The sequence below is a fragment of the Halorientalis brevis genome (genome assembly GCF_023077655.1).
Genome location: NZ_JALLGV010000003.1, coordinates 224,323 through 279,723, shown reverse-complemented (window position 1 = coordinate 279,723; position 55,401 = coordinate 224,323). Strand labels below are relative to the sequence as shown.

The window sequence follows — 55,401 nt, the reverse complement described above, 5'->3', positions numbered from 1 at the left end:
AGGTGCAGGCCCACGGGGGCCCGCGGGCGAAGAGTCCGGGCCAGCGACTCGACACGATCCGGACCGCCGGCGAACTGGGCGTCCCCTTCACGACCGGGATTCTGGTCGGCATCGGCGAGGACTGGACCGACCGCGCCGAGAGTCTGCTCGCCATCCGGGAGTTACACGAGCGCTACGGCCACGTCCAGGAGGTCATCGTCCAGCCGGTCGTCGAGAACGAGCGCTGGCAGGACGGAACGCCCAGCGTCGAGACGCTGCGCCGCGTCGTCGCGATGGCCCGCGCCGGCCTGCCCGACGACGTGAGCGTGCAGGTGCCGCCGAACCTCGCGCCGGCAAGAGATCTCGTCGACTGCGGCATCGACGACCTCGGCGGCGTCTCGCCGGTGACGGTCGACCACATCAATCCCGAGTACGAGTGGCCGGGCCTGCGCGAACTGGAAGCCGTCGCCGACCACGCGGGCGTGCCGCTCACCGAGCGCTTGCCCGTCTACGAGCGGTACGTCGACGAGGAGTGGCTCTCGCCGACGATCCGCGACGCGCTCCGGGCCGACGACGACGCCGGCGAACGGTTCCGAGCGTGTCTGTCCGACCCGCCCGAACAGCAGCCCTGAGCGTCGACTCGCGGGAGACGCAGCCACGGGTGCAGAACGCACCGCGGAGTCCACGGCACCGATTTACTGGAATCGTTCGGCGAGCACCAGCAGCAGCATCGAGGACGACCAGCCGAGCGGTGAGCCCAGAATGTGCTCGCCGCTGTCGGTCGTCTCCTCGGCAAGGTAGCCGCTCGGGGCCGTCTGTGCGAGCACGTCGTCGAGGATCGCGTCGGCAGTGTGGGTATCGCCCGCCCGCGCGAGCGCGCCGGCAGCCAGCAGCTCCCCGGGAATCCAGGCGATGCCCTGCTCCTTGTAGTTCTCTCGCAGCGCGCTCGTGATGGTTCCGACTTCACCGAACGCGGCGGCCCAGCGGGACGGCCAGACAGCCGCGCCGTTGAACCCCTTGAGGTCGCGCTGAGTTCCCCAGAACCCGACGTCTGTGACGAACTGGTCTCGGTCGAAAAACCGGTCACGCAGAGACTGGCCGATCGTCTCGGCGGCCTCGCTGTACGGCGCCGGGTCCTCGTCCGCGACCCGTGCGAGCGTCGCGCCGGACAGCAACCCCTCGTAGGCCATCGCGTTCGTCCAGAGGGACTGGTGCGAGGACGTCGGACCCTCCTGGATGTCGGGCGTCGCGACCAGCAGGCCGTTGCTCGCGACGGCGTCGACGGTGTAGTCGAGCGCGTCTCTGACGGCGGGCCAGGCGGCCCGGCGGAACGACTCGTCACCGGTCTCGTCGTACAGCTCCCGAACCGCCCACGCGTAGATCGGTTGCTGGTCGTTCTCGACGGTGAGGACGCCCGCGTCGACGCCGCGACTGTCGTAGCACTGCCGGAACGAGCCGTCGTCCTCCTGGACGTGCGGGAGGTACCGGGCGAGGTATCGCTTCCCCGGCTCCGGCAGACCGGCGCGGGCGAGCGCGACGGCGGCGAACGATCCGTCACGCGGCCAGGTCGGGTAGTACGAGGGCTGGAGGTTGCCCGACGCCGAGATGCTTCCAGAGGACGGGTCCGCCAGCTTGGAGACCGTGATCGCCGCGCGGACGGCCGCCTCGCGGTACCTGGCCGGGAGCGCGTCGACCTGGAGATTCCCGACCCGATCCGCCCAGTATCGACGAGCGCGAGCCAATCGCCGGTCGCGGCTCGCGGCCAGTTGTTCGGGCAGTCGCGCGACGTCGGGGCCGCCGGTGACGAAGATCGTCAGGTCCTGGTACTCGCCGGGCGGCACCGAAAGGTCGAACCCGAGGACGCCCGAGAGGTAACGCCCCTCGACGCTGGCGCGGTCGCTCTCGACGACGGACGGGAGGAGGCCAGCGGGAGCGTTGGCGGTCGCCTCGTCGGAGTCGCCGGGACCGGTCCGGGCAACGCTGCTATGTGTGACCGGCGAGTCGCCGTAGATCGACAGCTCGTAGGGACCGTCGAGGTCGGTCCAGCGCAGCCCGTCGTCGGCGACGAGGCGGTTCTCGTCGGACTGCCAGACGACGAAGTTCTGCTGGTTGGCCGTGACGTTCGCCTGGGTGTGATAGTAGAACTCGCCGTCGAGGCGCGCACTGGACTCGTTGTGGACCCGGAACTCGCGAGCGATGGTTTCGGTCCCGGGAACGACGCCGAACGTCTCGTCGACGAGGACGCGACCGGCAGCGTCGTCCCGCGAGCGAACCGTGGCGTCGTCTGCTGCCCCGGTGAGTGCGGCGCGCGGGAAGTCGTACTGCAGTTCGAGGAGCCCAGTGTCGGGCTCGTAGTCGATCCCGTGATCGGCGGCGTCGTCCCACAGCCAGGTCGTCGTCCCGTCGAGGCGGAGGCCACCGAACCCGCCCGCGTGTGGTTTCGCTCCCAGGTGCGGCGCAGCGGCGTCGTGAGAGTAGTAGGGGAGGTGGTGGGTGAAGCCGGTCGCGGGAAAGAGGAGCGTGCTCATGCGGCCGGTTTCGGTGACGCCGGCCGCGATGCCGTCGTCCGGCGTCGAGACGAACCCGGCCTCCGCGGAGAGCTCCTGCATCCCGCCGAGCTTGTTCCCGAACAGCATGGTGAGCTGTGGAACGGTCGAGATGGCGGCGTCCCAGCAGTACTGCCAATCGACCGGGGACGAGCGCGCGAGCCGTGCGATCGCCGCCGGTGGGAGATCGAGGTTCCGAAGATCCATGGGCAACGTCGAGAGCCGGTAGCCCGCCGTCGCAGCCCCCGTCGTCCCGGTAACGACCCCGACTTTGGTCAGCGTGGAGAGAAAATCACGGCGCGTGGGACCGTCTACCATGATTTGCGAGGGAGTACCTACGGCGTGGAGACGGAAAAACACTGCCGCCGTCGCGCGGTTCTCGTCAGTCGCTCGTCACGGTTCTGCCGAGATGTACGGCGAGAAAGACCGGGGTGCCAGCGTCACAGCAACGGCGTGCCGTCGGCCTTCGGCCCGAGACGCGGGCCATGGGGCGACTCGTCGGGGTCGAGGCGGCGGACCTGCTCGTAGTCGGTCGAGCGCTCGGCCGGGACGCGGCCGATGGCCGCGATCATGTCCACGTACTCCTGGACCGAGCGGTACTCGCCGAACTCGCCGCCGGCGCGCTTGGTGATCTCCTCGGAGAGGATGGTGCCCATGAAGTCGTCGGCCCCGCAGTTGAGCATCTTCAGGCCCTGGGCGTCGCCGTACTTCACCCACGAGGACTGGACGTGGTCGACGTTGTCGAGGAAGAGCCGCGACACGGCGATCATCAACTCGTCCTCGTCGGTGCTCGCGCCACCGTCGACCATCCCGCGCTCGAACAGCGGCGTGTCGTGATGGACGAACGAGAGCGGGACGAACTCCGTGATCGCGCCGGTGCGGTCCTGCAACTCGCGGACGCGCTCCAGGTGGAGCGCCCGGTGGGCCTCGTTCTCGACGTGGCCGTACATGATCGTCGCCGTCGTGTCGAGGCCGACCGACGCGGCGGCCTCCATCGCCGTCAGCCACTCGCCCGTGTCGATCTTGCCGGGGCAGATCACGTCCCGCACCTCGTCGACGAGGATCTCGGCGGCGGTCCCCGGCACCGAGTCCAGCCCGGCGTCCTCGAGTCGGGAGAACACCTCCTCGTAGGACCAGTCGGTCCCGCGTCGGGCGTGATAGGCCTCTTCGGGCGTCATCGAGTGGACGTGGACGCCGTCGACGCTCATCGCCTCGATCTGCTCGCAGTAGGTGCCGGGATCGGTGTCGTACTCGGCGGCCGGCCGGTAGTTCAGGTCGCCGCGGTCGCTCGCCTGCAGGATCTCCAGGTGTTCGTCGTCCAGCGCGAGCGCCGGATGGAGCCCCGAAACCGACGTCACCTCGTAGATGCCCATCTCGACGGCGTCTTCGACGATCCGCCGGGATTCGGCGGGCGTCTTGGTGAACCCGTCGTGGTCGACGTCGGCACTCGTCCGGAACTGTTCGGAGCGGTCCTTGAAGTTGCAGAACAGACAGCCAGTGTTGCAGGCGGTCGTGACGTTGTTGTTTACGTTGGCGACGAAGGTGACCTGCTCGCCGACGACGTCGGCCCGGCGGCGGTCGGCGGCTTCGAGGACGCGCTCTTTGCGCTGGCGGTCGATCCCCTCGCGATCGGTCCCGGTCGTGAACAGTTCGATCGCGTCGGCGACCGTTAGCCGGTCGCCGTCGCGGGCCTTCGCCAGGGCGTTCTCGAACGACTGGTCCGTCTCAGGTCTGTGATCGAAGTCGAACTCGTCGGATGGGGTGACCGACGGTTCGAACGCGTCCGACATTGCTCGGTCGAACGCGAGGAACGCGCAAAAACGTGGCGGGTCTGCGTTCAGTCGTCGCCGGCCGTTTCGGCCGACCCGCCGAGACCGAGGTCGAGCAGGTCGGACTCCGCTCGGTCGGCGTCGGACGTGGCGCGCTCCAGCGAGATCGTGACCGTACACCCGCGCTCCGTGTTCTCGAACTCGATCTCGCCGCGCGAGAGGTCGACGACCCAGTCGACGAGCCACAGCCCCACGCTGGAGCCGTGTTCCAGCGCCGTCTCGGCCTTCCGTTCCAGCACGTCGAGTTCCGTGTAGGGAATCCCGGGCCCGTTGTCCGCGACCTTCACCACGACCTGTTCGTCGACCCTTTCGACGGCCACGACCACCTGCGGGTCGGTCTCGTCGTTGTGCATCGCCGCGTTCTCGACGACGTTCTCGACGGCCTGGGAGAGCGCCCAGTGTGCGCGCACCGAACAGCGATCGGGCAGCGACGTCTCGAAGTCGACCGCGGGGAAATCGGTCGCGACCGTCTCGACGGCGTCCTCGACGATGTCCACCACGTCGAGTTCGTTCCGGGTGCGGTCGCCTTCGAGCAGCCGTTCGACGGTTCGGGCCTTCTCGCTCGCGTCGAGGAGGTTGTCGCTTTTCTCCTGGATGGTCTGGAGCCGTTCGGCGCTCAGTCCCGTCGCCTCTTCTTCGAGCAGTTCGGCGTTCGTCTTGACCACCGAGAGGTCGTTACGGACGTTGTGCCGGAGCACGCGGCTGAGCACCTGCTTCAGCAGGTCGAGTTCGTGCTGTTTCTGCCGCAGGTCCGTCACGTCGTAGAAGAGTACCGTCCAGCCCAGTCGTCGGTCGTTCCGGTCGGTCAGCGCGGAGACGCGAACCAGGAAGGTTCGCGTGGTGCCGTGGATAGTCGTCGTGAACTCGTGCCCGTCGAGCAAGTCCGCGACGGCGGCGGGGTCGGACGCAGTTCCGTCGGTCGACTCGTCGGTCGAGCGGACGCTCGGCAACGTCTCCGCCAGTTCGACCATCGCGACGACGCCCTTGCCGACGACGTCGTCGTCGAACCCGAGCAGGTGCTCGGCCGCCTGGTTCAGTTCGATGACCACCCCGTCGGCATCGTAGACGAGGACGCCCCCGTCGATGGCCTCGATGAGAGCGTTCTCCGGCAGCGACACGACGTCGTAGGTGCCCGAGCGAGCGATCCCGACCGCGACGAAGCTGCCCGCGACGACGTACGCGAGCGGCTGGGGCTCGAACGCGGCCGGAAAGAAGGCAAAGCCGACGCCGAAGAGCACGGCCGTCGCGCCGGCCAGCACCAGCATGGTGTTCCGCCAGCGGTACAGTTGCTGGTCGGCTCCCAGCGTGTACGCCGCGAGCGAGGCGACGCTCCCCGCGACCAGCAGCGTCACGTACCCATAGTACACAAGCATCGCCGGCCCGAAGGAGAACGTCAGCGGCGAGGCCAGGCCCGACGGATCGGCCACGGCGACCGACGACCAGAACAGCGAGTGTCCGCCGGCGAACGCCGGGGACGCGTTGGTGACGATCACGAAACTCCCGAGTCCCAGGGGGAGGGCGACGAGCGCGAGCGCCCGCCGGGTCGCCAGCCGGCGACGGTCCGTCCAGACCAGCGTGAAGACGTACCAGAGGAACACGACGCCCGCGCCGAGAACGCTGCACAGCTGCCAGAGCAGTACCTTCGTGGGCAGCGACGGCGCGATCAGCAACAGCAGGTACAGCATCGACTGGACGGTGCCGACGAGCGCTGCGACGAGCAGGAACTGCATCCCCGTGACGTTCCGGTTGGTCCAGTAGAGATACCCGAACGCGGCCATCGCTACGGCGCTGAGCAGATACCCCCCGAGAAGCAGTGCACTCGTCACCATCGGATACGGATAGGTGACGGGTAAACCGCCTTGTAGGTTTGGCCCGCGTTCTCAGTTTTGAGTCCGGTCGACTGCAGCGTACGAGTCTCGCGGCGGCAGGTCTAACGCTCCGGCAGTCAGAAGAGGACGCCCGCCTGGAGCGCGGCCACGAGCACCGTGAGGACGCCGACGCTGGCGACCGTGGTCGTGAAGATCGCGGTGCTCAGGTACTCAGGCGCGGAGATGCCGTCGTGGGTGACGGTGTCGGCGTACTCGATGGTCAGGGCCAGCGGGATCACGGCTGCCGGGGTCGCGGACTCGAGGACGAACACCTTCGCGACCGTCGGATCGGCAAACCCAAGCGCGAGTGCGAGTCCGATCCCGACGAACGGGGCGACGACGAGCTTCAGCACCGATGGTGTGACCGAGCGGGAGACCGCCGTCACGTCCGTCTCGGCCAGTTGAATGCCGAGGATGAGCAACATCACGGGGATCGACGCGTCGCCGACCAGGCCGATCGTCTCCATGACGGCGGTCTCGGGGGCCGGCGCGACGCCGAGTGCACGCACCACGACGCCGGCGACCACCGCGTACAGCAGCGGGAGTCGGAAGATCTCCGTCACCGCCCCGACCGCGCTGCGACTGGTTCCCCGAGAGGCGATGTAGACGCCCAGCGTGTAGACCACGAGGTTCTGGACGGTGAGATAGAGGACGGCGGTCGTGCGGCCGGTGTCCCCGAACGCGAACTCGGAGAGGGGGATACCGACGAACCCCGAGTTCGGGAACGCCGCGGCGAGCATGAGTGCGCCCAGGAGCGGCCCGGACTCGCCGGTGAGTCGGCCGACTGCCCAGGCGATGGCGATCATGAGCACGGCGTAGCCGACCACGCCGACGCTCAGCTTGACCACCGCGCCGCCACCGAGGTCGGTCGTCACGATGCTGTGGAAGGCCAGCGCCGGCACGAGCACGTACAGCCCGGCCGTGTTCAGCGGTCCGACCTCGACGTCGGTGGTCAGCGCCAGCAGATAGCCCACCACGGCGACGGCGAGGATCGGCAACACGGCGTTGGTGAACGCGGCCGTCAACGACACGGTGACTCACCCCCGCACGAGGGTCGCACTGGTCGCTGTCGAAGTCTGGCGTCGATCGTGCGTGTCACTGCGAGGTGCATACGCCTCCTCGGCGCTCGACCCACGAGTATCATTTCAGAAACCCATTCAGTCGCGGAAACGTCGTCAGCGGCGCGTGGACTTTCAGCGCCTGAAACCGTTTCGCGGTTCGAAGCCCTCTATGTCGGTGACCGAGTACCCGACCCTATGAGCGATTCGCTCGCGGAGATCGAGTTTCTCGCCGGGTCGCCCTATCGGATCGAGGTGTTACAGGCGCTGACCGACGACGCGTACACGCGCCGGGAACTCGGCGACGCCGTCGACGCGTCACAGCCGACGATCGGGCGCGTCCTCAGAGATCTCGCCGAGCGACACTGGATCGCCTACGACGGGGAGCGCTACCGCGCGACCGCGACCGGCGAACTCGTCGAAGCCGGCATCACCGACCTCCAGGACCGCCTCGAGACGGAGACGCGGCTCCGCGACGTGATCCCCTGGCTCCCGACCGAGGCGATGGACGTGAGCCTCCAGGCGTTCAGCGACGCGACGATCACCACCCCGAGCGGGACGCGACCGAACGCCCCGATCCAGCGAATGGTCGAACTGCTGGAAGAGGCCGACACCGCGCTGCTCCTCTCACACTCGTTCAACAGGCACAAGCTCGACCTGCTGAGCGAGCGGGTCACCGACGGGACGCTCACCGCGAAGGGCGTGTTCAGCGCCGACGCGATCGACGCGATCGTGGAGACGCCAGAGCTGAGCCAGCGACTCCGCGAGATCAACGACGCGGCGGGAGCGTCGATCCGGGTGGCCAGCGAGGAGGTCCCGTTAGCGATGGAGGTCACCGACGACCGGACGCACCTGCTGTTGCGTGACGAGGAGGGCCTCGTCCGCGCCTCGATCGACACCGACGACGAGCGCGTCAGGGCCTGGGCAGCGGACGTCCACGAGCGCTACTGGGAGCGAGCGACACCGATCGACAGCGCCGAAATCGGATGAAAACGTCTTAGTGGTGAGGGGCGAACCACGAGACAATGACCAGCAGTCAGCGTCTCGGCGGACAGCCGGGGGAGACGAGATGACGAGCGTCAAGGAGTTCCGGATCGAGGAGGACGCGACCGCCACCGAGTTGGGTCGCGGTGCGTTCGTGTTCACGGACGACTACTCCGTGTTCGACTGGGGGAAGATGCCCGACGCCATCCCGAACAAGGGCGCGAGCCTCTGTACGATGGGCGCGTTCAACTTCGAGTTGCTCGAAGCCGCCGGCGTCCCGACCCACTACGAGGGCGTCGTCTCCAACGGCGAGATCGTCCCCCTCGAGGAAGTGCTCGATCCGCCCCGCGAGATGGCCATCCAGCTGACCCAGGTCCCCGACCTACCCCACGACGGCCGCGACTACGACTACGAGAGTTACTACGCCGACGCCGGCGACAACCACCTGATCCCCCTGGAGATCGTCTTCCGCAACACCGTGCCCGTCGGATCGAGTCTCCGCTCCCGCGCCGACCCCGCGGAGTTCGACCTCGACTACGACGAGTGGCCCGAAGAGGTCGTCGACCTCCCGGAGCCGGTCGTCGAGTTCTCGACGAAACTGGAAGAGTCCGACCGCTACCTCAGTCGAGCGGAAGCAGACGAGATCGCAGGTCCCGTCGCCATCGACGACCTGGAAGAGACGGCGCTGGCCGTCAACGAACTCGTCACCGAACGTGCCCGAGAGTGCGGCCTGGTCCACGAGGACGGCAAGATCGAGTGCTTCTATCACGACGGACAGGTGTACGTCGCCGACGTCGTCGGGACGTTCGACGAGAACCGCTTCTCGTTCGACGGCCAGGAGGTCTCGAAGGAGGTCATCCGCCAGTACCACAAGCGGACCCAACCCGAGTGGGTCGAGGCCGTCAGCGAGGCCAAATCGGAGGCCAAAGCCGAAGACCTCGCCGACTGGAAGTCCCTCTGTGAGCAGGATCCGGAACCGCTCCCGGACCACGTCGTCGACGCCGCTCGCGACCTCTACACCGCGGGAACCAACGCCTACATCGGCCGCGACCTGTTCGAGGCACCGACGCTGTCCGAGGCCGTCGAGAGCGTCCGAGAACTGAAGTAGGAAGAGCGCAGTCGATTTTTGCGAGCGCGGAGCGGCGTTCGTGTTACTGCTGTTGGGGCTGTGGGACCGACACCCGTCCGGAGACGAGACTGCCCACGCAGAGGGTGCCACCGGCGAGGGCCGGCAGCGCCCACAGCGGATCGTGATACATGAACACGAAGGTGTCGATGGCCAGTCCGATGCCGACGGCGCCGGCGACGGGTGCCAGCCGCGGCTTCATGAGCGCCAGCAGCCCCATCCCGGTGATACCCACGGCGATGTTCATCACGTGTATGATCGGGAGGATGAAGCCGAACGTCACGTCCTGCGTCAGGTACGCGGCCGTGACGAACCCGGCGACCACGAGGACGATACCGCCCGCCTCAGTTATGCTCCGCGTTTGCATGTTGTATTTTACTTCTGTACTGGCCGTAATAAACTTAATGAGCCACCAGTAGCAGGTCCTTGAGTACCTCGGGAGAACCGTGCCAGCCACGGCCGTGACTGGCGTCGAAACGTCAGAGGACACGTAGAGAACGTGACCGACGGGAGACGGGCCGTCGAGAAGCGGCCGCCCTGAACAGCACCGGTTCAGCCGCCGGCTTCAGCGAACCCGACATCGCGGCTCGGACCGGCGTCCTCCTGCTCGCGGCTCGCTCCACTCACCGCTCGCACAGTCCGAGGCCTCCCATCCGGTCGGCCTCGCGTCAATCGTCGGCTTCAACGAAGCCGATATCGCGGCTCGGACCGACGTCCTCGCCGGTCAATCATCGGCTTCGGTCTCTTCCGGCTCCTGATTCGCCACGACCTCGCCGAGCCCGTCGATCGGCCGATCGGGATTGGCCCTGTCGAGATCGTCCGGCGCACCGAGCTGGACGGACTCCTCGCTGACGTCGTCGCGGAGTCGCGTGCGCCCGCGGTGGACGGACACCTCGTCGTCGAGGTGGAGTCCGATAGCTTCGATGAGGGCCTCGGCCTCCAGCGGCTGGCCCATCTGCTGGAGTTCCTCCTCGGTGGCGTCGTCCGGGACGTTGAACGCCCGCTGGGTGATGATGGGGCCCTGATCGAGGTCGGTCGTGACGTAGTGGGCGGTCACGCCGGCGATGCGGACGCCCTCCTCGATGGCCTGCATGTACGCTTCGGCACCGGGGAACGCCGGCAGCAGGGAGGGATGGACGTTGATGATGCGGCTCTCGTAGCGGAAGACCACGTCGGGACTGAGAATGCGCATGTAGCGCGCGAGGACGACGAGGTCTGCCTCGTACTCCGAGAGGAGTTCGAGGAGGTGGTCCTCGTCGGGCGTCCCTTTCTCGTCGCCGATGTCGTGGAAGGGGACGTCGTACTTCTCGGCCAGCGGCTGGAGGTCGTCGTGGTTGCCGATGACGACGCCGATGTCCGCGCCCAGGTCGCCGTTGGCCCAGGCCTCGAACAGCGCTTCGAGACAGTGGGACTCCTTGGTGACGAGGACGGCGATGGACTGTGTCTCCCGGTCGGCCGGGAAGCGGACCTGAATGTCGACGCCCAGATCGTCGCCGAGGTCGGTCAGGTCCTCGCGGAGTTTCTCCTCTGTGCAGACCATCTCCGTGGTGTCGACGTGCATCGTCATCCGGAAGACGCCCTCCCGGACGGCCTGATCCAGATCCTCGATGTTGATGCCCCGCTCGAACAGCAGGCTGGTGACGTTCGCGATCAGTCCGGTGTCGTCCTCGCCGACGACGGTGATTTCGGTCAGTTTGTGCTTGCGCGTCACGGCGACCACCACCGGCACCCGCGTGCGAGGGTACTCATTGGTCACCGACTCAGCATGGGCCGGCGAAAAAAGTTGTTTTTTGTCGCCAGCACGCGCATTGCCACCGAATACACCCCGCCGCATCGAACCCGCAGCGCTCACGCCGTAGACCTTTGTGTGAGAGCAGCGAAGGCGACGACGAACGCAGGATGCGCTACGCCACGTTCACCGTCGTCGCCGAGTCGGGCTTTACCGGCGTCGGACGGACGATCTCGAGCCACCCGGCGATTACCCACGAAGGCATCCAGAACATCACGCTGCTGGGCGACGGCACCGTCCTGATGCTCACGCAGTTGCGAGGCGACCTCGAACTCGCCCGGACCATTCTGGAGGAGCGCGACGACATCCGCCAGTGCGAGGTGTTCGGGCGCGAGGAGGGGTACGCCTACATCCACGCCGAGGCGACGGAGGTCGTCCAGCAGTTGCTCACCGTCGAGCGCGAGCACGAAGTGCTCATCTCCACGCCGATCGAGTTCGGCGAGGCTGAGCATGGTAAGGGAGAAGAGTTGCGCGTGACGCTGCTGGGCGAGGACCGCACGCTCCAGCGCGTCGTCTCGAACGCGCCCGACGCCGTGGACGTGCGCCTCGAAGAGACCGGCGAGTACCAGCCGAACCTCGACGAGGTCGCGGCGCTGCTCACCGACCGCCAGCGAGAGATCCTCGCGACGGCGGTCGAGATGGGATACTACGAGGTGCCGCGGGAAACGACCCAGCGGAAGATCGCGGACGCGCTCGACGTCGCGCCGGGGACGGTCACCGAACACCTCCAGAAGATCGAGTCGAAAGTCCTCACGCCGCTGGTCCGGTGAGCGGTGCGATCAGTCGCTCGCCGCTGGGTCGTCGACGTTCTCGAGTTTCACCAGTTCGTCGACGCCCGGGATTTCGGCCGTCGCGTCGGTCAGGATGTCGATGCGCCGCGTGAGTTTGTCGCTGGCGTACTCGACCAGCGGGACGGGATCGGCCTCCTCGACCTGATTGGCCTGCACCGTCTCGGAGATCAGCGGGAGCAACGACTGCAACGTGTCCTGGACGACGGCCTCGTCGACGCCCTCCTCGTGGATGAGGTGGCGGACTTTGTGCATCCCGAAGCCGACGTGGCGGCCCTCGTCGGAGCGGACGAAGTTGACGCCCTTGACCAGCCCCGGCAGATGCGCCGTCTCGATGTCGTCGGCGTAGATGTCGGACTTCTCCTCTTTGAACCGGGAGGTGAGCCCGTAGTAGCCGGTCTGGGCCAGCACGCTCTCGACGACGAGGTGGTAGTGACAGTACGCCTTCGCCCGGTTCTCGGGCGTGTCCTCGGTCAGCAGGCGCTCCATGGCGGCTTCGGTCCGGTCGAACAGTTCGACGTACCCTTCGGGGAACCACCGCTGGTCGGTGGGGTTGACCACCTCGTAGCCGCGCTCCTCCGCAACGGGGTTGATGACGTTTCGCCAGTACCGGTCGAAAAACTGGGTGTGTTTGGCCTCCTCGTAGATCTGACTGGAGACGAACATCTGGTCGTCGATGTCCTCGAGCACGAGCGCGAGCGGCATCAGGTCCTCCGTGACGGCCTCTTCGCCGGCCCCGAACAGCGCGATGGTCCCGCGGAGGGCGTCGAAGTGCTCCTGACCCTGGTCCTCCTGCGCGAGCATGTTCTCGCGGTCCTGTTCGAGCAGGTCCTCGGACACGTCCTCGTAGGGGTCCCAGTGGCGGTAGACGGCGTTCTCGAAGTAGCCCTGTGCGAACGAGTCCGGGTCGAGTCGCATGTCGCGACTCGTGTCCTCGACCTGTGTCATACTACCACGTGCCACAGGGATGTGCATACGACTGCTGCCTAGCTTGCTAGGTGGATTTTTGTATCAGTCGCGGTGGCCGACACACCCAAGTCACAAGCGTTTTCGTCCGGGGCGACCGCACTCCGGGTAATGACCGCCTATACCGCGACCGTGACGGTTCGGCTGAAACACGGGGTGCTCGACCCCGAGGCCGAGACGACCCAGCGCGCCCTCGAACGACTGGGCTTCGAGTTGGAGGACCTGCGCTCTGCCGACCAGTTCGAGGTCGACCTGGACGCCGCCGACGCCGACGCGGCCGCCGAGCGCGCCGACGAGATGGCCGAACGCCTGCTCGCGAACCCGACCATCCACGACTACGAGGTCGAAGTTCAGGAACGATGACCTCACTCGCTCCCGCTCGCGTCCGACGGACGCTCACCTCCCGTTCCCTGGTCACCCTCGCCACCAGGAGGTGGCTCGCGTGACAGTCGCCGTCATCCGCTTCGGCGGGTCGAACTGTGACCGCGACGCCGTCGCCGCGCTCGCCGAACTCGACGTCGACGCGGAACTCGTCTGGCACGAGGACGGCCTGCCCGAGGACACCACGGGCATCATGCTCCCCGGGGGCTTCTCCTACGGGGACTACCTCCGGGCCGGCGCGATGGCCGCCCGCTCGCCGATCATGAACGAGGTGCGCGAGGCCGCCGACGAGGGCGTTCCCGTCCTCGGCGTCTGCAACGGCGCCCAGATCGGCTCCGAGTCGGACCTCACGCCCGGCGCGTTCACCACCAACGAGAGCGCGCGCTTCCAGTGTGAACACGTCTACCTCCGCGTCGAGAACGCGGACACGCCCTGGACCGACGCCTACGAGGAAGGCGAAGTCATCCAGTTGCCCATCGCCCACGGCGAGGGCCGCTTCGAGATCAGCGACGACAAGCTGGACGAGCTGGAGGCCGAAGACCGCGTGCTCTTCCGGTACTGCGACGCCGAGGGGAACGTCGACGACGACGCCAATCCCAACGGCTCGAAACACAACGTCGCGGGCGTGCTCGGTGAGCACGACTCCGTGGCCGTGCTGATGCCCCACCCCGAGCGTGCAGCGCTCCCGGACATCGGTCCGACCGACGGGCAGGGCGTGCTGACTGGTTTCGCGGAGTAAGACCCTCAGACGGGGCAAAATACGTTCGTTCGGTCTCGTCGTGTGAGAACCGACCCAGGACTGAAATCTCCTGAGCACCTAACTGTTAGCATGGCGACGACCGACGACGCAGACGACACGGGTGAGACCGAGCGGGTCTGGCTGGTCGAACGCACCTACGGGGACGACGAGCAGAACATGATCATTCTCACGTACGCGACGCCGGACGGCCGGCGCGACTTCCGGAAGGAGCGCGCGCTGCCGAGTTTCACCGGCCCCGACCGGGCGACGCCGGTCTCGATAACGGTCGAGGATTCGAACCTCGGCACCGTCGACGACGAGGAAACGCGAGAGCGGTACGCGAACGAGGTCGAACGGATGGCCGAGAAACACGACCCCGACGCGACGCTCTGAACCCGCCCGCGCCACGTGCTGCCAGCACACTTATCCATCGGCTGTTCGACATCTGACGTGGTGACCAACTGGTGTCGAACATCGTACTCACTGCCGTCCTGTTGCTCGTCGGACTCGCGCTCACCGTCGGCGGCGTGTTCATCTACCGAACCGGACTGAAACTGTTCGGATTCCTGCTTGGCGGCGGCGCCGGCTTCTTCGCGGCCAGCGCCGCGAGCGTCGGGCCGATCCCGACCGTCGCCGGCATCCTCCTGCTGGGATTCGTCGGGCTCGTGATCGCACAGAAGATCTACGTGCTCATGCTCCTCGTCCCCGGTGCGGCGACCGGGCTCGGCGCTGCGCTGACGCTGACGGGCACGTCGATGTCCCCCGTCACGAACCTCGCCGATCCGGTGATCCTGGCTGGGCCAGTCATCGGGGCCGTCGTAGCGGTGCTCCTCCAGAAAGTCGTCGTGGTGTTCGTCAGCGCCGCCTGGGGCGCGTACCTGACGTGGGCCGCACTGGCGACCGATGCCATCGTCGCGTCGCTGACCAGCCTCTCGGTCCCGACGCCGCCGACGTGGGCGAACGCCCTGTTCGGCGTCGGCGTCGTCGTCCAGATTCTCACCTGGGCCGTCACGCGCCGCTACGACGACGGGGAACTGAAAGCGAAAGTGAAGGGCCTGTTCGGTCGCATCTCGGGCGGCGGGTCACGTCCCGAGCGCGGCGTGTGATCTATCGCGCGAGCGGCTGATTGTACCCGGTTTCTCGTTCTCTGACGACGTCCCAGGTCAGTTCACACTCGCAGGACACCTGCTCGAACACCGATGGGTCCTGCCGGAGGTCGAAGTCCTTGATCGCCGTCTGGACTTTGTCGTCGCACTCCCCGCAGTTGTGCGCGCCGCGGTCGCTGCCGTGGCCGACGGGATCGGAGACGACGATGGCGTCAACGTCGGCGGTCGACTCCAGTACCTCGGCGACCGACCAGAGCCACGGCGGTCGGTAGCCCCCGTCGTGGTACAGGTCTTCGACCATCGTGTGGCGCTGGACGTTCGTGGGGTTCATCGACACCGTGTGGCAGGCCTCCACGTCGGCGCACCGCCGCACGGAGCGTTTCATGTCTGCGATGGCCTCCGGCTCCGAGAGGAACGGGGGCTTCATCAGCAGATACGCCTTGATGCCGCCACCGGCCTCCTGGGCGTGTTCGGCCGCGCGCTCGAACTCCGAGAACTCGAAGTACTTGTTGACGCAGTCCCGACGGACGCGGTCCGTCGCGGTTTCGAGGCCGATCGCGACGTCGGTCTCCAGGCCGTGCTGGGTGAAGTCCTCGATCTTCTCCAGCTCGACGAAGTCCGGCAGCGACTCGACGACGATGCGATCGCGGTCGGCGAACTCAGAAGCGATCGCCCTTCGAGTTTCGGCGGGGACCTCGCGTTCGTCGAGGAACGAGCCGGAGGTGTATATCTTGATGAGGCCGGACTGGTCCTCCGCATTCTCGGCTTCGTGCTCCAGACAGACGTCGATCTGTGCCATGAGGTCTTCGTGGGAGACCGACCCGCCCTCGACTGACTCGGCGACGTAGCCACACATCGTGCAGCCCCCGGCGCGGGCCCACCGGCAGCCGCCGGTGTTCAGGATGATGGTCAGCGACTGGTAGACGCCGTCGGGCGTGTTGTCCTCGTCGATCCAGACCCGCGTGGGTTCCCGCGGGTCGTAGGTCTCGTCCTTCCGGGAGCGGATCTCCCGCATCGCCTTGTTGTGGGCGTCCATCCCCTTCCCCTGCTCGTAGACGTCGGGGCTCGGCTTGCTCATTACCCCTCGCTATCGGCCCGAACGGTAAAGGCTCACCGTCACGGCTGCCGGCTGGACACACCCAGCCCCGGTCACCAGACCACGAGAGCCCAGTCCCCTATCTCTGGCATCCGTTCGTTCCAGCACTGTCGACGCCCCGGCCCATATTCGAACCCAGTTCAATTTTAAACTCCATTATTGTATGCAAAAGGGCTTTATACAATATAATTAAACTAGGGGCCGTCCGAGTGGTCGATCACTCGGGACAGGAGAGATAGATGGCAAAGTCAGCACACACGGAGACAGCGACGGACAGAGACCCGGAATCGGCGCTGGAAACCGCACGCCACCAGTTAGAGCGCGCGGCGGCACACGTCGACGTCGACGAGGGCGTCATCGAGCGCTTGAAACATCCCACGAAGGTGCTCAGCGGATCGATTCCGCTGGAGCGCGACGACGGGACCGTCGAGGTGTTCACGGGCTATCGCGCACAGCACGACGACGTGCGGGGCCCGTACAAGGGCGGTCTCCGCTACCATCCGGACGTGACCGAAGACGAGTGCGTCGGGCTGGCGATGTGGATGACCTGGAAGTGCGCGGTGATGGACCTCCCCTTCGGCGGTGCGAAGGGCGGCATCGTCGCCGACCCCAAGGAACTGAGCGAGGACGAGCGCGAGCGACTCACCCGCCGGTTCGCCGAGGAGATGCGCGACTTCGTCGGGCCGACCAAGGACATCCCGGCGCCGGACATGGGGACGGACGCCCAGACGATGGCCTGGTTCATGGACGCCTACAGCATGCAGGAAGGCGAGACGGTGCCCGGAGTCGTCACGGGCAAGCCACCGCTCATCGGCGGAAGCTACGGCCGCGCGGAGGCGCCGGGTCGGAGCGTCGCCATCGTCGCACGCGAGGCGGCCAGCTACTACGACATGGACCTCGACGACGTGACCGTCGCCGTGCAGGGCTTCGGGAGCGTCGGGGCCAACGCGGCACGCCTGCTCGACGAGTGGGGCGCGACGGTCGTGGCGGTCAGCGACGTGAACGGCGGGGTCTACGACCCCGAGGGACTGGCGACCGAGGAGATCAACGCACACGAGGAACAGCCGGGAGCCGTGACCGACGTGGAGGGAGCACGACAGGTCACGAACGCCGAGTTGCTGGAGCTCGACGTGGACGTCCTCGTGCCGGCGGCGGTCGGGAACGTACTGACCGAGGCCAACGCCGACGCCGTGCAGGCCGACATCGTCGTCGAGGGAGCCAACGGACCGACGACGACGGCGGCCGACCGCATCTTCGCCGAGCGTGACGTGGCAGTGATCCCGGACATCATCGCGAACGCCGGCGGCGTCACCGTGAGCTACTTCGAGTGGCTCCAGGACATCAACCGCCGTCAGTGGACGGTCGAACGCGTGCGGGAGGAACTGGAGGAGGAGATGCTCTCGGCGTGGGCCGACGTCCGCCGCGAGTACGAGGCGCGGGACGTGACCTGGCGCGACGCGGCGTACATCGTCGCGCTCTCACGCGTCGCCGAGGCCAAGAGCACGCGCGGGCTCTGGCCGTGACCGCACGCGAATAACGGTTATCGAACGTCGTCCCAGTCGTCGGAATTGCCCTCGTGGAGTTCGCCTCTGGCGTGCTGTTTTCGCGGCCAGATCGTGATGACGATCATGAGTCCGTAGAACACGCAGAGCGCTCCGACCACGACGACGCCCGGAATGTAGGCGATGCCGGCGGCGGCGAGCCACGTCTGTTCGCCGGGTGTAAACGCCGTGATCCGGAAGAGCCACGCGACGAGCAACACGCAGAGCAAGGCGAGGTACACGCGACGGAGCCGGTTCGAGAGCGCTTCGCGAAACGAGATTTTCGTCGTCGGCGTGCGGAAGTCCTCGCTGAGTGCGACGCGCCAGTCGTGGTCTTCGACCTCGCGCGTCGGGTCGAGCGCGTTCGCGAACAGGTTCTCCTGCAGCATCCGGACCCGCGTCCGATACACGTCGTAGTGCTGGTACCGCCGCGCCTCGATGCCGAGGAAGGTCGCGACGGCACCGACCCCGATCAGGAGGATGTAGTGTGGGTTGTCGGTGTTCGAGAACGCCCACGTCAAGATAGCTGCCATCAACGTCACCGTCCACTTGGTCGTCTCGTCGAGCCGCTGGCGCCACGTCGTGACGCGCGACATCTCGCCCCGGTAGAAGTGGGCCATCACCGATCCGAGCCCCGTGTTCTCGTCGACCATCTCCCGGCCGATCTCCCGCTGTTCCGGGGCGGTCGGGTCGATGTCGTCGCGGTTTGACTCGCTCATTCGTGAGACACTCACTAGCGTAAGGGGCCAGCGCTCGATAAGCGTCGTCCCTCGTCTCGCGCACGCCACACGAATAGCACAGAACAGGTCGGCAGCGGAATCGGTCGAGCGGTCGCAGAACGTCAGACGCCGAACGTGGTCAGTCGCCGTCGAAGGTGTGAGCCTCGACGTGCGAACTACCACTGGAGAGGCGCGACTGGACCACCAGGCCGACGCCCAGCAGGACCCACAGGAGGACGATGCCCCACTCGAAGGGCCACTGGAGCGCCGAGGGCGCGCCCGGCAGGTACATCCCGGTGAACCCGAGCGTGAGCGCGAGCGCCAGGACGCCGACGGCCTTCCCGGCCGGGAGCTTCAGCGGTCGGTCCATCTCGGGTTCGCGGACGCGCAGGACGAGGAAGGAGATGACGACCATCACCCACGCGACGACGATTCCCAGCCCGCCTGCGTTGACGATCCAGATGAGCATCTGTTCGCCGAACAGCGGCGCGAACACCGACAGGCCGCCGATGAGCGCGAGCGCTCGCGACGGGGTGTCGGTCTCGGGGTTGACGGTCGCGAGCGTCTCCGGCAGCATGCCGGACTCGGCCAGCGCGTAGATGGCGCGGCTGCCGCCGAGCAAAAAGGAGTTCCAGCTGGTGAGGATGCCGGCGATGCCCGCCAGCGCCATGATCTTCCCGATAGCGGCGCTACTGAACAGCGCCTCCATGGCGGCGGCCGCGGGCAGCGGACTCTCGACCAGCACTGACCCCGGCAGCGCTCGCCCGGAGGCCCAGATGACGAGGATGTAGAACAGCGCGGCGACCGACACGGACGCGACGATCAACAGGCCGAGCGTCCGTTCGGAGACGTCGGCTTCACCGGCTGCCTGGGGGATGACGTCGAACCCGACGAACATGAACGGCGTCATGATGGCGACGGTGAGCACGCCAGCCATCCCGGAGTCGGCGAACGGCGGCGTCGACGTCGAGTGGCCGTTGGCCACCGCACCGATGGCCAGCGTGATGCCCGCGAGGCCGATGACCACCGTCAGGATCGTCTGGAACTGCGCGGCCGGCTGGACGCCCTTGTAGTTCAGGTACGTCATGACGATCGCGCCGACGCCGCCGACGAGAACCCACGTCCCGTAGACGGTCTGGCCGGCGACCGTCCAGAGCGGGAGCGCGTTGAACCCCGGTACGACGTACGCGAGCGACGACGGGAACGCGACGACCTCGAAGACGACGACGCCGACGTACCCCAAGATCAGCGACCAGGTACAGATGAACGAGCCGATCGGTCCCAGTGCACGCATGCTGTAGACGTGTTCGCCGCCGACGAACGGCATCGCCGAGGCGAGCTCGCCGTAGATCAGCCCGACGACGGCGACCATGAACGCACCGAGGATGAACGCCAGGACCGACCCGGTGACGCCACCCTGGTCGATCCAATACCCCGACTGGATGATCCATCCCCACCCGACCATGGCTCCGAACGCCAATACGAACACGTCGCGCTTGGAGAGAACGCGCGAGAACTTTCCGTCCGTTTGTGTGTCATCCATATGCAGTCGTTTTCAGACAGATGTATATATCTTACTGAGTTCAGGAATTAAGCTATTATTTGAACTTAATCCAACAGTAGGCGCAATAGTCAGACATAGTTGATTATAATTGAGGCAAGTTACGCTAGCAACATCTCGTAACGAACGGGACGCAAAAGCTCGCTCGGTCGCCAGGGGAGAGGGTGTCAGCCGTCCAGGACGACGTTCTGGAGGGCAGCGTCGCCGTCGCGGAGCGCCCGGACGTTCGACGCGACGACGTCGGCCAGGCGCGGCCAGTGTTGCGGCGTGTGTCCGCCGGTGTGTGGCGTCACGAGGGCGTTGTCGAGGCCCCAGAGCGGATGGTCGGCCGGGAGCGGCTCGGGGTCGGTGACGTCGACCGCTGCACCGCGGATACCGTTCGTCCGCAGCGCCGCGACCAGCGCGTCCGTGTCCACGACGCCACCGCGGGCGACGTTGACGACGACGGCCGAGGGCTCCAGCGTTGCGAGCGCCTCGGCGTCGATGAGGTGTCGCGTCAGGTCCGTCAGCGGACACGCGAGCACCAGGTAGTCCGTTCGCGCGAGCGCGTCGTGGACGGCGTCGTACCCCAGTACCTCGTCGGTCGGTCCGCCCTTCTCGGGGGAGTGACGGACGCCGACGGTGTCGACGTCGAAGCCGGCGAGGCGGTCGACGACGGCCGTGCCGATCGACCCGAGGCCGACGACGGTGACCGTCGAGTCCTTGAGTTCCGTCGACTGGACGTGTTGCCAGACGCCACGGGTGTTGCGCTCCCAGCTCACGTGGAGTCGACGGGCGAACGTGAGCAGGTACCCCAGGACCTGTTCGGCGATCCCCGGCGCGTGGATGCCGCTGGCGTTGGTCACCGTCACGCCCCGGTCGGCGAGCGCGTCGCGCGGCAGGTGGTCGGTCCCGGCGAACGTACAGGCGAACAGTTCCAGGGCCGCGGCGCGGTCCAGCAGGTCGCGGTCGATGGCGTTGCCGGTCACGACCGTCGCGTGGCGGACGAGGTCGCGTTCGGCAGCGGGCGTCGACGCACGCGCGACCGTCCACGCCGGGAGTCGGTCGGCGAGTTCGTCGGCGTACGCGCGCGTCGAGAGCCCCTCGGTGCCCTCGCGCAACACGAGGACGTCGGGCGAGTCGGCCATTCAGTCCCCGGCGACGACGGGTTCTTCCGGAACCGTGCCGTCGTCCCGCCAGCCGCGGATGTCGTAGTACTCGTCGAGTGCGTCCTCGAAGCCGGGGAGCTCGTATGGGAGGCGGTCGTCGCCGCGGTCGAAGCCGCGCTGGTTGTTGAAGTGGCGTTCGAGGGTGACGACCTCGGCGCCGATCGACAGCAGCTCGCCGATGTCCCGCCCGAACAGGCCCTCCAGCCGGTCGTGGGTCATGAAGTCACGCGAGAACCGGCAGATGATGCCACAGTCCTCCAGGGCACGCTGGTTCTCCTGCTGGACGAGCAGTTCGGGTTTGCCGTCCAGTCCGTCGCGGCTGACGGCGTCCTCGTCTGAGACGAGCGGGTACTCGTAGGAGTAGATCACCGAGAACATGTGGTCCGCGCCGCGGTTGGCCGTGGCGTAGGAGAGCCCCTGGCCGTTGAGCGTGCGGCCGTCGTGGGCGGGGAACTCCATGCCCTTGACGGTCCAGTTTTTCACGCCGAGTTCGTCGTGGAACCGGTCGATTCCTTCCGCGAGCAGGTCGCCCTCCTCTTCGCGGTGGGCGATCTTCTCGACCAGGTCCTCGATGAGGTCCGTGTTCCCGAACTCGTCGTTGGCTGCGAGGTACGCCGACACCACGTCGCCGGCGCTGATCGTGTCGAGGCCGTAGCGGTCGCACTGCTCGTTCGAGCGCATCACGTCGACCACGTCGTCGACGCCCGCGTTCGAGCCGAACGCCATCACCGTCTCGTACTCCGGACCTTCGGTTTCGATGCCGGCGTCCTCGTCTTTCGTCGGGAGCTTGCACGCGAACGCGCAGGCCGAACAGGTTCCCTTCTTGTACTTCTTCTCCTCGACGGCGTCGCCGCCGATCGCGCCGGCGCTCTCGAAGGACGTCTCCTCGAAGTAGTAGCTCGGCAGCGCCTCGATCTCGTTGGCGTACTCCGTGACGCTGGTGGTCCCCTGGCGCTTCATGATGTGGTCTTCCGTCGCGGCTTCGCGGTGAACGTCCATTTGCAACGGCGGGATCTCGATCTCGGGTGCGGAGTCGCCGCTGAACGTGATCGCCTTGACGTTTTTCGCACCCATGACGGCGCCGAGGCCGCCGCGACCGAACGCGCGCGTCTCCGAGGTCATAATGCAGGCGAAACGGACCTCGTTCTCGCCGGCCGGCCCGATGACCGCCGTGTTGTCCACGTCGATCTCCGGCCGCTCGGTGAGCGCGGCGACGGTCTCGGGCACCTCTGCGCCTTCCAGTTCCGGGACCGGTTCGAACTCGACGCCGTCGTCCGTAACGTGGACGGCGACTAACTCGTCGCTCGCACCGTGGAACTCGACGGCGCCGTAGCCCGTCGCGGCGAGGTTGCGCGAGAGGAACCCGCCGGCGTTCGAGGAGAGCAAGCCGTCGGTCAGCGGCGAGACGCCGGTGCAGTTCGTCCGGCCGGTGAAACTCATGGTCGACGCCTGCATCGGCCCGGTGGTGAAATACAGGCGGTTCTCCGGCGAGAGGGGGTCGACGTCGAACGGGATCCGCTCGTGGGCGAGTTTGGTGGCTACGCCCCGGCCCCCGATGAACGACTCGAGGACGCCGTCGATGGACTCGGTGTCTGTTCGCTGGGCGGTCAGATCTATCGACAGAAGGTCGCCCACAGTGTGCAGCATTACGCAGGGTATGAGAGTGCTGGATATTAAATCCACGCCATCAGTAGAACTAAATCCGACTTTTAGCTCGATACTGAAACATCATCCGAAGCCAGTGACTGCCGGGGAGCGGCGTTCGTTTGCCACCCGAACCGCCGGTTTGCTGCGGGAGATGTTCAGTAATATGGCCATATATCGTACTCAATACAAAGATTTAGTATCTAGTAGAATTGTGTTCTACCATGGCTGTAGAACAGGCGTTCGACGAGCTCCACTTCGCACAGGAGCCGAGTGTCGAAACGGCGATTCCCGGACCGGAGTCGAAGAAACTCCTCGAGCGACAGCGCGAGATCGACAGCAGCGCCGTCGCCTACCCGAAGGCCGTCCCCATCGCCATCGACGAGGCGAAGGGTGCGACGATCCGCGACGCCGACGGGAACACCTTCCTCGACTTCTTCGCCGGCATCGGCGTCCTGAACGTGGGCCACTCGAACCCCTACGTGCTGGAGGCAGTCCAGGAGCAGACCGAGAAGGTCACTCACACCATCGACTTCCCGACCGAAGCACGGCTCGACCTGATCGACGCGCTCAACGACATCGCGCCGGGAGCGCTCCCGGACAACAACCGCGTCGTCTTCGGCGGCCCGACCGGCAGTGACGCCATCGAGGCCACCATCAAACTCGCCAAGTACAACACGGGCGGCGACGGCCTCATCGCCTTCCGCGGCGCGTATCACGGCGGCAGCGCCGGCGCGCTCAGCCTCACGGCTGGCAAGAAGTACAAGGAGGACTACGCGCCGATGCTCCCGAACGTCCACCACGTGCCGTATCCCTACGCGCACAAACAGGGACTGGACCCCCAGGAAGCCAAGGACCGCGCCCTCGAGAACGTCCGAGAACTCCTCGAAGACCCCTACAGCGGGTTCGCGAACCCGGCGGGGATCTGGGTCGAGCCGATCCAGGGCGAGGGTGGCATCGTCACCCCGCCGGAGGGCTTCCTCCCCGGTCTGAAGGAGATCGCCGAGAACAACGACATCCCGCTGATCGTCGACGAGATCCAGACCGGCTTCGGCCGGACCGGCGAGTGGTTCGCGAGTGACCACTACGACGTGACGCCCGACGCCATGCCGATGGCGAAAGCGATCGGCGGCATCGGGCTCCCGCTCTCGGGGACGATGTACCACGAGGACCTGGACACGTGGGAGGCCGGCGGCCACGTCGGCACCTACCGCGGCAACGCCCCGGCGATGGTCGCCGGCGTCCGCGCCATCGAGTACATCCGGGACAACGACCTGCTCGCGCACTCGCGCGAGGTCGGCAGCTACATCCGCGACCGCCTGCGTGAGTCCGCTGGCGTCAACGACCGTCTCGTCGACGTCCGCGGAAAAGGGCAGTTCACCGGTGCCGAGTTCGCCGACGGCGAGGACCAGACCGGCAAGGAACTCGTCAAGGAAATCCGCCAGGACTGCTACGAGCAGGGCGTGCTCGTCTGGTCGGCCGGCCGCCGCGGCAACGTGCTCCGCCTGATCCCGCCGCTCGTTCTCACCCAGGAGCAGGCCGCCGCAGGGATGGATATCATCTGCGAGTCCATCGAACAGCACGCGCCCTGACCGTCGTCACGTCCCCGCCTCACCGCGGTGTAGACATCCCGACCAGCATACATTTATATGCCCCCACTATCATTGGACAGTATTCAGAAGTCGCCCATGGACGAGAAAGACATTCGGATTCTGACCACCATCGCCAGAGACGGCACAGCGAGTCCGGATAAGATCGAAGACGCGACCGGTATCCCGAAATCGACGGTGCACTACCGGCTCAACCAACTTCGCGAGTCCGGCGTCATCAAAAACGACCTCTACGACATCGATCTGGACAAGGTCGGCCTCTCGATCACGCTCATCTCGGAGATCTGGGCGGAGTTCGAGGAGGGCTATCACGACACCGTCGGCGAGAAACTCGCCGCCGTCGAGGGGGTCAACCAGGTATACTTCACCATGGGCGACACGGACTTCGTCGCCATCGCCCACGTCGCCAACCGCGAGATGGTCGAGGAGCTCGTCGAAGACTACGAAGCCATCGAAGAGATCGAACGCACCTCCTCGAAGTTCGTCATCACCACAGTCAAAGACGAACAGAACCCGCTCAACGACTTCGAGGTCGAGACGCTCGTCGACGCGCTGGCAGAATGAGAAAAACGCGCTTCTCTCGAATCTGATCCGAACCGCCCCGGTCAGATGATGTCGTTCTCGTCCAGTTCGTCGATCGTGCCGTAGTCGTACCCGAACTCACGGAGGACTTCTTCGGTGTGCTCGCCGAGCAGCGGCGGGTGGCGGTCGATGGCAGTGGGCGTCCGCGAGAAGTGCATCGGACTGCCCGCCATCTCGACGGTCCCGATGGTCGGGTGGTCGACTTCCTGGTGCATGTTCCGGGCCTGGACCTGGGGGTTCTCGAAGACGTCCTCCATGTCGCGGACGCGGCTGGCCGGGACGCCGGCCTCCTCCATCCGTGCGACGGCCTCGGCGGTCGAATACTGTGCGAACTCCTCGTCGAGAATCCGATCGAGTTCCGACCGGTTCTCGACGCGATCGGCGTTGACCGCGAAGCGCTCATCGTCGATGAGGTCCTCGCGGTCGAGGCCCCGGCAGAACTTCGGCCAGAGGTTCTCGGAGGCCGTCGCGACGACGACGTAGCCGTCGCTGGTCTCGAACGCCTGGTACGGCGCGATGGTGGGGTGTTTGCTCCCCATGCGCCCCGGCGGGTCGTCGGTCGCGAAGTAGTACGACGCCATGTAGGTCATCCAGGCGACCTGGCCGTCGAGCAGGCTGACGTCGATCTTCTGGCCGGTGCCGTCGCCGAACTCGCGGTAGAACAGCGCCGCGAGGATGGCCTGGGTGGCGTACATGCCGGCACCGATGTCGGCGATGGCGACGCCCACCCTGACGGGCGGCCCGTCTTCCTCGCCGGTGATGCTCATCAGCCCGCCTTCGGCCTGCATCATGATGTCGTAGGCCGGGCGGTCCTTGTGCGGGCCCCACTCGCCGTAGCCCGACAGCGAGCAGTAGACCAGTTCCGGGTTCTCCTCGCTGAGGGTCTCGTAGTCGAGGTTCCAGTCTTCCATCTTCCCGACGCGGAAGTTCTCGACGAGGACGTCGGCCTCGCTGGCGAGGTCGCGGAACACGTCGCGACCCTCCTCGCTGGCGAGGTTCAGCGTCAGCGAACGCTTGTTGCGGTTGACGCTGACGTAGTAGGCGCTCTCGTCGCCGTAGGTCGGCGGGTGCCAGCCGCGGGTCTGGTCGCCGCCGTCGGGGCGTTCGATCTTGATGACCTCCGCGCCGAGATCGCCCAGTTGCATCGTACAGAACGGCCCGACGAGGACGCGCGAGGCGTCGAGGACGGTCAGTCCGTCGAGGGGCTGTTCGTCGCTGTCTGGGGTTTGTGCTTCGCCGGTCATGGATTACTCGAAGGCCGCGATGCCGGTGAGGTCCTGGCCGAGGATGAGCGAGTGGATGTCGTGGGTCCCCTCGTAGGTGTACACCGTCTCCAGGTTGGCCATGTGGCGCATCGGCGAGTAGTCGGCCGTGATGCCGTTGCCGCCGAGCATGCCGCGGGACGTCCGGGCGATGTCGCGAGCGACGTCGACGTTGTTGCGCTTTGCCATCGAGACGTGCTGGGGACGGAGGTCACCGCGCTCTTTGAGGTCGGCGAGTCGGTGGACGAGCAGCTGGCCGAGCGTGAACTGGGTCGCCATCTCCGCGAGTTTGCCCTGCTGGAGCTGGAAGCGAGCGATGGGCCCGCCGAACTGGTCGCGGTCCTTCGAGTACTGGCGAGCCTCCTCGAAGGCGTCGCGGGCTGCACCGAGCGCGCCCCAGGCGATGCCGTAGCGCGCCTGCGTGAGACAGGACAGCGGGCCTTTCATGCCTTCGACGCCCGGGAGAACGTTCTCCTCGGGGACGCGGACGTCGTTGAGTCCGATCTCGCCGGTGATCGACGCGCGGAGCGAGAGTTTCTCGTCGAGCTTGTTGGTGGTGACGCCGTCGCGGTCGGTCTCGACGAGGAACCCTCGCACGGGGTTGTCCTCGGCCGACCGGTCACGGCCCCAGACGACGGCGACGTCGCTGATGGGGGAGTTCGTGATCCAGGTCTTCGCGCCGTTGAGAACGTACTCGTCGCCGTCTCTCTCGGCGTGGGTCTCCATCGCGGAGGGGTTCGAGCCGTGTTCCGGTTCGGTCAGCCCGAAACAGCCGACGGCCTCGCCGGTCCCGAGTTTGGGCAGCCACTCGTCTTTCTGTTCCTCGCTGCCGTAGGCGTGGATCGGGTACATCACGAGCGCGCCCTGGACCGAGGCCATCGAACGCAGGCCCGAGTCGCCGGCTTCCAGTTCCTGCATCAGGAGACCGTAGGCCTTCTCGCTGACGTTGGGCAGCCCGTAGCCCTCCAGATTGGGCGCGTAAAAGCCCATCTCGCCCATCTCCGGGATGAGCTCTTTCGGGAACGTTCCCTCGATGTAGTGTTCGGCGATGTCCGGCTTGACCTCGTTTTCGACGAAGTCGCGAGCGCTCTGCTGGATGAGCCGCTCTTCGTCCGACAGGTCCGCCTCGAGTTGCACGTAGTCGAGCATTGAGTTGGACAAAAGACTCCAGTAACAATAGTTTTTCGGAGGTGATCCATATTTTCAAAATAATCTCGTATACAGTCCAAATATTTCGAACAGTCCCCCGCGAGGACGGAGAGTGTAGAATCTCACCCGTGGTGGTCGAGCCGCCCGCCGCTATACGACTGTCCAACTTACCCCCCTATTTTCATAATTAAGGAGATACTGGAGCGGTCACAAAAATCGTTTGTAGTCCTATATTGGCATCAAATGCTGAATAGAGTCCAAATTTACAAAAGTATTATATAGAGAGATGCAAAAGAGACTGGCAGACATGCGAGATAACAACATGAACACAACAGATAGAAGACAGTTCGTGAAAGCAGCGGGGCTGGCGAGCACCCTGGGCGTGGCCGGCGTGGCCGGCTGTATGGGGGGCGGGTCGGACCGTGGCGGAGACAAGTTCAAGTTCGGTGTCGTGACGTCGCTCTCGGGCGACCTGCGATTCGGCGGTGAGGTCACCCGGCGCGGGTACGACCTCTGGAAGAAGACGGTCAACGAGAACGGTGGCATCGAGATCGACGGCAGCAAGTACGAAGTCGAACTCTCCTACGCGGACGCGAAGTCGGACCCGAGTACCGGTGCCGACGCGGCCTCGAACATGATTTCAAACGAGAGCGTCGACGCCGTCCTGGGTCCGTACTCCAGCAACGTGACGCTGGCGGTGTCTCCGATCATGGAGAAAAACCAGACGCCGCACATCACCGGCAGCGCCGAGTCACCGCGCATCTGGGAAGAGCAGTACAAGCACACGTTCGGGACCGTCCCGACGGTGACGCTCATCGCGCGGCAGGCCGCAGAGGAGATCCTGTCACTCGACCCCGCCGCCGAGTCCGTCTACGTCAGCGGTGTCAACGGACCGTTCTCGAAGGCGACGGCGAGTGCGATGCGGAACGCGGCCCAGAACAAAGACGTCGAGGTGCTGGCCTACGACCTGAACCCGTCCGACACCGACTGGACGAGCGTGGTCAGCAGCGCGAAGGACGCGGACCCGGACCTGCACTTCCACGGTGGTCACATCGGCAGCCACGTGAGCCTCCTGAAGGCAGCAGACCAGCTGAACTACGATCCGAACGGCTTCTTCTGCCACTACGGTGTGAACACGTCCAGCTTCAAGGACGGCCTCGGCGCGAACGCCGCGGGGACGTTCGGTGCGACGGTGTGGCTGCCGGGCGTCGAGCGCACGGGCGGCAAACTGTTCGGCTCCGCCGCGGACTACGCCGAAGCGTCACAGGCCGAGTTCGGCGAGGCCCCGGACTACACGCAGGCCGGCTCCAGTGCTGCGGGTATCGTCTACCAGCAGGCGCTCGAAGAGCTGGGCGCGGCCCCGCCGCTCTCGGACTCCCAGAAGAGCAAGCTCGTCAGCATCATCGAGGACATCGAGGTCAAGACGTTCTACGGGGACGTCTCGTTCGACAAGGAGGGCGACTTCTACCACAACAACACGTCCACCAGCCCGCTGCCGATCCAGTTGCAGGACGAGAACGAGGCAGTGGTCGTCGGATCGTCGGCGTCGGCGTCCGAGGCTGACTACCCAGTCGGGAAGTGAGCGAGGATGGTCAGCACAGATCTCCTCGCACAGTCGATCGTGAACGGCCTGCTGCTCGGTGGCATCTACGTCACCGTCGGCGTGGGCTTCGCGCTCGTGTTCGGCGTCCTGGAGATCATCGACTTCGCCGTCGGTGAGTACGTGATGTTGGGCGCGTTCATGGGCGCCATCGTCGCGCCGATGGTCGGCGGCGAGGGACTGCTCGTCGTTCCCCTCGCGTTCATCGCCTTCTTCCTCGTGGGCATGGTCATCCAGCCGTTCCTGCACCACGTCACGACCGGCGACCGACCGATGCCGCTGTTGATGGGGCTCGTGTTCACGTTCGGCCTCGCGATCTTCATGCGCGGGTCGGTGTTGACGATCTTCGGCCCGAACACGCGGGCCGTGCCGACGAAGACGCTGGAGGGCGGCATCGACGTCACGGGCATCGGGACCTTCCCGGAAGTCCGCGTCGTCACCGCCGTCGTCGGCGTGCTCGCACTCGTCGGGTTCATGTACTACCTCTACCGGACGACCGGCGGGACGGCCATCCGGGCCATCGCCGAGGACCGCGACATCGCCCGCCTGATGGGCGTGAACATCAACCGCTACCAGTCCATCGCCTACGGCGTCTACGCCGGCCTGACGGCGACGGGCGGGGTGTTCATCGGCCTCATCTACTCCGCCGGCCCCGGCATGGGGCTGCAGTACACCGCGTTCGCGTTCTTCATGATCGTGCTCGCGGGCCTGGGCTACCTGCCCGGCATCATCGTCAGCGGACTCGTCCTCGGACTCGCACAGTCACTGACGGCCATCTACATCGGCGGCGATCTGGTGTTTTTCGTCCTGTTCGGGATGATCTACCTGCTCCTGCTGGTCCGGCCCGAGGGACTGCTCGGCAAAGGGGAGGTGGCGTGACGTGGGCGCAGAAAACGACCTGACGGTCCGCGACCGCCTCCAGGGCCTGCTCGACCGTGACGACTCCCACCTCTGGCTGTTCGGCATCGGAACGGTCGTCCTCGCACTCCTGCCGCTCGCGCTCAACACCTTCTGGACGCGCATCGCGCTGGGCGTCCTGCTGTGGGTCGGCCTGGCCCAGTCCTGGAACATGATCGGCGGCTACGCCGGCTACCTGGACTTCGGCCACGGCGCGTACTTCGGCGTGGGCGCGTTCGTCACCGGCATCGCCATGGCAGAACTTGAACTGCCGTTCATCGCCGGGCTCGTAATAGCGGGCGCCTTCTGTGCGGTGTTGGCATACGCGGTCGGCGTTCCGACGCTCCGACTCTCCGGGGCGTACTTCGCCATCGCGACGTGGGCGTTCGCCGAAGCGATGAAAGAGCTCGCGCTCATCGTCGAGATCACCGGCGGCACGTACGGGATGACCATTCCGACGGGGGCCGACTCCTCGGGCATCCCGTTCGTCGGCTGGCCCGACGAGATGTTCTTCTACTACCTGATGATGGCGCTGACGCTCGGCACTATCGTGCTGGCGTACTGGCTCTTCGAGCACAGCGAGTTCGGCTTCCGGGTGAAAGCCATCCGGGACCACGAGGACGCCGCCCAGTCGCTGGGCATCAACGCCACGAAGATCAAGCGCCGCGTGTACGTCCTCTCGTGTGTCATCGCCGCGCTGTTCGGCGGAGCGAACGCGTACTACATCACGTTCATCCACCCGAACGACGTGCTCGCGCCGATCATCACCGACCAGATGATCATCATGGCGCTGCTGGGCGGCCTCGGGACCATCGGCGGTCCCATCATCGGCGGCGTGTTGATCTTCCTGCTCAACCGCATGAGCTCGCTGTTCCTCGGGAGCACGACGCTCTACCTGCCGCTGATCGGTCTGCTCATCATGGTGATCGTCCTGTTCGCACCGAGCGGCGTCGTCGGCATCCTCCGCGGCGAAGTCGGCCGCGAGGACGTCAAACGCAACCTGCGCGAACTCGGGGAGAAGTTCAACATCTTATAGCCATGTCCGAGACACTACTCCAGACCGACGGCCTCACGAAGACGTTCGGGGCACTGACTGCGAACGACGACATCACGCTCAGCGTCGACCGCGGAGAGATCCGCGGCATCATCGGTCCGAACGGCAGCGGGAAGACGACGTTTTTCAACTCGCTGACGGGCTTCTACACGCCCGACGGCGGGACGATTACCTTCGAGGGCACCGACATCACCGGCTGGGAACCCCACAAGATCGCCCGCCAGGGAGTCGGCCGCACGTTCCAGATCGCCGCGCCGTTCGAGAACATGACCGTCCGGCAGAACATGCTGGCGGTCCAGACGCCGAAAGACGTCGACGAACACGAGCGTGCACAGGAAATCCTCGAGTTCCTCGAGATCGACCACATCGCCGACGACGACGCCAGCGGGATGAGCGGCGGGCAGAAGAAACTGCTCGGACTCGGTCGAGTGCTGATGCTCGACCCGGCGTGTATCCTGCTGGACGAGCCGACGGCCGGCGTCAACCCGGCGCTGGCCGACCGCATCCTCGATCACCTGCGGGAACTCAACGACCAGGGGACGACGTTCATGATCATCGAACACGACATGGACGTCCTCAAACAGATCGTCGACACCGTCTCCGTGCTCGATCAGGGCAAGCACATCGTCCAGGGCACCTTCGACGAGGTCAGTACGGACGACCGCGTCCGCGAGGCGTACCTCGGCTCGGCCGACGACGAGGAGGTACCGATATGAGCGGCCAACAGCAGACCCGATCCGATCCGCCGGTCCTCCGCGCGGAGGGCATCGTCACGGGTTACGGCGACCACGAGGTCATCCACGACGTCACCATTCAGTCCCACGAAGGGATCACGTGCCTGTTCGGGCCGAACGGCAGCGGGAAGTCGACGCTGCTGAAGACCCTCAACGGCATCGTCCCCATCTGGGACGGGACGATTACGTACGGCGACGTCGACCTCTCGAACGCAAAGCCCGACGAGATCGTCAAGGAGGGCATCGCGACGGTGCCCCAGGGCGGCGGCGTCTTCGGGACGCTCACCGTCGAAGAGAACCTCCGCGTCGGCGGCTTCACCGTCTCCGACCAGGACGCGTACGCCCGTCGCCGCGAGGAAGTCCTCGACGCGTTCCCGGCGCTCGAAGACAAACTGGGCGACCGGGCGGACTCGCTGTCCGGCGGGCAGCAGATGATGGTGAGCCTCGGCCGGGCGATGATGACCGGCGCGGACACCTTCCTGCTCGACGAACCCAGCGCCGGTCTCTCGCCCGCGCTGGTCGAGGACGCCTTCGAACTCGTCGAGCGACTCGTCGATCGCGGCGCACGCGTCATCCTCATCGAGCAGAACGTGAAGGCCGCGCTGCGGCTGGCCGATCACGTCAACATCCTCGTCGCGGGCGAACTCGCCTTCGACGGCTCGCCGGACGAGCTCTCCGACGAGAGCGAACTGATGGAAGTGTACCTCGGACTCTAGTCCGATCGAATCCTCTTTTCCCACGGCAGGGCCGACCGACGCGACAGCACCCAGAGGACGACGCCGGCCAGCAGCGCGCCGAGCACGTTCGCCAGCATGTCCAGCAGATCGAACGACCGGAGCGGGAGGAACGACTGGACGACTTCCAGGCCCGCGCCGTAGGCGCTGGCGACGACGACCGCGACCACGAGCAGTCTGGGCGTGACCGTCCACAGCGCGTAGACGACGAGCACGACGAACGCTGCGTAGGTAGCGGCGTGAAGCCACTTGTCCGCGCCGACGAGTCCGAACGGGCCAGCGGGGGAGATCCCGCTCGACGGCGGCGGCACGACGGACCCGCCGAAGACGATGACCGCATACAGGACGGCCGGACCAGTGCGGCCGGGCCAGGCCGTGAGTGAGCGCCAGGGCGATTGCACGTGCGACACTCGGCCGCTCATCCTCAAGACCCCTCGGGTTCTACGACTGCGGTTTCGCGTAACTACATCTGGTTACCACCAACTGGCAACGACTAACATGTTACAAGCCGTAATTAATTACGGTACGTTAACTCATGACAACACTCGGTGGGTTCCACGACACGGTCGCTCGGGTAGACCTGAGCGCGGGCGACGTACAGTACGAGGGCATCGACGAGGCGGACGCCCGGAAATATATCGGTGCCCGCGGCCTGGGCGTCAAGTACGTGTTCGACCAGGGGCCGGACGTCGATCCGCTGGGACCGGACAACCTCTTGGCGTTCATGAACGGACCGCTCACCGGAACGCAAGTGACGATGAGCGGGCGCATCGCCGTCTGTACGAAGTCGCCGCTGACGGGCACCGTCACTGATTCCCACCACGGCGGCTGGTCCGGCGCCCGGCTGAAGTGGGCGGGCTTCGACGGCCTCCTGTTCGAGGGACAGGCCGACGAGCCAGTGTACGCCTACGTCGAAGACGGCGAGGTCGAACTCCGTGACGCCTCGCACCTCTGGGGCAAGGGCGTCCACGAGACGCGCGACACCCTGGAAGAAGAGGTCGACGGCCAGTACGGCAAGAACCTCTCGATGATGGCCATCGGTCAGGGCGGCGAGAACGAGGTGAAGTACGCCTGCATCATCAACGAGGACGACCGCGCCTCGGGTCGCGGCGGCACGGGCTGCGTGATGGGCAACAAGAACCTGAAAGCCGTCGTCGTCAAGTCCACGACGGACATGCCCCAGCCCGCCGACCAGGAGACGTTCAAGAAAGGCCACAAACAGGCGATGCAGGTCATTCAGGAGTCCGACGTCACCGCCCCGAACGAGGGCGGTCTCTCGCTGTACGGGACGAACGTCCTGATGAACCTCACCGAAGAGATGGACGGCCTGCCCACCAAAAACGGGCGCTACTCCTCGACGGAATCGATGTCCGACGCGGAGGGCGACGGCGAGCGCATTATCGACTCGGAGAAGGTCTCCGGGGAGAACGTCCGCGAGAACATCCTCGTGGACGAACCCACCTGTCACTCCTGCCCGGTCGCCTGCAAGAAGGAAGTCGAGGTGACGGCGATGCACAAGGGCGAGGAGATGAACGTCCGGATGGAGTCCTACGAGTACGAGTCCGCCTGGGCGCTCGGGCCGAACTCCGGCCACCACGACCGCGACCGCATCGCGGTGATGCTCGACCGCTGTAACGACCTGGGCATCGACACCATCGACACGGGCAACACCATCGCGATGGCCATGGAGATGATCGAGGAAGGCAAACTCGACTTCGAGGACACCATCGAGTGGGGCGACGCCGACGAGATGATCTCGCTCATCGAGCGCATCGCCCACCGCGACTCGGACCTCGCCGACCACCTCGCCGAAGGGCCGAACCACATGGCCGAAGAATTCGACGCCCACGAGAACTCGCTGGCGGTGAAGGGCCAGACGATGGCCGCCTACGACCCGCGCTGCATGAAGGGCATGGCCATCGGCTACGCCACCTCGAACCGGGGGGCCTGCCACCTGCGCGGCTACACCCCGTCCGCCGAGATTCTAGGCCTCCCGGAGAAAGTCGACCCCGGCGAGTGGGAGGGCAAAGGCGAGTTGTGCGCCCTCTTCCAGGACATGCACGCCATCAGCGACTCGTTCGACATCTGCAAGTTCAACGCCTTCGCCGAAGGCATCGAGGAGTACGTCCTCCAGTACAACGGCATGACCGGACTGGACGTGACCGAAGACGAACTCATGCAGGCCGGCGAGCGCGTGTACAATCTGGAGCGCTACTACAACAACCTCGCCGGCTTCGACGGCGACGACGACACGCTCCCGGACCGGTTCATCGAGGGCCACGAGAACGCGATCCCTGCCCAGGGCGCCAGCGAGGGACAACTGGCCGAACTAGACAAGCTGAAAGGCGAGTACTACGCGGTCCGCGGCTGGGTCGACGGCGTCGTCCCCGACGAGAAACTCGACGAACTGGACATCGAGATCGGTCCCGGGACCGGCGTCTCCAGCGGCGACGCGGCCGCGCCGAGCGACGACTAACCACCTTTTTCTTCGTCGGGTGGCCTCGCGCTGCTCGGCCACCTCTCCTCGAAAAACGTGGGCGAAAAAGCCGCTCGCTCCCGTCGGTCGTTCGCGGTACAACCGCTTAGGTGAGACCGTACCGCAGCAGCACCACAACGGCGCAGCGACAGCACCGCAACGGCACCGCGTCGCGACTGCACTCCGAACCGCCTTTGACCCACGACTCGGAACTGTCGGCCATGACCGAGGGGGACATCGACGATCAGGTCACGCATCACGACGCACTCATCAACGGCGTGCGACTGCACTACGTCACTGCAGGCCCCAAGGACGGCGACCTTGTCGTCCTGCTGCACGGCTTCCCGGAGTTCTGGTACTCCTGGCGCAACCAGATCCCCGCACTCGTCGAGGAGGGATACCGCGTCGCCGCGCTCGACATGCGCGGGTACAACGAGTCCGAGAAACCACAGGACGTCGAGAGCTACGAGATCGAACAGCTCGTCGGCGACGTCGTCGGGTTCATCGACCACCTCGGCGAGGAGTCGGCCCACGTCGTGAGCCACGACTGGGGCGGAGCGGTCGCCTGGGCGCTCGGTATCGCCCAGCCAGAAGTCATCGACAAACTGGTCGTCATGAACGCGCCGCACCCGGCCGCGTTCGCCCGCAACCTCGATCTCGATCAGTTGAAACGCTCGTGGTACGTCCTTTTCTTCCAGATTCCGATGCTCCCCGAGTGGCTCCTGACTGCCGACGACGGGCAACTCGTGGGCGACCTGTTCCGCGACCAGGCCGCCGATCCCGACGCGTTCAGCGAGGACGACGTCGAACGCTACAAGGAGGCGTTCACCAAGCCCGGCGCGGCGACCGGCGCGATCAACTACTACCGGTCGTATTTCCGAGCCATCGCGGAACCGATGGCCAGGAGCGCGCTGCCGGTCGTCGGCCAGTTCTTCGACCCGCCGGGCAGCGAGGAGATTCCCGTCGAGACGCTGCTTTTGTGGGGCGAACAGGACGAGGCGCTCGGCGTCGACCTCTCGATGGGCCTCGACGAGTGGGTGCCCGACATCCAGGTCGAGCGGTATCCGGCGGCGAGCCACTGGGTGCAGTGTGACGCCCCCGAGCAAGTCAACGCGGACCTGATCGACTTCCTCGCCGACTGATCGTCACCGCTCGATCAGCACGCAGTCCCGAATCTCCAGCGCGGACGCGAACTCGTCGCTGCGGTCGTTGCGCCGCCCGTACCGACCGAGTTGTTCGTGATGGGCGCGCCGGACGGCGTCGACCTCTCGCGGCGTGAAGTCCAGCCGCTCGCCGATGGTCTCCCAGTGGCCGTCCTCGACGAAGAAAGCCGTGTAATCGTCGGTCTCGTAGGCGACCTCGTACTCCCGGTCGTAGGTATCGAGTCGGGGACCGAGGTCGGCCTGTACCAGATCGACGAGGTCGGGGAGTCGCTGCGGGCCGACGCTGGCTTTCGCCGCCGTCAGCAGCAGAATCTGACCGTCGATCGGGTCGCCCGCCATCAGCCACCCGCGCGCATCGCCTTCTGGGAGAACCGCTCGACCAATGAGTCGAGCGTCTCCTCGCTGCCCTCGAAGGAAACAGTAATCTCGGTCAGCGTCACCGACGGTCCGATGGACGCTTCGCCGACGGTAAGCGTGGCGGTCCAGTCGTCGGCCGCGACGCGCGCCGGCTCGTCGTCCTCCGGGTCACCGTCGACGAGTTCACCGCCGAGATTGGTCAGGTAGTGGACCGCGAGCCGCTTGGAGATACCCCGGAAGGATTTCTCGCGCTCCATCCTCACTCCCTCGCCGCGGGACGGCGGTCGGGGTCGGCGCCGCCCGCGACCGGCGGGAACACGGAGAGCGTGTCGCCGTCGTCCAGCGACGTCGCCGACCCCGCCATGTGGACGACGTTCCGACCGTTCTTGAGGATGCTCAGCTGTGCGCGGACCTCGCCGTCCTCGTCGAGCAGGCGATCGTTCATGTCCGGGTACTCCTTCTGCAGCGTCGAGAGCACGTCGCCGACAGTCGCGTCGTCGGGGACCTCCCGATCGACGACCTTCTGCCCGACGATCGCGCGAAACGTCGCGAAAAAGCGGAGTTCGAGGTGCATATCCATGGCAGGGTCGCAGGACGTATAAATCTCGTCGGGGATCAGAGGTCCTGCAGCCGGATGCCGTCCTCGACGAGGCGGTGGTGGCGCTCGCGGTCGAGGCGGTCGGCCAGGTCGTCGTGTTCGTACAACTGGCCGATGCAGTCGGCCATGAGGTTGCGCCAGGCGATGGCGTAGATGGGCGACTGGCCCCACGCGCGCATCTCCGGAACGAACTCGTCGTAGGCCTCCAGGCGCTCCTCCATCAGTTCGATGGCGTCGAGGACGTAGCCCGCGGCCTCGCCGTCGTCGTCCGCCTGCTCGACGGCGCGGTTGATGCGTTGTTCCCACCCTTCGACGGCACGGTGCATGTCCTGAGCTGCGACCTGGCCGTCTTCGGGCAGTGAGTCGAGAATCGGCTGCGGAATCGACAGAGATACCTCGTTCATGGCTACCGGGTCGCACGGCAGCGACTAAAGCCTCCCGGCGACGGGACTGCCTGCGTGCACGAGCCCCTCGCGACGTGACAGACAGGAAGAAAACAGGTCGGCGAGCGCTCAGTTCGACGGGAGCGCGTACTGCAGTTCCTTGCCGTCGACGGTGGTCGTCAGCGTGATCGACGAGCTGCCGAACGAGGCGGGCTGCTCCGGAATCGGCGGCTGCTCGCCGATCTGCGCGTCGGCAGTCGTCGCGGAGAACTGGCCACCGGCGACCACGTACAGCGTCTCACCGGCGGTCAGTTCCTCGGAGAGCGTGACGGTCCCGTAGGTCGTCAGTCGGCTCCCGACCTCGATCTCCGTGCCGGCCGGAATCGAGCCGTCCTTCAGTTCGAGCGCGAGCACGTTCCCGTCGGCCGTCGTCGAGAGCGAGGCGCGGGGGGCCGCCGCCCAGTCGGGCTGGGCTGCGGTCGCCGTGCCGATCTCGGAGACGGAGTAGTTCATCGTCGCCGTCTGCGTCTCGCCGTCGGATTCGAGCGTCGCGGTGATGTCGGCCCGCCGGACGATCCCGTCGTCGGTGACGAGGACCGTCCCGCTGGCGTCGGTCGCGTTCTGGACGGTGTTCAGCGGTGAGCTGGACACAGAGGAGTTGAAGCGGCCGATATCGAAGCGATACATCTCTTGTCCGTCGAGTGTCGTGGTTCCGTCGCGCGAGAGGGACACACCGGAAAGGGTCGCAGTGGGAATTATCCGGAAAATGGCTGCGGAGAAACTATAGCTCATCGACATCGGGGTCGAGCCCTGGCTGATCGTCACCGGCGGCGTCGCCGACGCGTTGCGCTTGGCGACGACCGATCCGGACGACCAGTACTCGTCACTCGTGCCGGCAGTCTCGTTCGTCCGCACGAACGCGTCGCCGTCCGAGCCGTTGGTGTACTCGATGCGGGCGACCCGGGACCCCATCTCGACCCGCATCTCTTCGGTGAAGTGCGTGTCGTTCGAATACAGCGACTCGAAGTGGTTCGCCCACAGAGCGGTCGCGTTGTAGACGCCCGCCGACTCGTTGACGCCGGGGAGCGCAGAGACGTCCGACAGCGAATCCTGGGAGCCGTTCGCAGAGGCGTTGTTCGCGTCCGGCGTCGCCGTTCCGCCCGGCGATCCGCCGTTACAACCAGCGAGGACGAGCATCGCCGCGACCGCGACGGCGAGCAGTTGTCGCTTCATGCCTTGCCGACACAGGCAGCAGAAGTATAAACGTACTGACTTTCAGGCGGCCAGAACAGTTTTCTATGCCTACAGTTCTTCGACGTGGCGGACCTCGCTGGCGATCCCCCGCGTCGACTCGGCCATCTCCGGCCCGCTCATCTCGGCCCGGCCGACGCCGAACGCCGACGGTCCCTCGATGACGACCTCGTCGCCCGGCCGGATGTCGTCGCTGGCGTCGACGACGCCCGGCGCGAGGACGCTCCCGTGAGGGACGAAGTCGTCGATCTCGACGCGTTTGACCGGCGCGTCGCTCTCGACCCACCGCTTCCCGCCGGCCAGCGTCAGCGACAGCATCCCGTACTGGGGAACCATCGCCGCCAGTTGTTCGCCGTCGCCGTCGTGTGCGCGGAGCTTCGGATAGCGCGAGCGGGTCTGGAGGTCCGGGAAGATCGCCTCGCCGGCGCCCTCGCCGAACTGGTAGTCCGCGATGGCGCGGATGGTGTTGTGTTCGCGCTCGCGTTTCGGGTACTTCAGTTCGCCCTCGAGTTCGGTCCCGAGGTTCGAGAGCGACTCGCTCGTCGTCGGGTGGTCGTCGACGGTGAACACCGGTTCGACGTCGAGGTCGGCCGTCGCTCGCTCGACGATCTCCCGGTAGCCTTCCGGCGGGACGTGGGCGATCACTTTCGGGTAGTCGTTGCGCCGGAGGTAGGCTTCGAGCACGTCGCTGACGAACTCGATCTCCGTGGCGGTCCACTCGCCGGTGACGACCGAATCGTAGTGCTGGGCGGGGTACGTGGTTTCGAGTTCCTGGGGCACGACGCCGATGGGCGAGGTCATCGAGGCGACGTGGGCGCGCCACTGGATGACGTCGTGGTACTGCCCGTGGCTCTGGGACTCGCTGTACGGCTTCGTCGCCGAGCACGGCACGAGGACGAGCGGGCTCGAAAACCGACTCCGATACCGGTCGGTCACGCGCTGGGCGAACCGCTGGATCTCGACCCGCCGGATGGAGTCGTCGGTGGCCGCAGTGATCTCCGCGCGCCGGAGGACGGGCGTGCGCTGCTCGACGTACCCGTACTGCTGGTCGAGTCGCCGGAACGTGGCGGTGAGCCACTGGTCCTGGCGGGCCTGGCCCTCGACGTAATCGCGGAGGCGGCCGTCCCGAATCCGGCGGCGGACGCGTCGGAGTTCCGCGCGGAGCGCGTTGGCGTTGTGTTCGGCGCAGTCCTCACGGGTGAACTCCTCGCGGGGCTGTTGGCAGGCCGGACAGGCACAGGGAAGTTCGTCCAGGTCTTCCAGGAAGTACTCGTCGTCGGTGGTCTGGTAGAAGCCCCTGGTGCCTCGAACGACGGCGCGGTCGGTGTCGACCAGGTCGACGCCCGCGTACGCGAGCGTCGCGACGTTCCGCGCCGTCGCGACCCCGGAGAGGTACAGCGCGCTGTCGGCGGGAATGGCCTCGCGGGTCTGAATGATCGCGTCGACGAACGCCCGCGCGTGGCCGACGTAGCCTGCGGCGTTCGACAGCACGTACGCGTCGCTCCCGTGGTCGGTCGCGGTCTCGGGCGAGACGACGGCCGCGTTCGGGTAGTCGACGTCCGGATAGTCGACGGCGAAGGCCTGCTGGACGTCCTCGGGCGTCCCCGCTGGGAGGCCACGGTGGGGGAGTACCGTCAGTTCCGTCTCGTCGCCGTCCGGGCGGTCGCGCTCCTCGGGCCAGAGACTGCCCGCGTCGGTGACGACGTCGTCGGCGACGGCGGGCGTCGTGAGCGGCTCGGCGAGCCGCAGTTCCCCGATGCGGGCGGCCCCGTCCCGCTCGTGGATCTCGAAATACTCTGTCATGCCATCCCCTCGGGGGAGCGCGGCCAACTATCTTTCCTTCGCGAGAACGGCGACGGGGCCACAGCGTCCCGTCAGCTCTCGATCTTCTGGACGATGCGCATCGCCGCATCGACGGCCGTGTCCGCGTCGACCGGCTTCTTGAGCAGGACGCTCTCGATGCTCCACTCGTCGCTCCCTTTCAGCTTGCCAGTCCTGACCTCGCTGTCCTCGTGAACCGAGCTGGCCGCGTTGGCCGCCCAGTCCGGCGTCCGGATCGTATCGAACGCGTCCGGGTCCCTGATGCGGACGTGGACGTACTCGTCACCGTCCTCGACGGCTCGGATCTGCGCGCGCGTTCCGGGGATCTGCGTCGGCGGGAGTTGCTGTTGCTGTGACTGCGGTTGCTGCTGGAACCCCTGGCGTTCGCCGGCCTGGTGTGTCTCCGCAGGTCTCTGTCGGTGCTGGGGCTGTTGTACCTGGGCCTGGCCCGAGAGTTGCTGTGGGTGCTGCTGGATCGGCTGTTGCTGTGAGTGCTGCTGAACGGGCTGTTGCTGTGGCTGTTGTTGAACGGGCTGTTGCTGAGAGTGCTGCTGGACCGGCTGTGTCTGGGGCGCTTGCTGTGAGTGCTGTATTCGCTGGCCCTGCTGCTGTGGAGGCTGTGGCTGCTGGCTCTGCTGGAACTGCTGTTCCTGTCGTGGCTGTCGTTCCTGCACCGGCTGCTGGGATTGCTGGAGCGGGAGCGCGGCCTGTGGCTGCCCACCGCCCTGCTGCTGTGGCACCGGCTGGATCGGTTGTGCCGACAGTTGGTGGCCCGGGACGGGTTTGAACTGCCGTTGGGACGGCTGCTGTCCGGGCTGTCCCTGGACGGACTGTTGGTGGCTTCGCGGGTCGCGCTGCTGAGAACTGGGTTGGTATCCGGTCATGAGTATGGCCTCCTGGGGTGTGGAGCTGGTGCGCACGCCGACGCGAATCAGTGACCGCACCGGGCGTTCCACGTCCAGCAGCAAAACGGTGCGGGCGAACCCGTGCGACGAGCGATCACAGTTGCCCGACCACGACACCGAGACCGTACAGCAGCACCGCACCCGCCATCAGATAGGCGAGCCAGGAATCAGTCGCGTCCCCCGCCTGGTCCTGTCGTCGAAGTCCGTACAGCCCGCCGATCAGGATGAGTGCACTCGCCACCACAGCGATGCCAGTAACGGGTGTCAAGCCAGTCTCGCGCACACTTATCGCACTATCGACCACGGTGACAGCGCCGTACAGCGCGAGAGATCCGTTGAACAGCGTCGATCGGTCCATAGCAGTCGTCCGAAGTTGTTCCCGCGAGCCAGCAAAACCCTGTGGTCAGTCCCAGTCGCCGTCCTCGACGCCGAGTTGGTAGACCGACACCTCGTCGGGAACCGCCGCCAGCGCCGTCTCGGGCCAGTCGTGATACGCCAGCGTGAACGTCGCGTCCGGATTGGCCGCGACCAGTCGACTGACGCCCTCGGCGGCCTGTTCGTAGGCCTGCACGTCCAGCCGTTCGGGTACCTCCGCGTTCAGCGGATACACGTCCGAGAGGTCCCGCGGGAACGGGCCGAAGGGCGGGGTGACGCGCCAGGTCTCGTCGTAGGCCTCGTTCGTGTCGCCCTCGCTGAGCAGCACGTTCCCCTCGGCGTTCAGCCGCTCCAGTCGCTGGTGGTGGCGCAGCACCTCCGGCCGCGCGGCGCTCTCCGAGGAGAGGTAGAAAAAGGCGTCCTTCGAGACCGGGTCTGTTTCTTCCAGTTGCGCGGCGTGGTCGACGAGCGCGCGGTAGCCGTCGAGCATCGTCGGGTGCCCGCGTGCGCGCGTCTCGACGAGTTCCAGTAGGTTGCCCCGGCGGATCGCCTGCTTGATGCGGCGCATCTCGCCGTAGGTGACGTGGAGGTTGTGTTCGGCCAGGAGTCGCTCGCGCTCGCGGGCGTTCTCGGCTTCCAGCTCGTCGGGCGTCGTCGACGCACAGACGGGACACTCACACGGGAAGTAGTCGAGGTCTTCGAGGTGTTCAGTTCCCCGGACGGTGAGGTAGCGGTCGTCGCGGGCGTACAGGGCGTACGCCGCCGAGTCGAACAGGTCACAGCCCATCGCCACCGCGAGCGCGAACATCATGGGATGGCCCGCGCCGAACAGGTGGACCGGCGCGTCCTCGCCGAGGCCCCGCTTTGCGGCCGCGACCAGGTCGATCATGTCTGCGTACCGATAGTTATTCAGCAGCGGAACGACCGCACCCACCGGGAAGACGTCCAGGTCCGTCCCGTCGGCGTGGTCGGCCGCCGCCTCCCTGAGATCGGGATAGGTCGACCCCTGGATGGGACCGTTGACGAGCATGTCGCCCGTGTCGACGGTTTCGGCGAGTTCGAGGCGCTCCTGGGTCGTCGCCAGTTCCTCTTCTGCCTGCTCGCGGGGAACGTCGGGCGGCGTCGGGATGTCCACCGGCGTCCCGATGTCCGAGCCGATGTCGCGCTGGAACTGGAGGATCTCCTCGGTGTCGACGTCGATCGTGCCGTACTCGGCGAGCTGAAACGATCCCGAGTCAGTCATGATCGCACCCGAGAAGTCGTAGAGGTCGTGGATGCCTCGCTCCAGAACGTCCTCGCGGTGTTCGTCGGAGCCGTAGAGGCTGTAGGCGTTCGTGATGAGGATCTCCGCCCCGAACTTCGCTTCGAGGACGCTGGGTTCGATGGTCCGGACGTGGGGGTTGATGACCGGCAGCAACGCCGGCGTCTCGACGGTCACGCCCGCTCGGGGAACTTCGAGTTCCCCGATGCGGCCGGCCGCGTCCCAGTCCCTGACCTCGAAGCACTCGCGCATTGCACCGGCGTAGTGGGGGTGCCCGCCTAAGGGTTCCGTTCCGGGTTACTCGCCGAACGCGGCGTAGTAGAGCACGCCGAGCGCCGTTCGCCCGTCGCGCAGCTCGTCGTCGCGCACCGCGGCTTCGAGGTCCGCGAAGTCCGCCGTCGTCACGCGGATGCTCTCGTTGTGATCCAGATCCTGCTCGCCCGTCGGTTCGCAGCCCTCGGCGACGAAGTAGTGAAAGACCGCGTCCGCGATGCCGTTGGCCGGTTCGACCGTCGTCAGGTGGTCGACCGCCTCGGCCTCGTACCCCGTCTCTTCTTCGAGTTCGCGCCGTGCGGTCGTCGCCAGGTCGTCCGCGTCGCTCGCTTCGACGCCGCCCGCCGGGAACCCGCGGTTGACGCGCTTTACCGCCTGTCGCCACTCCTCGATGAGGACGACCTCCCCGTCGGGCGTGAAGGGAACGATCACGACGCTCTCGCTCTCGGAGAGGTAGTCGTAGTCGGTCTCCGTGCCGTCGGGGAGGCGCACGCGCTCGCGCTGGATGTCGAAGCCCGGGCACATGTACGCCGTCTCCCCGTACAGCGTCTCCCAGGCGAGCGGCTCGGCGTCGCCACCGTCGGTTTCGTCCCGTCCCGTCGCATCGCCAGTTCCCTCGGTCATTACCAGTTCTCTCTCGCTCGTCACCCAAAAGCACGCCCAAACCCCGCACAATCGGCGCCCCGTTTGCACGCACGACCTGTTGGCAGTTTGTCCCCCTACTCGTCCCCGTCGGGATCGTACGCCCGCCCGATGTCGAACTTCGGCGCGCCGACGCCGAGCACCCGGGTTCGATCGGGCGCGTCTGCGGGGTTGTACGGCCGAATCGGACTCTCGGGTTCGGCCACGAACACCTCGCCCGCCGGGACGGTGAACGTCTCCTCGGGCGTCTCGACCGACAGTTCGCCGTCGAGAACGTAGAATATCTCTTCGCGCTGTTCGTGGTAGTGATACTGGGTCGCGAGCTGCTCGCCGGGCGCCAGGTCGTACACCGCGGCCGCGAGTTGGGCGAGTTCGGCGGCCTCAGTAATCGACCGGCGGTCGCAGGAGTGGTCCGGCGAGTCAGCCAGTTCCTCGGGGTCCAGCACGTGATAGCCCATATCGAGACGAGGTCGGCTGCGGTAATGAAACGGCCCCCTCGGCAGCGCCGAACCGATTTCCGGCGATGCCGGGGCTTTCGAGGGATAAGCCCTGTATTACAACGAGCAGTGCGGGCATCGAGACGAGTCGAGATGAGCACCGAGAATCTACCTCGCGCCACGGACGAGACCTGCCCGTGGTGTGGCGAGTCGATCACGTCCGCCGCCGACCCCGTCATGGTCGTCCCGAAACGCGGCCGGTCCCGCGAAGAGATCATGCACCATCACTGTGCGGTCGAGTGGGAGACGTTCATCGAACACGCCCGCGACCTCGCCAGTTCCGGCAAGCGCTGGCCGCTGATCGAGAGTCCGCTACAGAAAGGGTGGGAGTTCGAGACGGGGAGCAGAGAGTAACGATCAGAGGAACCAGCGGACTCGTTCGTTCCCCGACTGCCGTCACTCTCTCCGGAGGTTCGTCACTGTCAACACGTCCTGCAGGTGCTCCGTCTCGAAGTCGGCATCCGTAACGACGAGTTCATCACCGGTGGAGCGGGCAGTCGCCGCGATCAGTGCATCTCCAGTCGATAACCGAATCCCGTCGTTCATCATCTCGTCTTGGAGCCTCGCTGCTTCCAGTGCAATCTGTTCGGTGAAATCGAGAGTTTGCACACCGCCAAAGCCCCGGCGTGCTTCGACGACGTCAGTCTTTCCGGCCCCCAGAAGTCCGTCGAGTACCTCGTAGACACAGACGGCAGACGTAAAGAACGGTTCACGCCCGTCGAGATACTCGACGACCGCAGTGTCGTCGCTCATGTAGTCGATGATCGCAGAGCTATCGAGAAAGACCATCTACTCCCAGTTCTCCCGCGCCGAGCGAATTCGATCTTTCGCCTGTGCGGCTTCCTCAGAGGACAGAATGCCCTTCTTGATCGGCGTCTCGTCGGTCGTAATTCGCGTCAGGAACTCGTCCCACGTCTCGTCGTCGCGTTTCAGATCGTCGAGTCGTTCCTTCGTCGAGGAATCGACCGGGATCGACGTTCGGCTCATATTAATTCATACTGAATTCATCGGTTAGTAGCTTTCCCCAGTGGGTTACACAGCCCCCAAACGCCTGTCTCGTTTCGCGGGAAGTGTGAGGCCGGCGCAGATAGTCGAACCGCGTCAGACGTGCTCGCTTCGCTGCGCGCGACTGACTGGCTCGAATCTCCGTGGCCCATTCCCCACAACGGACACGCGTCGCTGTCGCTTCTCGTGGTTGCGTTGCGGGAGAAGTGGGCCGGCGCAGATAGTCGAACCACGCCCAGAGGTACCTGCTCGCTACGCTGCGCGGGCTTGCCTCTGGTCTACTTCGAATCTGCTTCGGCTGCAGTTTTTCACGCTCCTCCGCGACGCCTCGCTGTCGCTCGGCGTCGAGTCGTCGCGGAAAAATGGGCCGGCGCAGATTCGAACTGCGGTTACGGCCACCCGAAGGCCGAAGGATACCAAGCTACCCCACCGGCCCGCACGGTAGCAACCGAAGGAAAGGCCGGCCCAGTTTTAACCGTTGCGAAGTCGCAGTCAGCTCCCGCGCCGCTCACTCGATCGCGTACTGCTCGTACCGCCGGCCGACGGCCCGAAACGACCACCAACAGAGAACCAGCGCGACCAGCAACGGCACCGCGAACCCGCCCCAGTGGACCCACTCGGTCGGGATTCCGGCGACGTCGGCACCGACGCCCTGCAGCGCCGTCGCCACGTCGCCAGCGACGCCCACTCCTTCGCTGGCCAGCAAGCCGAACGGGAGCGCGAGCAGTCCCCCGATCAGCAACGCGAAGGCCTGCTTCGTGGCGCCGGGGGCCAGCGCCGACCCGACCGCGACGGCACCGGGACCCGCGAGCGCGAGCGAGTAGATCACGATGGCGCTCAGACTCGGCGGGACCACCTCGCGGTCGCTCCCGACGCGTACCGAGTCGAACCGCGGGAAGAGCATGCCGACGGCGGGAGCAGCCGTGACGGCCAGCAGCGAGAGCACGGTCACGATCGCGACCAGCAGGCCGACCTCGACGGGCGTGTACGGGCCGTACGTTCCGGACCCCACAGTCCCGACGAGGCCGAGCGGGAGTCCGAGAAGCAATCCGGGGAGGGCCAGCCCCAGCGCGAACTGGCGACCGGACGCGAGCGAGGTGAGCGTCGCGGGCAGCACGGGTCCCTCGTCACCGAGGGGATTGAGCCCGAACGCCGCGCCGGCCAGCCACGGAACGGTGAGCGCGAGCACGGGCGGCAGGACGGCGAACAGCGACCCGAACCGGGCGACGTTGACGAGCATCGAGCCGAGGAAGACGACCGGCAGGAAGACGAACGTGAGCCGCGCCGGGTTCCGGCGGGCGACGACCACTGACCGCTGAGCCACTCGCAGGGTGGGCTGGCTCAGCGACGGGAATGCGACGGGACGGGCCGCAGCAGCGAGCGGATCCGCCGCGCTCCCGGTGTCGGTCCGCGCCTTCGCCTGCGCGACCTCGTGTTCGACGGTGTCGCCGAACCAGAGCGCGGTCGCGATGCGGTCGAGCACGAGCCCCCAGCCGAGAATCCAGGCCACCGCAGCACCGCCCGCGACGGCCGCCCGGACCGGTGACCCCACGATCGGCGAGCCCACGACTGCGAGGTCGACCAGCCAACTCACGGGGAGGTACCCGAGGAGCGACGTGAACCCGCCGTCGCCGAAGTTCTGGAGCGCGACGTAGGCGCCGACGAACCCGACGACGGCGACGCCGGCGAGCACGGACTTGTAGCGAGCGACGAATCGAACGCGGGCGACCAGCAACTTCGCAGCGAGGCCGATGGCGGCGCCGAACACGAGCGCCGAGAGCACGAAGAGCACGGCCGCGAGCAGGAGGAACGGCGCGGTGAGCGGCGAGGCGGTCGCGTAGACGAACGCGCCGCCGACCAGCGCCACCGGGAGCGCCACGTAGGCGGCCGCACGCAGGAACTCGGCGCTGAGCAGCCCCACGAGGACCGATCGGACAGAGACGGTCATCAGCATCAGCGACTCGTTGTCGATGCGGTCGTGGCGCGACCCCGCTCGTTGGGCGAAGATGAACGTCGCGAACAGCCACTGGAGGCCGAACGTGCCCCGTATCTCGTTCGTGAGCGGGAACGAGGAGAGACCGCTCGCGAACCGGAGGACGAGCCACGCGCCGAACAGCACGAACAGCGAGACGAACGCACCGCCGATCCCCAGGAACAGCAGTCGCGTCCTGTCGGACCGAAGCCCCCGGAGCGTGCGCCGGAACTCCTGGCGACCGATCGCGAGGCCGTGGGTCGGCCAGCCGGGTTCAGGCATCCGTCGACCCCTCGGTGGCGACCGCTGCCCCGTCCTCGGTCGCGGGGTCCTCGCTCGTCACGTCGAGGAACACGTCTTCGAGCGTCCGCCCCGTCCCCTCCGTCACACCCGCTTCGGCCTGCCGTTTGAGATCGGCCGGTGGCCCCTCGGCGACGAGGCGGCCGTCAGAAAGGACGCCGACGGTGTCGGCGTGCTCGTCGACCACGGGAAGGATGTGCGTCGAGAGGAAGATGGTCGCGCCCTCGTCCGCGAGGCCGTCGATCATGGTCCGGATCGTGCGTGCGGCGCGCGGGTCGAGCCCGCTCGTCGGTTCGTCGAGGAAGAGCACGTCCGGGTCGTGCAGCAGCGACTGGATGAACGCCGTCTTCTGGCGCATCCCCTTCGAGTAGGTGTCGATGCGCCGGTCGGCGTCGTCGGCCAGGTCCAGGCGCGCGAGCAGGTCCTCGATGCGTTCCTCGGCGTGGCCGGACGGGAGGTCACGGAGGCCGGCGACGTAGGTCAACTGCTCGCGCGCGGTGAGTTCGTTGTACAGCGGCGGTTCCTCGGGGAGGTAGCCGACGCGCTGGATGAGTCGCTCGCGGTCGGTCACCGAAACGCCCGCGACGCTGGCCGTGCCGCTCGTGGGCCGCGTCAGCGAGGTGAGCATCCGCATCGTCGTGGTCTTGCCGGCCCCGTTCGGGCCGAGAAAGCCATACACCACGCCCTCGGGAACCGCGAGATCGAGGGCGTCGACGGCGACCGTCTCGCCATAGCGTTTCGTCAGGGCGGTCGTCTCGATCGCTGGCATGTTGCGATACTGTTCTCCGGACACATACAAAAGCGCAGAGCCACGTTTTCGAGGTCAGAAAGTCGTCGCAACCCAGGAACCGACCATACATTCTTGGCCCGTCGTCCGGACACCTCGCGTATGCACGTCGGCATCGTTTCGGACACGCACGACAACTACAGCGCCGCCGAGCGCGCAGCCGAACTGTTCGCCGACCGCGGCGTCGAGACCGTTCTCCACTGCGGCGACTTCATCGCTCCGCCGCTGCTCGCGGCGTTCGACGGGCACGACTTCGCGTTTCACGGGGTCCTCGGCAACAACGACGGCGAACTGGACGGCCTCGAAACGACGATCGACGGGCTAGGGCCGGAGAGCCAGCTCCACGGCCGCTACGCGACGCTCGAACTCGGCGGAAAGCGGATTCACATGCTCCACGGCGACCAGGGCATCGAGACGGTCAACGCACGCGCCGAGTCCGGCGAGTACGACTACGTACTCTACGGGCACTTCCACGTCGCCGAACAGCGCGACGTCGACGGGACGACCGTCGTCAACCCGGGCGCCCACTTCCCGACAGTCCCCGCGGAAAACCGGAGCGTCGCGGTGTTAGACACCGAAACCGACGAAACCGAGTTCGTCGAGATAACGGGCTGAACTCACACTTCGTCCACCCGCACACCGCAGCTATCATCCGTTCATTGAAGAGGCCAATGTGACCCAATCGTTTTTGTACTACGATCGACTACATACGACTACATACAGGGAAAAACGATGCCAGTAGACCTCCGTACCCACGACCCAGACGACGGCGTCGACATCGACCCCGGGACGAACAAGGCCAAGATCATCAAATTGCTCTACAGCAACCCACATCTCGGATATAAACCATCTGAAATACATACTAATCTCGACATCCCGAAAGGAAGCGTGACGACGACGCTTCTCCGTCTCTGCGAATCTGATCACATAGGGAAGACCACCGACGGGTACTATCACGCACTCGAATCCCGTGACGATCTCCGCCGGTTCGCAACGGGGCTCGTCCAGGTTGAGGATCTCACTTCGCGGTATGCAGGTGACGAACTCAGTCCGGGAGACGCTGAGCAAACGCGATCCCGTGAAGAACGGCTCGAAAATATTACGGAATCAGAGAGAACAGCAAACGAAATCGACACTGAGCTGGCCGGGCTCGAAGACGATCTCGAATGAGCCGGTATCCCCGCGGTACAGTCGGCTTCGCTGACGACCCATTCGATGTCCACACTAACCCACGTCCTGTCGTAATTCTCTCACCCGAAAATCGCCCGTATGGACACGAGGAGAGTACGATAGTCTGTCTCGGTTCCAACGCCGAAGAGAGATACGAGTACCACACTCCACACCTTGCGAACGAGTACATAGACGGGGCTCGATTTCCACAAGAAGACCTACGTCTTGCCGTGGGCACTGTACACGATCCCGCTAGGGACGATCGACGAGTCTGAACCGATGGGTCAACTCACCGCCGACGGGATGAAACTGGTGGCACAGTCAATCTACAAGATGATGCGGAGTTGAGTGGCGACTACTTGGCGGTAAGATAACGAGCCACAGCTGTGTGGCTCACCGGCGAAGATAGTCGGGAAAAACCGGGGCCGATCAGGAGAGGTCCGGAACGAGCGGTGCGTCGGCCTCGTCGTTTACAAATTTGGCTCCGATCGTCTCGTCGAGGATGCGTCCACCGTCGGTGCGGACGCGGGTCTTGGGCATCTCTGGAACGAGCGGAGCCATCGTGTCTTCGTGAGGCCGTTCGGTCATTGTGTCTTCACGCTATCCGATGAGCTACGGGTACATAAACATCACGGTCTATAATTAACAGGGAAGTTAATGTTAGTCACAGGTCGACGGTTCACGGGAGATGGCAACCTCGAAGTGACGGCCACGCGCAGCGATAGTATGGCGGAAGACAAGCCGGTCCCGGACGACGAGTGGGAGACCGTCGTCCGGAACGTCCCGCTGGTGTCGGTCGACCTCGTCGTCGAAACCGAGAATGGTGTCGTCCTCGGGAAACGGGAGAACGAACCCGCGAAGGGCGAGTGGTTCGTCCCCGGCGGCACAGTTCGAAAACACGAGCAACTCACCGACGCAGTCCACCGGATCGCAGCGGACGAGTTGGGCATGTCAGTGACGGTCGAGCGCCAACTGGGCGTCTACGAACACTTCTACGACGTCGCCGACGTGGAAGAGGCGGAGGGCAAACACTACGTCCCGATCGGCTACCACGTTCGGCCGGCCGGCGAGGAGACGTTAGAACCCGACGACCAGCACTCCGAACTCAACGTCTTCGAGAACCCGTTCGAGGAACTGGCCCTCCATCCGTACGTCGAGGCGTATCTCGTTGATGCAGGGATCATGCCAGCCAGAGAGTGAGCGAGTGGAGAACAAACAGCCGCGGGATACGCCAGAGTGTCTGTAGAAATGCTCAAACCCGCGGTCAGCGGCCAGCGCAAGCTATAACAACTGGCTGCATACGAAATGTCCACATGAGTACGTCAATTCGGATCTCCGAGGAGACGAAACGGAAACTCGAAGCGATCAAGCGGGAGGACGAAACCTTCGACGAGTTGCTCGATCGACTCGCAGTAAGCCACACTGAGGAGGACGTCCACGAGATGGGAGGGTTTGCGGACGAAGGGATCGAGGAACACATGAGACAGACACGCGAGGAACTAAACGAATCGCTCGAAGAGCACACGCAGCGCCAGTGAGACAGTTGCTCGGCAAATCCTTGCTGTGGGAGTTTGGACGTTGCTCTCAGTACTCGGAGAACCCGTCCGTATCCAGGTAGTTGTGTGCGACCGTGATCGCATGGTCGGCGTGGAGCGCCCGCGGCGACAGTGAGACGCGGGCGTCAGCTTGCTCGGAGAGGAGCGCAGCCTCCTCGTCGGTGAAGTCGTGGTGGTCCGAGAGCACGAACACCGGATTCGCTGGGGGTTCGCGCTCGACGATCGGATCGCCGTCCTGGTGGAGTTGGACGACGGTCCCGCCGTCGGCGGCCTCCGACAGCGTCGTCGCGAAGTCCTTCCGGGAGATTGAGACCCCCGGACTGCTCTCGGCCGCCATGTGACCGATGGCCTCGTCTTTGTGTTCGAGCGCCTTGCGAACCAGTGCAGCCGTGCTGCGCTCGTCTGGGTTGAGCCGATGCAAGTCGCTGCCTTCGAAGGTGATTGTCACGTCGTCCTGGAGGACGAGCGAGACGCGAACGTCGTCACGGAGGTCGTGGGAGAGGAAAAACGCCGAGTTGACGCACCGACAGAGCACGTCGAGGCGGCCGGCTTCGCTGGGGAGTGCGTCGAGGGGAAAGTCCGGCGTCGTGGGGACGTCGTGGCCGAGCACGATGAACTGGCGCATACCGAGTGGTGCGTGGCGAGGTTCTTGAACGCCTCGTTTACACCACTGCGTCACGTCCGCAGCAGCGGCTGGTCGAACGACACGAGCGTCGGGAGACAGAGTCAGCGACGGGTTTCGGGGGACTCCCGATCACCGTCACCGTCGGCGTCGTCGGGGACGATGACCTCCGGTTCGGACTCCGACGCGTCGATCGCATCAGCACTCTGCGCCCCGGCGTCGGGAGTCGACCCGTTCTGCGTCGACGGCGGCGACTTGCCGTTGGTCCGGGACTGACCGTCGGCGACCGGGGGTTGGAAACCTCGCTCCGTCGGGCGGGCGTCGGTCGCGTCCTGCCGGTGGCGACCGATGAGTTCGTCGAGCAAGAGCGCCTCGCGGTCGGTGATGTCGTACGTCTCGGTGACGTACGCGCGTGCGTCGTCGACCTCGCCGTGGAGCAGGTAACGCCGAACCTGGAGGTACGACTCCAGGAACGGGACGTCGCCGTCGCTCGTCGCCACGTCGTCGGGCTGGAGCGATACGCCGCTCTCGTCTTCGAGGTCGGCCAGGATGTCCTCGTAGCCCAGCACTGACGGATCGTGGTCTGAATCGAGCACGCAGAGGAAGAAGTCGGAGGCGAAACGGTGGAGTTCGGACTTGGACTCGAACACGTCGGAGTCGGCGACCAACTCCTCGATGCGAGCCACGAGCGCGTCCGGATACCGCACCGTCTCTTTTCCCATACTGGGTCTGTTTCACTGACGCTACTTAATTCGTGAGGGCCACGTCAGACGAGTATCCGGTAACTAATACAACAGTTGAACCACGCTAGACGCCATACATTACCATACTGGCGGCAAAAAACGCGGCTTTATTTATCCGTCCCGTGGAGTATCTCGTAATGTCCGAGTCCGGTATCGCGGTCCGGGAGCCGGCGACAGTATTGCCCGATCCTGAAACAGCCGACAACGTCGTTTACAACCCATCGTTCGAGGAGCTTCGTTCGTTCTCCGAGCACCTGGAGACGACCACGGAGTTCGGCTCGCCGTCCTACGTGAGCGAGGAGCGCTCGCGTAACGCGGACAAGACGAAAAACGCGATCGACCACGACTTCGACGACGACGACCTGGCGCACTTCGAGGACGCCGTCACGTTCGTCGAAAACAACGAGATGGTCTGTCTGGACCGTCAGATGGGGCGCCACGACGAGCACGCCTACGTCTGCCGGTACTACGTGCCCAAAGAGTACGGGCGCATCGCGCTCGCGTGGGCGAAGCTGTTCGAGCCGGTCGACGACCCCGACCGCGAACCCGACTTCTACACCGTCCAGGTCCCCGAGTGGGACGAGACGGCTGTCCGCATCTTGCCCGACGAAGGCTTCACCGCAGTGCTGGGCAGCGATTATACCGGTGAGGCCAAGAAGTCCTTCCTCCGCCTGCACATGTACTACGCGAAACAGCAGGGCGGCCTCGGCCTTCACGCCGGCAGCAAGCGCGTCGAACTCGAACGCGACGGCGAGATGGAGACCGTCGGCCAGCTGTTCCTCGGCCTTTCGGGCACCGGGAAGTCCACGCTGACCGCGCACGGTCTCTGGCTCGACGACCCCGAGGACGCGACGATGCTCCAGGACGACGTCTGTGCGCTGCTCCCCGACGGGAGCGTCGCCGGCAGCGAGGGCCAGGGTCTGTTCATCAAGACCATCGGCCTCGAACGCGAGGAACAGCCCGGCCTCTACGACGCCGCCACCGACGAGTCTGCCGTCATCGAGAACGTCGACGTCGCCGACGACGGCACCGTCGACTTCCACAGCGACAGATACACCACGAACGGCCGCGCGGTCATCCAGCGCTCGGAACTCGCTTCCGCCGGCGAGGACATCGACCTCCCGGACGTCGACCAGGTGTTCTTCATCACGCGCAACCCGGCGATGCCGCCGGTCGCGAAACTGGACCCCGACGAGGCCGCCGCCGCGTTCATGCTCGGCGAGTCCGTCCAGACCAGCGCGGGCGACCCGTCGGCCGCCGGCGAATCCATCCGCGTCGTCGGTACGAACCCCTTCATCATGGGCTCGAAGGGCGAGGAAGGCAACCGCTTCCGCGACCTCATCGACGATCTCGACGTGGACTGCTTCGTCCTGAACACCGGCACGGTCGGCGAGAAAGACGTCGGCGTCGAGGACACCGTCTCGCTGCTTCGTGCGATCTCCCGCGAGACCGTCGAGTGGGACGGCGACGACGCGACCGGCCTGACGGTGCCCAGCGAGGTTCCCGACATGGACGTCGAGGACTTCGACGTGGCGTCGAACCTCCCGAACCACGAAGAGCGGCTGGCTGCGCTTCGCGAAGAGCGCCGTGAGTACCTCGCGCAGTTCGAGGATCTGGCCGCGGAGATCCGCGACGCCGTCTACTGAGGCTCTCAGAAACGTACTGGTTTTTGTTACGGCTGGCCTGACGGAGTGTTCGCAAACGGACTTGTCGATGGCTTTATTCGCTTCAGGCCGGTGCCCCCGAGTATGACTGACGAGCGCGACGTCGCTACAGTGCTCGCGGAGCGGCCGGAACTCGAATCCGCGCTCGAATCGATCCGGTCCGTCGACGACGCCCACGAGACGTGGACGTACGACGACCTCTCGATCGATTCAGGAACGTTCGGCGAAGTCGTCTCCGAAGGCTTGGTCGAGAAGACAGGCGACGGCTACAGACTGCCCGACACGACGCGACGCGCGCTCGACGGGGAGGTGGAGACTGACAAGGAGCAGTCGCCTGGGTTGTCACTCCCAGCATTCGACGTTGACTCGCGCGCCGCGGGAGCGCTCGCGGGTGCGCTCGCACTCGTCGTGCTGTTCCGGACCGTCTTTTCGTACGGCGACGTGTTCCGGAATGGTGACGTCGTCCTCTCTGGGAACGACCCCTACGCGTATCGCTACTACGTGGAACAGATGCTCGCCGGGACTGGCGGCGGGTTCGAACTTGCAGTGCTGAGTGAGATGCCATCTGCAAAAGGCGAACCCTTCATGATTGCGACGCTGTACTCACTGTCGAGTCTCATTGGTGACGGAGCGTCAGCAGCCGGAACGGTGCTGGCCTGGTATCCAGTCGTTTCCGCCTTCGTCACCGGGCTAATTGTCTATCTGCTGGCAGTGAAACTCACCGACGACAGGAGAGTCGGACTCGCCAGCGTCGTCTTCTTCGCGACGACGCCCGCACACGCTATGCGGACCAGTCTCGGCTACGCCGACCACCACGCGTTCGACTACCCCTGGCTCGCACTGACCGCGCTCGCGCTCGTGATGCTGGCCCGTCGCGACGAAACAGATCTTCGTGACCCGTGGACGTGGGCGGTCGGCCTGGGACTCGGCATCGGCGTCGCGGGCCAGATTCTCGCCTGGGAGAACGGGCCGGCGCTGGTCTTCCCCCTCGCGCTGTACGTGGGACTCGTCGTTCTTCAGGACGTCAGAGCCGACAGGTCACCGCTCGAATCGAACGCACCGCTTCTCGGTGGGCTTGCCGTTGCGGCCG

The 55,401-nt window shown here is 65.8% G+C and carries 58 protein-coding genes and 1 tRNA gene (2 of these 59 cut by a window edge); 25 read left to right on the top strand and 34 right to left on the bottom strand.

Translation table 11 applies throughout. From position 1 onward, the window contains the following. Positions 1 to 611: the 3' portion of a 7,8-didemethyl-8-hydroxy-5-deazariboflavin synthase subunit CofG gene (gene cofG, locus MU553_RS06880; RefSeq protein WP_247377056.1), read on the top strand. It extends 493 nt beyond the left edge of the window; 611 of the gene's 1,104 nt are visible here — the last part of the coding sequence; the start codon falls outside the window, past its left edge; the stop codon is at positions 609 to 611. Positions 612 to 674: 63 nt separating this feature from the next. Here the strand turns inward: cofG and MU553_RS06875 are convergent, their stop codons facing one another. The 4 genes from MU553_RS06875 to MU553_RS06860 form a co-directional block, all read right to left on the bottom strand. Next, positions 675 to 2,843, bottom strand: coding sequence for a glucosidase family protein (locus MU553_RS06875; RefSeq protein ID WP_247377055.1), 2,169 nt, complete (start codon positions 2,841 to 2,843; stop codon positions 675 to 677). Between the two features lie 122 nt (positions 2,844 to 2,965). Next, positions 2,966 to 4,315: a 7,8-didemethyl-8-hydroxy-5-deazariboflavin synthase subunit CofH gene (gene cofH, locus MU553_RS06870; protein WP_247377053.1), complete on the bottom strand. Its 1,350-nt coding sequence runs from the start codon at positions 4,313 to 4,315 to the stop codon at positions 2,966 to 2,968. A 47-nt stretch (positions 4,316 to 4,362) separates the two neighbouring features. Beyond that, entirely contained in the window at positions 4,363 to 6,183 is a 1,821-nt protein-coding gene (locus MU553_RS06865; protein ID WP_247377051.1) for a histidine kinase N-terminal 7TM domain-containing protein, read from the bottom strand. Between the two features lie 116 nt (positions 6,184 to 6,299). After that, positions 6,300 to 7,253 carry an AEC family transporter gene (locus MU553_RS06860; RefSeq protein WP_247377049.1) on the bottom strand — a complete coding sequence of 318 codons (954 nt, stop codon included), beginning with the start codon at positions 7,251 to 7,253 and terminating at the stop codon, positions 6,300 to 6,302. Between the two features lie 225 nt (positions 7,254 to 7,478). Between MU553_RS06860 and MU553_RS06855 the strand changes: the two genes are divergently transcribed. Beyond that, positions 7,479 to 8,270, top strand: coding sequence for a helix-turn-helix transcriptional regulator (locus MU553_RS06855; protein WP_247377047.1), 792 nt, complete (start codon positions 7,479 to 7,481; stop codon positions 8,268 to 8,270). A gap of 79 nt (positions 8,271 to 8,349) precedes the next feature. Further along, on the top strand, positions 8,350 to 9,372 hold the full coding sequence (locus MU553_RS06850) for a phosphoribosylaminoimidazolesuccinocarboxamide synthase (RefSeq protein ID WP_247377045.1): 1,023 nt from the start codon (positions 8,350 to 8,352) through the stop codon (positions 9,370 to 9,372). Positions 9,373 to 9,415: 43 nt separating this feature from the next. Here the strand turns inward: MU553_RS06850 and MU553_RS06845 are convergent, their stop codons facing one another. Beyond that, positions 9,416 to 9,757: a hypothetical protein gene (locus MU553_RS06845; RefSeq protein WP_247377043.1), complete on the bottom strand. Its 342-nt coding sequence runs from the start codon at positions 9,755 to 9,757 to the stop codon at positions 9,416 to 9,418. A gap of 357 nt (positions 9,758 to 10,114) precedes the next feature. Further along, entirely contained in the window at positions 10,115 to 11,110 is a 996-nt protein-coding gene (locus tag MU553_RS06840) for a formyltetrahydrofolate deformylase (RefSeq protein ID WP_247377563.1), read from the bottom strand. A gap of 179 nt (positions 11,111 to 11,289) precedes the next feature. Here MU553_RS06840 and MU553_RS06835 point away from each other — a divergent pair, with 179 nt between their 5' ends. Then, positions 11,290 to 11,949, top strand: coding sequence for a helix-turn-helix domain-containing protein (locus MU553_RS06835; protein ID WP_247377040.1), 660 nt, complete (start codon positions 11,290 to 11,292; stop codon positions 11,947 to 11,949). 9 nt (positions 11,950 to 11,958) lie between these two features. Here the strand turns inward: MU553_RS06835 and MU553_RS06830 are convergent, their stop codons facing one another. Beyond that, entirely contained in the window at positions 11,959 to 12,915 is a 957-nt protein-coding gene (locus MU553_RS06830) for a ferritin family protein (protein WP_247377037.1), read from the bottom strand. A gap of 129 nt (positions 12,916 to 13,044) precedes the next feature. Between MU553_RS06830 and purS the strand changes: the two genes are divergently transcribed. From purS to MU553_RS06810, 4 genes are all read left to right on the top strand, one after another. Then, complete coding sequence (gene purS / locus MU553_RS06825) at positions 13,045 to 13,296, top strand: phosphoribosylformylglycinamidine synthase subunit PurS (RefSeq protein WP_247377034.1); 252 nt, start codon at positions 13,045 to 13,047, stop codon at positions 13,294 to 13,296. 79 nt (positions 13,297 to 13,375) lie between these two features. After that, positions 13,376 to 14,053 (top strand): phosphoribosylformylglycinamidine synthase I, encoded by a 678-nt coding sequence (gene purQ / locus MU553_RS06820; protein ID WP_247377032.1) that lies wholly within the window; start codon positions 13,376 to 13,378, stop codon positions 14,051 to 14,053. Between the two features lie 90 nt (positions 14,054 to 14,143). Beyond that, positions 14,144 to 14,446: a DUF7967 family protein gene (locus tag MU553_RS06815; protein WP_247377030.1), complete on the top strand. Its 303-nt coding sequence runs from the start codon at positions 14,144 to 14,146 to the stop codon at positions 14,444 to 14,446. Between the two features lie 71 nt (positions 14,447 to 14,517). After that, entirely contained in the window at positions 14,518 to 15,159 is a 642-nt protein-coding gene (locus MU553_RS06810) for a hypothetical protein (RefSeq protein WP_247377028.1), read from the top strand. A 1-nt stretch (position 15,160) separates the two neighbouring features. Here the strand turns inward: MU553_RS06810 and MU553_RS06805 are convergent, their stop codons facing one another. Further along, complete coding sequence (locus MU553_RS06805) at positions 15,161 to 16,237, bottom strand: archaeosine biosynthesis radical SAM protein RaSEA (RefSeq protein ID WP_247377026.1); 1,077 nt, start codon at positions 16,235 to 16,237, stop codon at positions 15,161 to 15,163. A gap of 257 nt (positions 16,238 to 16,494) precedes the next feature. Here MU553_RS06805 and gdhB point away from each other — a divergent pair, with 257 nt between their 5' ends. Beyond that, positions 16,495 to 17,778, top strand: coding sequence for a glutamate dehydrogenase GdhB (gene gdhB / locus MU553_RS06800; RefSeq protein ID WP_247377023.1), 1,284 nt, complete (start codon positions 16,495 to 16,497; stop codon positions 17,776 to 17,778). 17 nt (positions 17,779 to 17,795) lie between these two features. On the opposite strand, the gene MU553_RS06795 is transcribed toward gdhB, so the two are convergent. The 4 genes from MU553_RS06795 to MU553_RS06780 form a co-directional block, all read right to left on the bottom strand. After that, complete coding sequence (locus MU553_RS06795; RefSeq protein WP_247377021.1) at positions 17,796 to 18,515, bottom strand: DUF2270 domain-containing protein; 720 nt, start codon at positions 18,513 to 18,515, stop codon at positions 17,796 to 17,798. A 139-nt stretch (positions 18,516 to 18,654) separates the two neighbouring features. Further along, positions 18,655 to 20,058 carry an APC family permease gene (locus MU553_RS06790; RefSeq protein WP_247377019.1) on the bottom strand — a complete coding sequence of 468 codons (1,404 nt, stop codon included), beginning with the start codon at positions 20,056 to 20,058 and terminating at the stop codon, positions 18,655 to 18,657. A 185-nt stretch (positions 20,059 to 20,243) separates the two neighbouring features. Beyond that, complete coding sequence (locus tag MU553_RS06785; RefSeq protein ID WP_247377016.1) at positions 20,244 to 21,203, bottom strand: D-2-hydroxyacid dehydrogenase; 960 nt, start codon at positions 21,201 to 21,203, stop codon at positions 20,244 to 20,246. Beyond that, positions 21,204 to 22,871 (bottom strand): aldehyde ferredoxin oxidoreductase family protein, encoded by a 1,668-nt coding sequence (locus MU553_RS06780; RefSeq protein ID WP_247377014.1) that lies wholly within the window; start codon positions 22,869 to 22,871, stop codon positions 21,204 to 21,206. It abuts the gene before it with no gap. 221 nt (positions 22,872 to 23,092) lie between these two features. Here MU553_RS06780 and MU553_RS06775 point away from each other — a divergent pair, with 221 nt between their 5' ends. Then, positions 23,093 to 24,460: an aspartate aminotransferase family protein gene (locus MU553_RS06775; RefSeq protein WP_247377012.1), complete on the top strand. Its 1,368-nt coding sequence runs from the start codon at positions 23,093 to 23,095 to the stop codon at positions 24,458 to 24,460. Between the two features lie 96 nt (positions 24,461 to 24,556). Beyond that, positions 24,557 to 25,042, top strand: coding sequence for an Lrp/AsnC family transcriptional regulator (locus MU553_RS06770; RefSeq protein WP_247377010.1), 486 nt, complete (start codon positions 24,557 to 24,559; stop codon positions 25,040 to 25,042). Positions 25,043 to 25,083: 41 nt separating this feature from the next. Here the strand turns inward: MU553_RS06770 and MU553_RS06765 are convergent, their stop codons facing one another. Both MU553_RS06765 and MU553_RS06760 read right to left on the bottom strand, forming a co-directional pair. Next, a complete protein-coding gene (locus MU553_RS06765) occupies positions 25,084 to 26,304 on the bottom strand; it encodes a CaiB/BaiF CoA transferase family protein (protein WP_247377008.1) in 1,221 nt (406 codons plus the stop codon). A gap of 3 nt (positions 26,305 to 26,307) precedes the next feature. Then, positions 26,308 to 27,471 (bottom strand): acyl-CoA dehydrogenase family protein, encoded by a 1,164-nt coding sequence (locus tag MU553_RS06760; RefSeq protein WP_247377005.1) that lies wholly within the window; start codon positions 27,469 to 27,471, stop codon positions 26,308 to 26,310. Positions 27,472 to 27,778: 307 nt separating this feature from the next. On the opposite strand from MU553_RS06760, the gene MU553_RS06755 reads away from it, so the two are divergent. From MU553_RS06755 to MU553_RS06735, 5 genes are read left to right on the top strand one after another with little or no spacing between them, the layout of a single operon-like run. After that, positions 27,779 to 29,053, top strand: a complete 1,275-nt coding sequence (locus MU553_RS06755; RefSeq protein WP_247377003.1) for an amino acid ABC transporter substrate-binding protein — start codon at positions 27,779 to 27,781, stop codon at positions 29,051 to 29,053. Positions 29,054 to 29,059: 6 nt separating this feature from the next. Then, complete coding sequence (locus MU553_RS06750; protein WP_247377001.1) at positions 29,060 to 29,950, top strand: branched-chain amino acid ABC transporter permease; 891 nt, start codon at positions 29,060 to 29,062, stop codon at positions 29,948 to 29,950. Between the two features lies 1 nt (position 29,951). Then, the gene (locus MU553_RS06745) at positions 29,952 to 31,004 is read left to right on the top strand and encodes a branched-chain amino acid ABC transporter permease (protein ID WP_247376999.1); all 1,053 of its coding nucleotides are present in this window, start codon (positions 29,952 to 29,954) and stop codon (positions 31,002 to 31,004) included. 2 nt (positions 31,005 to 31,006) lie between these two features. Then, complete coding sequence (locus tag MU553_RS06740) at positions 31,007 to 31,738, top strand: ABC transporter ATP-binding protein (protein WP_247376997.1); 732 nt, start codon at positions 31,007 to 31,009, stop codon at positions 31,736 to 31,738. Beyond that, entirely contained in the window at positions 31,735 to 32,472 is a 738-nt protein-coding gene (locus MU553_RS06735; protein WP_247376995.1) for an ABC transporter ATP-binding protein, read from the top strand. Before MU553_RS06740 ends, MU553_RS06735 begins: the two co-directional genes overlap by 4 nt. Here MU553_RS06735 and MU553_RS06730 read toward each other — a convergent pair. Next, on the bottom strand, positions 32,469 to 32,912 hold the full coding sequence (locus MU553_RS06730; protein ID WP_247376993.1) for a VanZ family protein: 444 nt from the start codon (positions 32,910 to 32,912) through the stop codon (positions 32,469 to 32,471). The two genes, MU553_RS06735 and MU553_RS06730, sit on opposite strands and share 4 nt — an antisense overlap. 113 nt (positions 32,913 to 33,025) lie before the next feature. On the opposite strand from MU553_RS06730, the gene MU553_RS06725 reads away from it, so the two are divergent. Continuing rightward, a complete protein-coding gene (locus MU553_RS06725) occupies positions 33,026 to 34,966 on the top strand; it encodes an aldehyde ferredoxin oxidoreductase family protein (RefSeq protein ID WP_247376992.1) in 1,941 nt (646 codons plus the stop codon). Positions 34,967 to 35,187: 221 nt separating this feature from the next. Beyond that, positions 35,188 to 36,108, top strand: a complete 921-nt coding sequence (locus MU553_RS06720) for an alpha/beta fold hydrolase (RefSeq protein ID WP_247376990.1) — start codon at positions 35,188 to 35,190, stop codon at positions 36,106 to 36,108. Positions 36,109 to 36,111: 3 nt separating this feature from the next. Here the strand turns inward: MU553_RS06720 and MU553_RS06715 are convergent, their stop codons facing one another. The 11 genes from MU553_RS06715 to MU553_RS06665 form a co-directional block, all read right to left on the bottom strand. After that, positions 36,112 to 36,468, bottom strand: coding sequence for a DUF8048 family protein (locus tag MU553_RS06715; RefSeq protein WP_247376988.1), 357 nt, complete (start codon positions 36,466 to 36,468; stop codon positions 36,112 to 36,114). Further along, entirely contained in the window at positions 36,468 to 36,743 is a 276-nt protein-coding gene (locus MU553_RS06710) for a MoaD-like domain-containing protein (RefSeq protein WP_247376986.1), read from the bottom strand. The genes MU553_RS06715 and MU553_RS06710 overlap by 1 nt, the downstream gene beginning before the upstream one ends. A 2-nt stretch (positions 36,744 to 36,745) precedes the next feature. Beyond that, entirely contained in the window at positions 36,746 to 37,060 is a 315-nt protein-coding gene (locus MU553_RS06705; RefSeq protein WP_247376985.1) for a ubiquitin-like small modifier protein 1, read from the bottom strand. 41 nt (positions 37,061 to 37,101) lie between these two features. Further along, positions 37,102 to 37,488: a DUF7971 family protein gene (locus MU553_RS06700; RefSeq protein ID WP_247376983.1), complete on the bottom strand. Its 387-nt coding sequence runs from the start codon at positions 37,486 to 37,488 to the stop codon at positions 37,102 to 37,104. A 108-nt stretch (positions 37,489 to 37,596) separates the two neighbouring features. Then, positions 37,597 to 38,700: a DUF7537 family lipoprotein gene (locus MU553_RS06695; RefSeq protein WP_247376981.1), complete on the bottom strand. Its 1,104-nt coding sequence runs from the start codon at positions 38,698 to 38,700 to the stop codon at positions 37,597 to 37,599. Positions 38,701 to 38,769: 69 nt separating this feature from the next. Then, positions 38,770 to 40,521, bottom strand: coding sequence for an archaeosine synthase subunit alpha (arcS, locus tag MU553_RS06690; protein WP_247376979.1), 1,752 nt, complete (start codon positions 40,519 to 40,521; stop codon positions 38,770 to 38,772). A gap of 71 nt (positions 40,522 to 40,592) precedes the next feature. Beyond that, entirely contained in the window at positions 40,593 to 41,423 is an 831-nt protein-coding gene (locus MU553_RS23860) for a hypothetical protein (protein ID WP_247376977.1), read from the bottom strand. A 115-nt stretch (positions 41,424 to 41,538) separates the two neighbouring features. Continuing rightward, positions 41,539 to 41,802, bottom strand: coding sequence for a hypothetical protein (locus MU553_RS06680; RefSeq protein ID WP_247376975.1), 264 nt, complete (start codon positions 41,800 to 41,802; stop codon positions 41,539 to 41,541). Between the two features lie 45 nt (positions 41,803 to 41,847). Continuing rightward, on the bottom strand, positions 41,848 to 43,332 hold the full coding sequence (gene tgtA, locus MU553_RS06675) for a tRNA guanosine(15) transglycosylase TgtA (protein WP_247376974.1): 1,485 nt from the start codon (positions 43,330 to 43,332) through the stop codon (positions 41,848 to 41,850). Positions 43,333 to 43,377: 45 nt separating this feature from the next. Further along, positions 43,378 to 43,977, bottom strand: a complete 600-nt coding sequence (locus MU553_RS06670; RefSeq protein WP_247376972.1) for an NUDIX hydrolase — start codon at positions 43,975 to 43,977, stop codon at positions 43,378 to 43,380. Between the two features lie 95 nt (positions 43,978 to 44,072). Next, complete coding sequence (locus MU553_RS06665; protein ID WP_247376970.1) at positions 44,073 to 44,453, bottom strand: cupin domain-containing protein; 381 nt, start codon at positions 44,451 to 44,453, stop codon at positions 44,073 to 44,075. Between the two features lie 132 nt (positions 44,454 to 44,585). On the opposite strand from MU553_RS06665, the gene MU553_RS06660 reads away from it, so the two are divergent. After that, positions 44,586 to 44,846 (top strand): hypothetical protein, encoded by a 261-nt coding sequence (locus MU553_RS06660; RefSeq protein ID WP_247376968.1) that lies wholly within the window; start codon positions 44,586 to 44,588, stop codon positions 44,844 to 44,846. Positions 44,847 to 44,888: 42 nt separating this feature from the next. Here the strand turns inward: MU553_RS06660 and MU553_RS06655 are convergent, their stop codons facing one another. The 5 genes from MU553_RS06655 to MU553_RS06635 all read right to left on the bottom strand — a co-directional run bounded on the left by MU553_RS06655 (position 44,889) and on the right by MU553_RS06635 (position 48,538). Further along, the gene (locus MU553_RS06655) at positions 44,889 to 45,281 is read right to left on the bottom strand and encodes a PIN domain-containing protein (protein ID WP_247376966.1); all 393 of its coding nucleotides are present in this window, start codon (positions 45,279 to 45,281) and stop codon (positions 44,889 to 44,891) included. Then, positions 45,282 to 45,479 (bottom strand): DUF7557 family protein, encoded by a 198-nt coding sequence (locus MU553_RS06650; RefSeq protein WP_247376965.1) that lies wholly within the window; start codon positions 45,477 to 45,479, stop codon positions 45,282 to 45,284. A gap of 381 nt (positions 45,480 to 45,860) precedes the next feature. Beyond that, positions 45,861 to 45,933: transfer RNA gene (locus tag MU553_RS06645), tRNA-Pro, on the bottom strand. Positions 45,934 to 46,005: 72 nt separating this feature from the next. After that, complete coding sequence (locus MU553_RS06640) at positions 46,006 to 47,751, bottom strand: hypothetical protein (protein ID WP_247376962.1); 1,746 nt, start codon at positions 47,749 to 47,751, stop codon at positions 46,006 to 46,008. Then, on the bottom strand, positions 47,744 to 48,538 hold the full coding sequence (locus MU553_RS06635; protein ID WP_247376960.1) for an ABC transporter ATP-binding protein: 795 nt from the start codon (positions 48,536 to 48,538) through the stop codon (positions 47,744 to 47,746). The genes MU553_RS06640 and MU553_RS06635 overlap by 8 nt, the downstream gene beginning before the upstream one ends. 120 nt (positions 48,539 to 48,658) lie before the next feature. Between MU553_RS06635 and MU553_RS06630 the strand changes: the two genes are divergently transcribed. After that, the gene (locus MU553_RS06630) at positions 48,659 to 49,171 is read left to right on the top strand and encodes a metallophosphoesterase (RefSeq protein ID WP_247376958.1); all 513 of its coding nucleotides are present in this window, start codon (positions 48,659 to 48,661) and stop codon (positions 49,169 to 49,171) included. 117 nt (positions 49,172 to 49,288) lie between these two features. Next, the gene (locus tag MU553_RS06625; RefSeq protein WP_247376956.1) at positions 49,289 to 49,726 is read left to right on the top strand and encodes a BlaI/MecI/CopY family transcriptional regulator; all 438 of its coding nucleotides are present in this window, start codon (positions 49,289 to 49,291) and stop codon (positions 49,724 to 49,726) included. A 429-nt stretch (positions 49,727 to 50,155) separates the two neighbouring features. On the opposite strand, the gene MU553_RS06620 is transcribed toward MU553_RS06625, so the two are convergent. Next, positions 50,156 to 50,314, bottom strand: a complete 159-nt coding sequence (locus MU553_RS06620) for a hypothetical protein (RefSeq protein WP_247376954.1) — start codon at positions 50,312 to 50,314, stop codon at positions 50,156 to 50,158. A 138-nt stretch (positions 50,315 to 50,452) separates the two neighbouring features. Here MU553_RS06620 and MU553_RS06615 point away from each other — a divergent pair, with 138 nt between their 5' ends. Together MU553_RS06615 and MU553_RS06610 are read left to right on the top strand one after the other, a co-directional pair. Further along, positions 50,453 to 50,926 carry a GDP-mannose mannosyl hydrolase gene (locus tag MU553_RS06615; protein ID WP_247376952.1) on the top strand — a complete coding sequence of 158 codons (474 nt, stop codon included), beginning with the start codon at positions 50,453 to 50,455 and terminating at the stop codon, positions 50,924 to 50,926. Between the two features lie 113 nt (positions 50,927 to 51,039). After that, positions 51,040 to 51,264, top strand: coding sequence for an antitoxin VapB family protein (locus MU553_RS06610; protein WP_247376950.1), 225 nt, complete (start codon positions 51,040 to 51,042; stop codon positions 51,262 to 51,264). A gap of 46 nt (positions 51,265 to 51,310) precedes the next feature. On the opposite strand, the gene trmY is transcribed toward MU553_RS06610, so the two are convergent. Both trmY and MU553_RS06600 read right to left on the bottom strand, forming a co-directional pair. Continuing rightward, positions 51,311 to 51,907, bottom strand: coding sequence for a tRNA (pseudouridine(54)-N(1))-methyltransferase TrmY (gene trmY / locus MU553_RS06605; RefSeq protein WP_247376949.1), 597 nt, complete (start codon positions 51,905 to 51,907; stop codon positions 51,311 to 51,313). Between the two features lie 101 nt (positions 51,908 to 52,008). Continuing rightward, a complete protein-coding gene (locus tag MU553_RS06600; RefSeq protein ID WP_247376947.1) occupies positions 52,009 to 52,626 on the bottom strand; it encodes a hypothetical protein in 618 nt (205 codons plus the stop codon). Positions 52,627 to 52,784: 158 nt separating this feature from the next. Between MU553_RS06600 and MU553_RS06595 the strand changes: the two genes are divergently transcribed. Then, complete coding sequence (locus MU553_RS06595) at positions 52,785 to 54,293, top strand: phosphoenolpyruvate carboxykinase (ATP) (RefSeq protein WP_247376944.1); 1,509 nt, start codon at positions 52,785 to 52,787, stop codon at positions 54,291 to 54,293. 102 nt (positions 54,294 to 54,395) lie between these two features. Further along, positions 54,396 to 55,401, top strand: the 5' portion of a protein-coding gene (locus MU553_RS06590) for an STT3 domain-containing protein (RefSeq protein WP_247376942.1). It continues 1,313 nt past the right edge of the window; the window shows 1,006 of its 2,319 coding nt (coding positions 1-1,006); it begins with the start codon at positions 54,396 to 54,398; the stop codon falls past the right edge of the window.

Bases quoted from the DNA above. Each gene is read 5' to 3' on its own strand.
- MU553_RS06875 (WP_247377055.1), bottom strand. From the start codon at position 2,843: ATGGTAGACGGTCCCACGCGCCGTGATTTTCTCTCCACGCTGACCAAA.
- cofH (WP_247377053.1), bottom strand. From the start codon at position 4,315: ATGTCGGACGCGTTCGAACCGTCGGTCACCCCATCCGACGAGTTCGAC.
- MU553_RS06865 (WP_247377051.1), bottom strand. From the start codon at position 6,183: ATGGTGACGAGTGCACTGCTTCTCGGGGGGTATCTGCTCAGCGCCGTA.
- MU553_RS06855 (WP_247377047.1), top strand. From the start codon at position 7,479: ATGAGCGATTCGCTCGCGGAGATCGAGTTTCTCGCCGGGTCGCCCTAT.
- MU553_RS06850 (WP_247377045.1), top strand. From the start codon at position 8,350: ATGACGAGCGTCAAGGAGTTCCGGATCGAGGAGGACGCGACCGCCACC.
- MU553_RS06845 (WP_247377043.1), bottom strand. From the start codon at position 9,757: ATGCAAACGCGGAGCATAACTGAGGCGGGCGGTATCGTCCTCGTGGTC.
- MU553_RS06835 (WP_247377040.1), top strand. From the start codon at position 11,290: ATGCGCTACGCCACGTTCACCGTCGTCGCCGAGTCGGGCTTTACCGGC.
- MU553_RS06830 (WP_247377037.1), bottom strand. From the start codon at position 12,915: ATGACACAGGTCGAGGACACGAGTCGCGACATGCGACTCGACCCGGAC.
- purS (WP_247377034.1), top strand. From the start codon at position 13,045: ATGACCGCCTATACCGCGACCGTGACGGTTCGGCTGAAACACGGGGTG.
- MU553_RS06815 (WP_247377030.1), top strand. From the start codon at position 14,144: ATGGCGACGACCGACGACGCAGACGACACGGGTGAGACCGAGCGGGTC.
- MU553_RS06805 (WP_247377026.1), bottom strand. From the start codon at position 16,237: ATGAGCAAGCCGAGCCCCGACGTCTACGAGCAGGGGAAGGGGATGGAC.
- gdhB (WP_247377023.1), top strand. From the start codon at position 16,495: ATGGCAAAGTCAGCACACACGGAGACAGCGACGGACAGAGACCCGGAA.
- MU553_RS06795 (WP_247377021.1), bottom strand. From the start codon at position 18,515: ATGAGCGAGTCAAACCGCGACGACATCGACCCGACCGCCCCGGAACAG.
- MU553_RS06790 (WP_247377019.1), bottom strand. From the start codon at position 20,058: ATGGATGACACACAAACGGACGGAAAGTTCTCGCGCGTTCTCTCCAAG.
- MU553_RS06785 (WP_247377016.1), bottom strand. From the start codon at position 21,203: ATGGCCGACTCGCCCGACGTCCTCGTGTTGCGCGAGGGCACCGAGGGG.
- MU553_RS06780 (WP_247377014.1), bottom strand. From the start codon at position 22,871: ATGCTGCACACTGTGGGCGACCTTCTGTCGATAGATCTGACCGCCCAG.
- MU553_RS06775 (WP_247377012.1), top strand. From the start codon at position 23,093: ATGGCTGTAGAACAGGCGTTCGACGAGCTCCACTTCGCACAGGAGCCG.
- MU553_RS06770 (WP_247377010.1), top strand. From the start codon at position 24,557: ATGGACGAGAAAGACATTCGGATTCTGACCACCATCGCCAGAGACGGC.
- MU553_RS06765 (WP_247377008.1), bottom strand. From the start codon at position 26,304: ATGACCGGCGAAGCACAAACCCCAGACAGCGACGAACAGCCCCTCGAC.
- MU553_RS06760 (WP_247377005.1), bottom strand. From the start codon at position 27,471: ATGCTCGACTACGTGCAACTCGAGGCGGACCTGTCGGACGAAGAGCGG.
- MU553_RS06755 (WP_247377003.1), top strand. From the start codon at position 27,779: ATGCGAGATAACAACATGAACACAACAGATAGAAGACAGTTCGTGAAA.
- MU553_RS06750 (WP_247377001.1), top strand. From the start codon at position 29,060: ATGGTCAGCACAGATCTCCTCGCACAGTCGATCGTGAACGGCCTGCTG.
- MU553_RS06740 (WP_247376997.1), top strand. From the start codon at position 31,007: ATGTCCGAGACACTACTCCAGACCGACGGCCTCACGAAGACGTTCGGG.
- MU553_RS06735 (WP_247376995.1), top strand. From the start codon at position 31,735: ATGAGCGGCCAACAGCAGACCCGATCCGATCCGCCGGTCCTCCGCGCG.
- MU553_RS06730 (WP_247376993.1), bottom strand. From the start codon at position 32,912: ATGAGCGGCCGAGTGTCGCACGTGCAATCGCCCTGGCGCTCACTCACG.
- MU553_RS06725 (WP_247376992.1), top strand. From the start codon at position 33,026: ATGACAACACTCGGTGGGTTCCACGACACGGTCGCTCGGGTAGACCTG.
- MU553_RS06720 (WP_247376990.1), top strand. From the start codon at position 35,188: ATGACCGAGGGGGACATCGACGATCAGGTCACGCATCACGACGCACTC.
- MU553_RS06715 (WP_247376988.1), bottom strand. From the start codon at position 36,468: ATGGCGGGCGACCCGATCGACGGTCAGATTCTGCTGCTGACGGCGGCG.
- MU553_RS06710 (WP_247376986.1), bottom strand. From the start codon at position 36,743: ATGGAGCGCGAGAAATCCTTCCGGGGTATCTCCAAGCGGCTCGCGGTC.
- MU553_RS06705 (WP_247376985.1), bottom strand. From the start codon at position 37,060: ATGCACCTCGAACTCCGCTTTTTCGCGACGTTTCGCGCGATCGTCGGG.
- MU553_RS06700 (WP_247376983.1), bottom strand. From the start codon at position 37,488: ATGAACGAGGTATCTCTGTCGATTCCGCAGCCGATTCTCGACTCACTG.
- MU553_RS06695 (WP_247376981.1), bottom strand. From the start codon at position 38,700: ATGAAGCGACAACTGCTCGCCGTCGCGGTCGCGGCGATGCTCGTCCTC.
- arcS (WP_247376979.1), bottom strand. From the start codon at position 40,521: ATGACAGAGTATTTCGAGATCCACGAGCGGGACGGGGCCGCCCGCATC.
- MU553_RS23860 (WP_247376977.1), bottom strand. From the start codon at position 41,423: ATGACCGGATACCAACCCAGTTCTCAGCAGCGCGACCCGCGAAGCCAC.
- MU553_RS06680 (WP_247376975.1), bottom strand. From the start codon at position 41,802: ATGGACCGATCGACGCTGTTCAACGGATCTCTCGCGCTGTACGGCGCT.
- tgtA (WP_247376974.1), bottom strand. From the start codon at position 43,332: ATGCGCGAGTGCTTCGAGGTCAGGGACTGGGACGCGGCCGGCCGCATC.
- MU553_RS06670 (WP_247376972.1), bottom strand. From the start codon at position 43,977: ATGACCGAGGGAACTGGCGATGCGACGGGACGGGACGAAACCGACGGT.
- MU553_RS06665 (WP_247376970.1), bottom strand. From the start codon at position 44,453: ATGGGCTATCACGTGCTGGACCCCGAGGAACTGGCTGACTCGCCGGAC.
- MU553_RS06660 (WP_247376968.1), top strand. From the start codon at position 44,586: ATGAGCACCGAGAATCTACCTCGCGCCACGGACGAGACCTGCCCGTGG.
- MU553_RS06655 (WP_247376966.1), bottom strand. From the start codon at position 45,281: ATGGTCTTTCTCGATAGCTCTGCGATCATCGACTACATGAGCGACGAC.
- MU553_RS06650 (WP_247376965.1), bottom strand. From the start codon at position 45,479: ATGAGCCGAACGTCGATCCCGGTCGATTCCTCGACGAAGGAACGACTC.
- MU553_RS06640 (WP_247376962.1), bottom strand. From the start codon at position 47,751: ATGCCTGAACCCGGCTGGCCGACCCACGGCCTCGCGATCGGTCGCCAG.
- MU553_RS06635 (WP_247376960.1), bottom strand. From the start codon at position 48,538: ATGCCAGCGATCGAGACGACCGCCCTGACGAAACGCTATGGCGAGACG.
- MU553_RS06630 (WP_247376958.1), top strand. From the start codon at position 48,659: ATGCACGTCGGCATCGTTTCGGACACGCACGACAACTACAGCGCCGCC.
- MU553_RS06625 (WP_247376956.1), top strand. From the start codon at position 49,289: ATGCCAGTAGACCTCCGTACCCACGACCCAGACGACGGCGTCGACATC.
- MU553_RS06620 (WP_247376954.1), bottom strand. From the start codon at position 50,314: ATGACCGAACGGCCTCACGAAGACACGATGGCTCCGCTCGTTCCAGAG.
- MU553_RS06615 (WP_247376952.1), top strand. From the start codon at position 50,453: ATGGCGGAAGACAAGCCGGTCCCGGACGACGAGTGGGAGACCGTCGTC.
- MU553_RS06610 (WP_247376950.1), top strand. From the start codon at position 51,040: ATGAGTACGTCAATTCGGATCTCCGAGGAGACGAAACGGAAACTCGAA.
- trmY (WP_247376949.1), bottom strand. From the start codon at position 51,907: ATGCGCCAGTTCATCGTGCTCGGCCACGACGTCCCCACGACGCCGGAC.
- MU553_RS06600 (WP_247376947.1), bottom strand. From the start codon at position 52,626: ATGGGAAAAGAGACGGTGCGGTATCCGGACGCGCTCGTGGCTCGCATC.
- MU553_RS06595 (WP_247376944.1), top strand. From the start codon at position 52,785: ATGTCCGAGTCCGGTATCGCGGTCCGGGAGCCGGCGACAGTATTGCCC.